Source organism: Pseudomonas sp. NPDC087598 (genome assembly GCF_044743525.1).
In the GTDB taxonomy this organism is placed as follows: domain Bacteria; phylum Pseudomonadota; class Gammaproteobacteria; order Pseudomonadales; family Pseudomonadaceae; genus Aquipseudomonas.
The window spans coordinates 56,672-111,557 of record NZ_JBIUWQ010000008.1 but is presented as its reverse complement, the minus strand read 5'-3'; the positions used below and the strand labels follow the sequence as shown (position 1 = coordinate 111,557).

Here is a 54,886-nt window from a genome sequence, read left to right as displayed (position 1 = left end):
ATCTTAAAAAGCCAAATCAAAAGATCGCAGCCTGCGGCAGCTCCTACGGAAAAGGTCAGAGCAGGCTGATCGGGTAGCTGACGATCAGACGGTTCTCGTCAAACTCGTTGTTGCTGAAATCCCGACGCATGGTCGAGTTGCGCCATCGGACGTTGAGGTCCTTGAGCGCGCCGCTCTGCACGGTGTAGCCCAGCTCCGATTCGCGGCCCCATTCCTTGCCGTCGGTGACGGTGCCGGTGTGCACGTTGTCGCCGCTGATGTAGCGGTTCATCAGGGTCAGGCCGGGGATGCCAAGCGCGACGAAGTTGTAGTCGTGGCGCACCTGCCAGGAGCGTTCCTGCGCATTGTCGTAACTGGAGTTGTAGCTGTCGTTGGCCAGAGTACCGCCGCTGGTGCCGTTGACGCGCATCCAGGCAGTGTCTCCCGTGAGCTTTTGCAGGCCGACGTAAAAGGTGTTGCCGCCGTATCTGGCCGAGAACATGCCGGACCAGGTTTTGTTATCGAGGTCGCCGGCACGGGCGCTGCCGTCGTCCTTGCCGTAGAAGAAACCGAGATTGGCGCCCAGCGTCCAGTCGCCGAGCGGCTGGCTGTGGATCAGATTGACGTACTGCTGGCTGTAGATGTCCTTGAGCTCGGCGTTCCACACACCAATCTGCGTGCGTTTGTCGTTGAACACATATTCACCGCCCTGAAAGTTGAAGCGATCGGAAGTGAAGGCCGCTTTGCCGAACATCGACATGTCGCTCATGCTGCTGTCGTCGCGCGGGCTGTTGGCGCGGAACTGGCCGCCGTAGAGGGTCAGGCCGTCGATTTCCTTTGAGGTGATCTGGCCGCCGCGAAAGGTTTGCGGCAGCGAGCGACCGTCATCCGAACGCAGGATCGGCAGCACCGGCATCCACTCGCCGACCTTCACTTCGGTCTGCGACAGCTTCGCCTTGAAGGCGACGTTGGTACGGCCGAAGTTGTCCGCCGGGCGACCGTCGTGATCCAGCGGCAACAACTGCGAGCCGCCGGTGCCTTTGCCGCCGTCGAGCTTCACCGAATAAAGGCCCAGCACGTCCATGCCGAACCCGACGGTGCCCTGGGTGAAACCGGATTTGGCGTCGAGGATGAAGTTCTGCGTCCATTCTTCAGCCTTGCCCTGGGCCTTGGTCGGGTTGGTGAAGTTACGGTTGATGTAGAAATTGCGCAGGTTGAGGTTGACCTTGGCCCCTTCGACAAAACCGGCTTCTTCAGCGGCGGCGGGCAGGGCGACGCCAGCCAGTGCCAGGGCGATCAGGCCGGGGAATGCGTACGGCGCAGGGGAAATGGTCATGGGCTCGGGTCTCTCTTGTTTTTTTAAGGCAAACGGATGCGCTGCCGCCGATTTCGGGGCGCAGACGGGAAATGTGTTCAGAGGTTAAGCGGCGGAGATCAGCCGGACGGAGCAGGGCGCGGGAGCATGGTATCGAACCTGTTGTTATTGGTTTTGTGGGACGAATGGTGCGGGGCGTGGATGGGTGGATTCAATCGGGGAAAGCGGGTTTCGGGCGATTATCGAACGCAAGATTGGTCCGGGTTTTATGTTGCTGGTGCTGGCTTATTCGCGAGCAGGCTCGCTCCCACAGGGGATCGCAATCCAAATGTGGGAGCGAGCCTGCTCGCGAAAGGGGCAGCCCAGGCAAAGCACCTTTCTGAAGGGCAACAAAAAGCCCGCCAAATGGCGGGCTCCTTGTCTTCACCGGACGATGATCAGAACAGCTTCATCTTCGGTGCTTCTTCTTTCAGCGGTTCGTTCTGCGCGGTTTGCGCATTCCAGCCACCGCCCAGTGCCTTGTACAGGTTGACCGCACTGGTCAGCTGCGCGAGGCGGTCGGTAATCAGCGACTGTTGCGCGCTGAACAACTGACGCTGGGCATCGAGGAAGGTCAGGTTGCTGTCGACGCCGATGCGGTAACGACGTTCGGCCAGGCGGTAGTAATCCTGGTTGGCCTGAACGAAATCACGCTGCGCTTGCAGCTGCTCGGTGTAGGTCTGGCGCGCGGCCAGGCCGTCGGCGACTTCCTGGAAGGCCGTTTGAATGGACTTCTCGTAGTTCGCCACGCCAATGTCCTTCTGGATCTTGGCGGCGTCGAGGCTGGCGCGCAGGCTGCCGGCATTGAAGATCGGCAGGTTGATCTGCGGCTGGAACAGCCACGTCCCCGAACCACCCTTGAACAGACCGGACAGATCCGGGCTCAGGCTGCCCGCGTTGGCGGTCAGGCTGATGCTCGGGAAGAACGCAGCACGGGCCGCGCCGATGTTGGCGTTGGCGGCTTTCAGGTTGTACTCGGCCTGAAGGATGTCCGGACGACGTTGCAGCAGGTCCGAAGGCAGACCGGCCGGGACGTCGCTGAGCAGGTCATCAGCCAGCGGTTTGGCCGCTTGCAGATTGGCCGGGATACCGGTGCCGAGCAGCAGGGTCAGGCTGTTTTCGTCCTGAGCCACCTGGCGGGTGTACTTGGCCAGTTGCGCACGGGCGTTTTCCACCGAGGTACGCGACTGCGCCAGGTCCAGCGCCGAGGCCACACCGACTTCGTTGCTGCGGCTGGTCAGCTTGTAGCTTTCTTCGAAGGCACCGAGGGTGTCCTGGGTCAGCTTGAGCAGTTCCTTGTCCGCCTGCCAGGTCAGGTAGGCGTTGGCGACGCTGGCCACCAGACTGATCTGGGTGCTGCGACGCGCTTCTTCGGTGGCGAAGTATTGTTGCAGCGCTTGTTCGCTCAGGCTGCGAACCCGACCGAACAGGTCGAGTTCGTAGGCGCTGATGCCGACCGTTGCGGAGTAGGAACTGGTGATGCTCGACTCGCCAGTCTGCGATGCACGGGCCGGAACCCGCTGACGGCTGCCGCTGGCATTGGCCGAAACCGCCGGGAACAGGTCGGCACGCTGAATGCGGTATTGAGCCGCGTAAGCGTCGATGTTCAGCGCCGCGACACGCAGGTCGCGGTTGTTTTCCAGCGACACCTGAATCAGCTGTTGCAGTGCCGGGTCATGGAAAAACTGCTTCCAGCCCTGCTCGGCAGCGGCCTGCGCCGGAGCCTGGGCCGGCGAGTACGCCGGGCCCTGCGGGTACTGGCCTGCGACCGGAGCCTCAGGCTGCTGATAATCAGGTATCAGCGAGCAACCGCTCAGCACGAAGGCCGCGACGGCGATGGAGAGTAGCGACTTGCTCATTGGCCAGCCTCTTTAGGAGTTTCTTTGGTGTCATCGGAGTCGGCATTTTTGCGCTGGCCCATGGACGACACAGTGACGAAGAACAGTGGGACCCAGAAAATCGCCAGGATCGTGGCCGTGAGCATACCGCCAATCACGCCGGTACCGATCGCATGTTGACTGCCTGAACCGGCGCCGGTGGATATTGCCAACGGTACAACACCGAGGACGAAGGCCAGCGACGTCATGATGATCGGTCGCAGACGCATGCGGCAGGCTTCGATCGCCGCATCGCGCAGACTGCGCCCTTGCTCATGCAACTCCTTGGCGAACTCGACGATCAGAATGGCGTTTTTAGCTGCCAGACCGATGGTCGTCAACAGGCCCACCTGGAAGTACACGTCATTGGACAGACCGCGCAGGCTGGTCGCCAGCAGCGCACCGATGATCCCCAGCGGCACCACGAGCATGACCGCGATCGGAATCGACCAGCTCTCGTACAACGCCGCCAGACACAGGAACACCATCAGCAGCGACAAGGCGTACAGCGCGGGTGCTTGCGAGCCGGACAGACGTTCCTCGTAGGACAGACCCGTCCAGGAGATACCGACACCGGCCGGCAGTTTCTTGGCTATCGCTTCAACTTCGGCCATGGCATCACCGGTGGAGTAACCCGGTGCCGGAGAACCGAGGATCTCCATCGCTTCTACGCCGTTGTAACGCGCCAGTTTCGGCGAACCGTAGATCCACTCGCCCTTGGCGAACGCGGAGAACGGCACCATGGTCCCGGCACTGTTGCGCACATACCACTTCTTCATGTCTTCCGGGCTCATGCGAGCACCGGCCTGACCTTGTACGTAAACCTTCTTCACACGACCACGGTCGATGAAGTCGTTGACGTAACTACTACCGAAGGAAATCGACAGGGTGCTGTTGATGTCGGAAATGCTCACGCCGAGAGCGCGGGCTTTCGCATCGTCGATTTCCAGGTGGTACTGCGGCTCATCGTTCAAGCCGTTCGGACGCACCTGATACAGCACTTTGCTCTGCGCAGCCAAGCCGAGGAACTGGTTACGCGCTTCCATCAGCTTGTCGTGGCCGATACCGGCACGGTCTTGCAGGAACACGTCGAAACCGGTGGCGTTACCCAACTCCAGTACCGCCGGCGGGGCGAAGGCAAACACCATCGCGTCGCGGAAGCTGAAGAAGTGTTGCTGCGCACGTTGGGCCAGAGCGAACACGCTGTTGCTGGCGTCACGCTCGCCCCACGGCTTGAGCATGATGAACGCCAGACCCGAGCTTTGACCACGACCGGCGAAGTTGAAGCCGTTCACGGTGAACACCGAGGCCACCGCGCCGGACTCTTTCTCCAGCAGGTAGGAACGCATTTCATCGATCACGACTTGCGTACGTTCGGCACTGGAACCGGCAGGCGTTTGTACCTGGGCGAACAGTACGCCCTGGTCTTCTTCCGGCAGGAACGCCGTCGGAATGCGTGTGAACAGCCAGATCATCCCAACCACGATCAGTACGTAGGCCATCAGATACGGGGCTTTGCGCGACAGCATGTTGCCGACGCCACGCTCGTAGCTTTTTACGCCACGGTCGAAGCTGCGGTTGAACCAGCCGAAGAAACCTTTTTTCGGTGTGCCGTGCTCGCCTTTCGGAATCGCCTTGAGCATGGTGGCGCACAGCGCCGGGGTGAAGATCAGCGCAACCAATACCGACAGGGCCATGGCCGAAACGATGGTGATCGAGAACTGCTTGTAGATCACACCGGTGGAACCGCTGAAGAACGCCATCGGCAGCAGTACCGCCGACAGAACCAAGGCGATACCGACCAGTGCGCCCTGGATCTGGCCCATGGACTTCTTGGTCGCTTCCTTCGGTGACAAGCCTTCTTCGCTCATCACCCGCTCGACGTTTTCCACCACGACGATGGCATCGTCCACCAGCAAGCCGATGGCCAGCACCATACCGAACATGGTCAGGGTGTTGATGCTGAAACCGAACGCCGCGAGGATGCCGAATGTACCCAGCAATACCACTGGCACGGTCATCGTGGTGATGACGGTGGCGCGGAAGTTTTGCAGGAACAGGAACATCACCAGGAACACCAGCACGATCGCTTCGACCAGGGTTTCAACCACACCCTTGATCGACTCGGTCACCACTGGCGTGGTGTCGTACGGGAACACCACTTCCATGCCTTGCGGGAAGAACGGCTTGAGCTCGTCAATCGTCTTGCGCAGGGCTTTGGCGGTGTCGAGGGCGTTGGCGCCGTTGGCCAGTTTCACCGCCAGACCGGAGGACGGCTTGCCGTTGAACTGCGCCGAGATGGTCGAGTTCTCGCCACCCAGACCGACATCGGCAACATCACCGACGTGCACTTGTGAACCATCCTGGTTGACCTTCAGCAGAATCGCCTTGAACTGCTCGGCAGTCTGCAGACGGGTCTTGCCGATGATCGTGGCGTTCAGTTGCTGGCCAGGCAGCGCCGGCAAACCACCGAGCTGACCGGACGAGACCTGGACGTTCTGCGCCGAAATCGCGGTGCTGACGTCAGCCGGGGTCAGGTTGTACTTGTTCAGCTTGGCCGGGTCGAGCCAGATACGCATCGCATACTGGGCACCGAAGACCTGGAAGTCACCGACACCGGCGGTCCGCGAGATCGGGTCCTGCATGTTCGACACGATGTAGTTGGACAGGTCGTCCTTGGTCATGCTGCCGTCACGCGATACAACACCGATCACCAAGAGGAAGTTTTTCACTGCCTTGGTCACGCGGATACCTTGTTGCTGCACTTCCTGCGGCAACAGCGGGGTGGCCAGGTTCAGCTTGTTCTGAACCTGTACCTGCGCGGTGTCGGAGTTGGTGCCTTGCTCGAAGGTCGCGGTGATGGTCATGCTGCCGTCGGAGTTACTTTCCGAAGACACATAACGCAAGTTGTCGATACCGTTGAGCTGTTGCTCGATCACCTGAACCACGGTGTCCTGCACGGTTTGCGCCGAAGCGCCCGGGTAGGTCACGGAGATCGCAATGGCCGGTGGCGCAATGCTCGGGTACTGGTTGATCGGCAGTTTCAGAATCGAAAGTGCCCCGACCAGCATGATCACCAGGGCAATTACCCAGGCGAAAATCGGACGGTCGATGAAGAATTTTGACATGAGTTACTCCCCTTTGCCGCCAGCGGCTTTGTCAGCTGCCTGAGCGGGGGCCGGGTTCTTATTCGCAACATTGGTGGCTTCGGTCGGGTTTACCTGAACACCAGGGCGCACGTATTGCAGCCCCTCGGTGATCAGGCGATCGCCGGCTTTCAAGCCATCTTCGATCAGCCACTGGCTGCCGACGGTGCGGCTGGCCTTGAGCTGACGCAGTTCGACCTTGTTGTCGGCGCCGACGACCAGCGCGGTCGGGGTGCCTTTGAGGTCACGGGTCACGCCTTGCTGCGGCGCCAGAATGGCCGCGGCGTTGACGCCGGCCTGCAACTGGGCGCGGACGAACATGCCCGGCAGCAGGGTGTGATCCGGGTTCGGGAACACGGCGCGCAGGGTCACGGAACCGGTAGTCGGGTCGACCGACACTTCGGAGAATTCCAGCTTACCGTCGAGCTTGTACTGGCTGCCGTCTTCCAGGGTCAGCTTGACCGCAGCCGAAGTGTCACCGGCCTTTTGCAGACGACCGCTTTCCAGTTCGCGGCGCAGTTCCAGCAGTTCGACCGAAGACTGCGTCACGTCGACGTAGATCGGGTCCAGTTGCTGGATCGTCGCCATCGCGTCGGTCTGGCCATTGCTGACCAGTGCACCTTCGGTCACCGAAGAACGGCCGATACGGCCGGAGATCGGCGCGTAAACCTTGGTGTAACGCACGTTGATCTGCGCGCTCTGCAACGAGGCTTCCGATTGCAGGCGGTTGGACACGGCGGTGTCGTATTCCTGACGGCTCACGGCCTGCTCGTCGACCAGTTGCTTGTAGCGGTCGGAAATCGACTTGGTCGAACGCAGGTTGGCTTCGGCGCTTTTCAGGGTCGCTTCATAGACCGACGGATCGATCTGATACAGCTGCTGGCCGGCTTTGACATCGCCGCCTTCCTTGAACAGACGCTTGAGAATGATGCCGTTGACCTGCGGTCGAACTTCCGCGATGCGGTACGCACTGGTGCGCCCCGGCAGTTCCGACGTGAGGGTGAAGGCTTGTGGTTGCAGGGTGACGACGCCGACCTGAGGGGGCGGAGCGGCCGGTGCCGCTTCTTCCTTTTTACATCCGCTGAGCAGCGATGCCAGGGCGACGGCAGTGACCAGAGCGGTAACAGCTGGCTTGAATTGCATGAAGATCCTCGGGTCAGGCGCGCAAAAAACGCACAAGAAGTGTGGAAGGGTAAAAAAATGCTGCCGGGTGGATAAGTAGCTTGCTAAGGAATATACTTACGTTCATGGTTGTTTGTAAACACCTTGGCCGCGTACCCACCCTGTTACAAAAGTCGTTGCAAGGTTTGAAATTGTAGGCCGGGGAGCCGATTCGCGAGAGATCGCCCCCTTTTTATTCAGCGGATATTCAGCCATCCCTGAAACATCCTGTTTGAGGTTTTACTGCCATGGTCCGTCGTACCAAAGAGGAAGCTCAAGAAACCCGCAGCCAGATCCTGGAAGCGGCTGAGAAAGCCTTTTATGAAAGGGGTGTCGCTCGTACGACGCTGGCGGACATCGCGACCATGGCCGGTGTCACGCGTGGTGCGATCTATTGGCATTTCAGCAACAAGGCCGATCTGGTCCAGGCCATGCTCGACAGTTTGCATGAGCCGCTGGATGAACTGGCCAAGGCCAGTGAAAGCGAGGACGAACTGGACCCGCTGGGCTGCATGCGCAAATTGCTGATTCATTTGTTTCATCAAGTTGCGCTGGACCCGAAAACCCGGCGTATCAACGAAATTCTGTTTCATAAGTGCGAGTTCACCGATGAAATGTGCGATTTGCGCCAGCAGCGCCGGGCGGCCAGCCTCGATTGCAATCTGCGTATCGGGCTGACCCTGCGTAATGCGGTGAATCGCGGGCAGTTGCCGGAAGATCTCGACACTGCCCGTGCGGCCATCAGCATTCATGCCTATATCGATGGCCTTCTGTATGGATGGCTTCTGGCGCCGGACAGCTTCGAGTTGCATGCCGAGGCTGAGCGCTGGGTCGATACAGGGTTGGATATGCTGCGCCTGAGCCCTAGCCTGCGCAAATGAAACAAAATGCGTAATTGACACAGCTTATGTCAATTGGCCTGCTTTTATATACGTTCGCGGCGGGGGAGTTTATACGTAGCGAGCTACGGATTTTGTAGGGAATTTGTGTCGTCTGTGTGAATGAGTGTGAGCCGATTGCCCTCACCCTAACCCTCTCCCAGAGGGAAAGGGGACTGACCGAGGTGTTCTTTCGAGGTACGCCGACCTGAAATATCCGGTTGAACTCCGAATTTGAAAACTACACAAATCGGCTCCCTCTCCCTCGGGAGAGGGCTGGGCGGGCGGCGTTCCGATGAGGGGCTACATACTAAAGCGCGCAATCACTCTCCAGGCGAACACAAAAGCCCCCGACTCTCACAAGTCGGGGGCTTTTGCGTTTCTGCTGCCTTGTACTGAATAGCGCTTACAGCGTCGGGTAGTCGATGTAGCCGACCGGGCCTTTCGCGTAGAACAACTCTGGACGCGGCTCATTCAACGGCGCATCGGCCTGCAAACGCGCCGGCAGATCCGGGTTGGCAATGAACGGCACGCCGAACGCCACGGCGTCAGCCTTGCCGCTGGCCAGCCATTCATTGGCGCTGTCCTTGGTGAAGCGTTCGTTGGCGATGTACGGGCCGCCGAAAGCTTCTTTCAGTTGTGGACCGAGGCTGTCGGCACCTTCTTTCTCGCGGGAGCAGATGAATGCGATGCCGCGCTTGCCCAGCTCACGCGCCACGTAAGTGAAGGTTTCAGCCAGGTTGTCGTCGCCCATGTCGTGGGAGTCGGCGCGAGGTGCCAAGTGCACACCGACACGGCCGGCGCCCCAGACTTCGATCGCTGCGTCAGTCACTTCCAGCAGCAGACGTGCACGGTTCTCCAGCGAGCCACCGTAGTTGTCGGTGCGCTGGTTGGTGCTGCTTTGCAGGAACTGGTCGAGCAGGTAGCCATTGGCGCCGTGGATCTCCACGCCGTCGAATCCGGCGGCTTTGGCGTTCTCGGCACCGGTGCGGTAGGCGTCTACGATGTCGGCGATTTCAGCGGTTTCCAGGGCGCGCGGGGTCGGGTAGTCGGCCAGCGGGCGAACCAGGCTGACGTGACCTTTCGGTTGAACCGCGCTCGGTGCAACCGGCGCTTCACCGTTGAGGTACGACGAATGGGAAACCCGGCCGACGTGCCACAATTGCAGGAAGATCTTGCCGCCGGCAGCGTGAATGGCTTTGGTCACGTTGGACCAGCCGCGCACTTGATCGTTGGACCAGATGCCCGGGGTGTCCGGGTAGCCGACGCCCATTGGCGTCACCGAAGTCGCTTCGCTGAGGATCAGGCCGGCAGAGGCGCGCTGCACGTAGTATTCGGCCATCAGCGCATTCGGCACGCGGCCTTCGTCGGCGCGGCAGCGGGTCAGCGGGGCCATGATGATGCGGTTGGCCAGCTCGATGTCGCCCAGTTTGATCGGATCGAAAATTGTTGCCATGAAATAGAACCCTCGTAGTGACGTGGTTAATCAGTTGGTCGCGGGGGCCAGCTCGGCGTTGCCGTTCTGACGGAAAGTAATCAGGGTCACCAGCAGGGCCAGCACCGCCAGAGCAGCGGCGGCCAATGGCACGCTGGTCAAGCCGAAGCCGTGAGCGATGACGCTGCCGCCGACCCAGGCGCCGAGCGCGTTGCCGACGTTGAAAGCGCCGATGTTCAGGGTCGACACCAGGTTCGGTGCAGCCTTGCCGAAGGTCACTACGTTGATTTGCAGGGCCGGCACCGCCGCGAACGAGGCGGTGGCCCAGAGGAACAGGGTGATTTCGGTCGGGATCAGCGCGACGCTGGTCCAGCTCAGCACGGTGGACACCACCGCCATCGCCACGAACACGCCGATCAGCGTCGCGCCGAGGCGTTTGTCTGCCAGTTTGCCGCCGATGATGTTGCCGACGGTCAAACCGAGGCCGATCAACAGCAGGGTCCAGGTCACGCCTTTTGGCGAAACACCGGTAACGTCGCCGAGCAGCGGCGCGACATAGGTAAAGAGGGTGAACATCGAGGCAGCGAACAGCGCGGTCATGCTCAGCGACAGCCAGATACCCGCACCTTTGAGGGCGGCGAGTTCGGCGCGCATGTCGAGTTTTTCTTCGTCACGCTTGGCCGGCAGAAAACGGATCAGACCGATCAGTGCGATTACACCGATCACGGTCACTGCCCAGAAGGTCGAACGCCAGCCGGCTTCCTGACCCAGTGCGGTGCCCAACGGCACGCCGAGGACGTTGGCCAGGGTCAGGCCGGTGAACATCAGCGCGACTGCCGAAGCGCGTTTGTTCGGCGCCACCAGACCTGCCGCCACCACCGAACCGATACCAAAGAAGGCACCGTGGCACAGTGCAGTGACGACACGGGCAAACATCAGCACGTTGTAATCACTGGCCAGCGCACAGAGGAGATTGCCGACAATAAAAATGCCCATCAATGCGACGAGTGCAGCCTTGCGCGGCAGTTTGGCGGTGGCCAGTGCCATGAACGGCGCACCGATGGCCACGCCGAGGGCGTAACCGGTCACCAGCCAGCCGGCGCCGGGAATCGACACACCGAGGTCGGCCGCCACATCGGGCAGCAGGCCCATGATGACGAACTCGGTGGTGCCGATGGCGAAGGCGCTCAAGGCGAGGATGAGTAGCGAGAGGGGCATGCGGGTTTCCTTGTCGGCTAACTGACGTTAAGGGTCAGAGCTCTTTACTGAGGGTGCTGAGGAACGCCTGGATCACGTCCTCGTTGCGTTTGAAAAAATGCCATTGACCGGCCTTCTGGCTGCTGATCAGACCGGCGCGTTGCAACGTTGCGAGGTGTGCCGAAACGGTCGACTGCGACAGGCCGCAGCGTTGATCGATCTGCCCGGCGCAAATGCCGTACTCGTGGTTGTGCAACTGTTCCGGGAATTCGCCTTTCGGGTCTTTCAGCCAGTTGAGGATGTCTCGTCGTACTGGGTGCGCCAGGGCTTTTATTATTTCGTCGAGGTCGAGGTTCATGGCAGGGTGCTCATCATGTGTACAACGCTATATCGCGATGTGGCGAACTTTAAATCGTTAGATCGCGATACACCAATATGATTTTGATCTGACGTCAGCATAAATTGGTATATCGCGTTATAACGATACGTGGATGTATGGATAGCGGGTCGCAGTGCTAAGCTGCGCCCATGAACTATCTCGCACATTTGCATCTCGGTGGCCAGCGCCCCGATCAATTACTCGGCAGCCTGTATGGCGATTTCGTCAAAGGGCGGCTGCAAGGGCAGTTTGCCCCGGAGGTTGAAGCGGGCATTCAACTGCATCGACGGATTGACGTGTTCACGGATCGCCATCCGTTGGTGGACATCGCGCTGGGGCGGTTTTCCGATACCCGACGGCGTTATGCCGGGATCGTCCTCGATGTGTTTTTCGACCATTGTCTGGCGCGGGACTGGAAGCAGTACGCCGACCAACCGCTGGAGCAGTTCACGGCGGATGTCTATCGGGTGCTGTCCCGTGAGCGGCAATTGCCCGAGCGTCTGGCGAAGATTGCGCCGCACATGGTCGCCAATGACTGGTTGGGTTCGTACCGGGAGTTTGAAGTGCTGGAGCAGGTGTTGCGCGGCATCTCCCGGCGTTTGACGAAGCCTGAGGAATTGGCGGGGGCGATGCAGGAATTGCGGCGGTTGTATGAACCGCTGAGTGAAGACTTCCGCCTCTTCTACCCACAACTCCAGGACTTCGCCGAAAACTCTGATCCACTGAAGATCTAAATGTGGGAGCGAGCCTGCTCGCGAAGGCGGCGTGTCGTTTAGCATCTATATTGGCTGAGACACCGCTTTCGCGAGCAGGCTCGCTCCCACAGGGAGTGTGTATTTCAAGCAGCGATCAGTTCGCCTGCACGACGCGGTTCGGCCGGTTTCGCCACTTCACCAAACAACGCCTTCTGCACCGCCTGCTGCGCTTCGAACGCCAGCGCCGCACGCTCCCGGCCCTGGCAGGCAATTGGCTTGAGCAGGTGCACTTCGACATCGCCGCAATCGTTGCTGAACAAACGCATCAGGTGCGACAGCAGATCATCGTCACCAATGAACGGCGCCAGCGTATCGATCTCACCGTTGCGCAGATAACGGATCGCCACCGGTTGCAGCATCACCTCGGAATCAATCGCCGCCGACAGCAGGCGACCGTGAAAAGTGCGCAGTGAACGCCCGTCAGTGGTCGTGCCTTCCGGGAACATCAACAGCGAATGATCGGTTTGCAGGTGACGGGTCATCTGCTTGCGGATCAACTGGCTGTCGCCCGAACCGCGACGGATGAACAAGCTGCCAGCCTTCGCCGCCAGCCAACCGGCCACCGGCCAGGTACGCACTTCGGCCTTGGACAGAAACGACAGCGGCGTGAGCATGCCCAGCAGCGGGATATCCGTCCACGACACATGGTTGCTGACCCACAGCATCGGCTGCTTCGGCAGTTCACCATGAACACTCATGCGAAAGGGCAGGGCGTTGCTCAGGCGCGCCATGAAAAACCGCGACCAGCGCTGACGCCGCTCCATCGAGTGCGCCAGGCCAATCCGTTCAAACACACCGAAAACGCTGGCCATACTCAAGCCCAGCGAGACCACCAGCAGCACTCGCGCGATCCGCGCGTACACCCGCAATCGGCTCATCACACGGCCGCCTTGAAGTGCTTGGCGTAGCGCGGGCAGAGTTCGTCGCGCTTGAGCAGGATGAACACGTCTGCGACCTGGAAGTCTTCGTCCCAGCACGGCTCGCCGCAGATCTTCGCGCCCAGACGCATATAGGCCTTGAGCAGCGGTGGCATTTCCGCGATCACGTTGGAGGGGATATCCAGCGTCGGCAGCGGATTTTTTGGTTCGGCGCGCAGGTGTTCGGTGCACAGATAACGTTCGCGCAGACGCTGCATGATCGCGTGAGCCTGAATGCCGCCGTCCTGCATCGGGATGCTCGCGCAACCCATCAGGTAGCTGTAGCCACCCTGATTCAGTACTTCGGCCAACTCGCCCCAAAGCACGGCGATGGTGCCGCCATTACGGTAGGCCGGGTCAACGCAGGTACGGCCGATTTCGAGGATCGGGCCTTGCAGATGAGCGAGGCCGTGCAGGCTGAACTCTTCTTCACTGTAGAACTTACCCAGGCTGCTGGCGGCGGTGTGATCGAGCAAACGGGTGGTCGCCACCAGGCGCCCGGTGTTCAGGTCACGCACGCCGATGTGGCTGCAGTGAACATCATAATCATCCATGTCCAGACCCAGTTCCGCGCCTTTCAGTTTGGCGTTGAACTCGCCACTGAAGACGCTGAAGCGCAAGGCCTGGGCTTGCTGCAAGGCCTCGGCGCCGATCAGGCGTTCGGCTTGCAGGCGGCGTTCATTGCCGGTGTCGCTGATGCGGGCGATCTGAGTCATGTGAATCTCCGTACGGGCCTTTAACCCGTCGTGGGTTGCAGCCGATCGACTTTCTTTATGCAGCCGTGTTGTGCAAAGTCAGGCTATGTAGCCCCGGTGTCATCGCCATGAAAGTTTGGTGATGCTTATATGACAGCCCACAAGGAGCCTCTTATGCCCTGGCCAGATCTGTTGCAAAGCCGTGAACGACTGCCCGCCGTTGCTGACCTTGCCGAAGGTTTTGCGACGTTGTTGCATCAACTGGGCAACGTCACGCCGTTCGAGTTGGCGGTCGCAGGCGGGCGGCGGATGGCGACGCCGGGGCTGGCATTTCTGGTCGGTTATCAAGCGGCATTGCGCATGTTGTGGCCGAGTGCGCCGCTGAGCCTCGGCGCGTTGTGTGCGACCGAACAGCGCAGTCTGCGCCCGGCGGACATGCAGACGCGGCTGACCGATTTGCGTCTGACGGGCCGCAAGGATTTCGTCACCGCCGGTGATGCCGCGGACTGGTTGTTGATCGCTGCGCGCAGTGAGGAGCCCGGCGAGACCCCGCGTCTGAGCCTGGCGGTGGTGTATCCCGGCGAACCCGGCGTGACGGTGGAAAAATTGCCGCCGCTGCCATTGATGCCGGACGTCAGTCACGGTCGCCTGCATCTGGACGGCGCCCTGTGCGAGTTGCTGGCCGGCGACGGTTGGGACGCTTACGTCAAACCGTTTCGCACGCTGGAAGATGTCTATGTGCTGAGTGCGATGACGGCGTGGTTGTACGGCGTCGGGCAGGACAGCGACTGGCCACAGCCGCTGCAATTGCGCTTGCTCGCGCTACTGGCGGGTTGTGCGGAAGCGAGCCGGCAGCCGCCGAACAATCCGGCGGGGCATGTGTTGCTCGGTGGGTTGTTTGCGCAGTTTGAGGCGTTGAAGACTGAAATCGATCAGGCGTTGGCCACCGGTAATCTCGAGTGGGCGGCGATGTGGCAGCGCGATCAGAGCGTGATGCAGTTGGCGGCGGGGGCTCGGGCGAAGCGGTTGGCCAAGGCCTTGGCGGAGGCCTGACAGACCTCATCGCGAGCAGGCTCGCTCCCACAGGGGACCGCGTTTCTTCAATTGAAATGCGGTCAAAATGTGGGAGCGAGCCTGCTCGCGAAGGCGGACTCAACAACACCACACATCTGTCATAAACCCCGACTAGTCTCAGCAGGTTCATTCCCAGAGCCCTCCCCATGTGCAAACGCCTGTCGCTGTTTCTGCTGCTGATCAGCTTCACCGTTCACGCCGAACAATGGCCGGGTGAAGAATGGCCAACCGGCCCGAAGGTCACCGATACAGAGGCACTGGAAAATTACGCCTTCCCACCCCGCGACGACGCCAACCGCCAAGGCATCCGCACCGATGCCCTGCTGATCATCCACGACGGTCAGATTATCTACGAACATTACGCCGGCCCGACCACCGAACAGACTCCGCACCTGACCTGGTCGATCAGCAAAAGCCTGATGGCCAGCGTGCTCGGCGTGGCGTACGGCGAAGGCCTGTTCAAGCTTGAAGACCCCGCCGTGAAATTTTACCCGACCCTGCAACAACACCCGGCGATCAGAATGGCTGACCTGCTGCACTGGGCCTCGGGTATCGACTGGCAGGAAGACTATGAATACGCCCCGCTGAAATCTTCGGTGGTGGCGATGCTGTATACCCGTGGCCACCGCGACATGGCCGCGTTCACCGCCGATCACGACAGTTACGCCGCGCCGGGGCAGGCGTTCCGTTATTCCAGTGGCGACAGCGATCTGCTCGCGGCCGCGTTGAAAACCATCGTCGGCCCGCAGCGTTATCCCGACTATCCGTGGACTGCACTGTTCGAGCCGCTGGGCATTCGCCACGCCGTGTGGGAAACCGATGCCAGCGGCACGTTTGTCGCGTCTTCCTATGCCTATCTCACGGCCCGGGATCTGGCGCGGGTCGGTCTGTTGATGGCCCGTGACGGGCGCTGGCAGGATCGGCAATTGCTGCCCAAGGATTGGCTGGCCTTCAACCTGAAACCTTTCGCCGGTTACAAGGCCCATCAGGACGAAGCGGTCCCCGGCGGCCAGTGGTGGCTCAATCGCCCGGCGGATGGCGCATCTTCACCTTGGCCCGACGCCCCGCCCGATACTTTCGCCGCGCTTGGCCATTGGGGGCAGGCGCTGTATGTGATTCCCAGCGAGAAACTGGTGATCGTGCGCTACGGCGATGATCGCGACGGCAGCTACCGCCACAACGAATTGCTCAAGCGTGTGTTGAAGGCGGTGCAGCCATGAAGCGCTTCTTGCTGGTGTTGCTTGTCATGCTGCTCGGCTGGATCGGGTACGAGCGGGAAAATCTGTGGGCCTTCCCGGACATCATCAGCGCCTACACCGCCAAGGAATATTGTTCGTGCCGGTATGTGATGAACAACGACGCGGAGTATTGCCGTGGCTATGTGAAACAGTGGTTGCCGACCAGCAGCTTCAGCGATGACAGCGCCAGCAAAACCATCACCGTCAGCGGCATGGGCCGCCGCAACAGCGCGCAATGGCTGAACGAACACCAAGGCTGCCGCCTCAATCCCTGACCACACCCACCCCCCTGGAAATAGAGACCCCTGTGGGAGCTGGCTTGCCAGCGATGGCGGAGTGTCAGTTACAAAAGTATCGTCTGTGCCGGCGCAATCGCTGGCAAGCCAGCTCCCACACAGATTTCATCGATAGGGCGTTTTGCGGCGATCAGGTTTGCATAAACGCCACGTCCGGTTAAGGTTCGTGCAGGTTTATCGGCCCCACGAGTGTTCAATGTTCAACCGCTCCCTCTTCAAAACCCTGTCCAGTCTGTTGCTGGCCGCCGCTGCGCTGCCGGCGCAGGCCAACTGGTATCTGGACGGCGAGTCGTCGCGGCTGTCGTTCGTCAGCACGAAAAATGCCCACATTTCCGAAGTGCAGCGCTTTCTGGTGCTGCACGGCAAGGTCGACCCCAGCGGTCGCGCCGAAGTCGAAGTCGAACTGGATTCGATCAACAGCGGCATCCCGCTGCGTGACGAGCGCATGCGCAAGGAGCTGTTCCAGATCGAGCAATTCCCTGAAGCCACCATCACCACGCAAATCGACCTGCGCCCGATCAACGATCTGGCCCCCGGCGCGCAGCTGGAATTGCGCTTGCCGCTGACCGTCAACCTGCACGGCAAGCAACACGAGTATCCGGCCGAGCTGCTGGCGACGCGTCTGGATGACCGACGCTTTCAAGTGGTGACGCTGGAGCCGCTGGTGATCAACGCCGAAGATTTCGACCTCGCCCCGGGGCTGGAAAGCCTGCGCAAACTGGCCGACTTGTCGGCCATCAGTCTGTCGGTGCCGGTGGGTGCGGTGCTGATCTTCACGGCGCGCTGACATGCGCGGCGCGGTGTTTCCGTGGCGTGACGGCAACCGGTTCGAGTTGTTGATCGACGGCCCGCAATTTTTTCCACGCATGCTCGAGCAGATTGCCGCCGCCCGCGAGCAAATCGAACTGGAGCTGTACCTGGTCGAGGCCGGCGCCTGCGCCGAAACCATCGTCCAGGCACTAGTGCTGGCGGCCGAACGCGGCGTGCGCGTGCGCTGCCTGTTTGATGATTACGGCAGCCTGGCGTTTACCCTCACGCTGCGTCGGCGCCTGACCGGCGCCGGGGTCGAACTGCGCTTCTACAATCGCCTGAACTGGCGGCGCTGGGTCGGCAACTTTTATCGCGATCACCGCAAGCTGCTGCTGGTCGATCAGCGTCTGGCGGTGGTCGGCGGCACGGGTGTCACCGACGAGTTCTGGACGCCGGGCGAGGACACCAGCGAGTGGCACGAAGTGATGGTGGAAATCGCTGGCCCGTTGGTACTCGACTGGCAGTTGCTCTTTGATCGCCAATGGATCGCCAACCGCTATCGTCGCGCCTGGCGCCCGGCTGCGCATTTCGGCCTGCCGCGTTTGCCGCGCGTGCCGGACAAGGGCGAAGGCATGGGCCGTGTGGCTTATGCCGATGCGCGCCAGCACCGCGATATTCTGCAATCGCTATTCCGTGCATTGAACAGCGGCCAGCAGCGCATCTGGATGGCCACGCCGTACTTTCTGCCGACCTGGAAAATCCGTCGCTCATTGCGCAAGGCAGCCGCGCGCGGGGTCGATGTGCGCCTGCTGCTGACCGGGCCACGCACCGATCACCCGTCCGTGCGTTACGCCGGCCATCGTTATTACCCGCGCCTGCTCAAGGCGGGCGTGCAGATCTTCGAATACCAGCCGTGCTTTCTGCACCTGAAAATGGTCCTGGTGGACGATTGGGTGAGCATTGGTTCGTGCAACTTCGATCACTGGAATCTGCGCTTCAATCTGGAGGCGAATCTTGAGGCGCTGGACCCGTCTCTGACGGCAGCGGTGCAGGCGAGTTTCGAGAAGGATTTTGGCTTGAGCCAGTTGGTGAGTCTGGAAGAGTGGCAGCGCCGGCCGTTGTGGCGGCGGGTGAAACAGAGGATCTGGGGCTGGGTGGATCGGGTGGTGGTCAATATCCTCGACCGCCGCGGATAAAGACCGATTTTGAATACACCCTGAATCCAATGTGGGAGCGAGCCTGCTCGCGAAGGCGGTGTGTCAGTCAGCAATTGTTTATCTGAATGACCGCTTTCGCGAGCAGGCTCGCTCCCACAGGTGTTTTGCGGTGTGTTCGCAGTTACAGCAACTCGAAGCTCTGCTGCGTCACGTCCTGGGAGTCCAGGCCGATCTGCACGTTGAACTTGCCAGGCTCGGCCGCGTACTTGAGCTGGGCGTTGTAGAACTTCAGGTCATCCTCGGTGATGGTGAAGTGCACGACTTTCTGTTCGCCAGCCTTGAGCATGATTTTCTGGAAATTTTTCAGTTCTTTCACCGGGCGGATCATCGAACCGGTGACGTCCTGAATGTACAGCTGCACCACGGTTTCGCCGTCACGCTTGCCAGTGTTTTTCAGCGTGACGCTGGCGTCGAGCTTGCCGGTGGTGTTCAGCGTGGTCGATGACAGCGCCATGTCGCTCAGGGCGAATTGGGTGTAGCTCAGGCCATAACCGAACGGGAACAGCGGGCCGGTAGTGTCATCGAAATACTGCGAGGTGTAGTTGCCCGGTTTGCCCGGCGTGAACGGCCGGCCAATGCTCAGGTGGTTGTAGTAAGTCGGTATCTGGCCCACGGAACGCGGGAAGGTCACCGGCAGTTTGCCCGACGGGTTGTAGTCGCCGAACAGCACGTCGGCAATGGCGTTGCCGCCCTCGGTGCCGCTGAACCAGGTTTCCAGAATCGCGTCAGCCGACTGGTTCTCTTCGAGAATCGTCAGCGGGCGGCCGTTCATCAGCACCAGCACCAGTGGTTTGCCGGTGGCTTTCAGGGCACGGATCAGCTCGCGCTGGTTTTCCGGGATGTTCAGGTCGGTACGGCTGGAGGATTCGTGGGACATGCCACGGGACTCGCCCACTGCCGCGACGATCACGTCAGCGTCCTTGGCGGCTTTCACCGCTTCGTCGATCAGCACGTTGGCCGGGCGCGGATCATCAACCACTTCCGGCGCATCGAAGTTGAGGAAGTTCAGGTAATCGAGGACTTTCTTGTCGCTGGTGATGTTGGCGCCACGGGCGTAGATCAGGTTCGCCTTGTCGCCGATCACCGAACTCATGCCATCGAACAGGGTGACCGACTGCGCCGGTTTACCCGCTGCGGCCCAACTGCCCATCATGTCGATCGGTGCCTTGGCCAACGGGCCGACCAGCGCGACTTTCGCGTCTTTCTTCAGTGGCAGGGTTTCGTTCTGGTTCTTCAGCAGGACCAGGCTGCGACGCGCCACTTCACGGGCCTCGGCGCGGTGCAGACGGCTCTCGGCGTAAGTGTCGGCCGGATCATCTTCAGCCTTGCCGATGCGCAGGTACGGGTCTTTGAACAGGCCCATGTCGTACTTGGCCGCGAGGACTTCGCGCACAGCGTTGTCGACGTCTTTCTGTTCGATCTCGCCGGATTTGAGCAGCCCCGGCAGCTCTTTGCCGTACAGGGTGTCGTTCATGCTCATGTCGATGCCGGCCTTGATCGCCAGCTTCGCCGCTTCACGACCGTCGCGGGCGACGCCGTGCTTGATCAGCTCGAAGATCGCCCCGTGGTCGCTGACCGCCAGGCCCTTGAAGCCCCAGTCCTTGCGCAACAGGTCGTTCATCAGCCAGGTGTTGGCGGTGGCCGGAATCCCGTTAATGGAGTTCAACGCGACCATCACACCGCCGGCACCCGCATCAATCGCGGCGCGGTACGGTGGCAGGTAATCCTGGTACATCTTCACCGGGCTCATGTCGACGGTGTTGTAGTCGCGTCCGCCCTCGACCGCGCCATACAAGGCGAAGTGTTTGACGCTGGCCATGATGCTGTCGGCGGCGCTCGGGGTCTCGCCCTGATAGGCCTTGACCATGACTTTGGCGATGCGCGAGGTCAGGTAGGTGTCTTCACCGAAACCTTCGGAGCTGCGGCCCCAGCGCGGGTCGCGGGAGATGTCGACCATCGGCGCGAAGGTGATGTCGAGGCTGTCGGCGGCGGCTTCTTTGGCAGCAATGCGCCCGGACTGGCCGATGGCGTCCATGTCCCAGCTTGAAGCCAGGGCCAGTGGAATCGGGAAAATCGTACGGTGACCGTGGATCACGTCGTACGCAAAAAACATCGGAATCTTCAGGCGGCTGCGCATCGCCGCATCCTGCATCGGACGGTTTTCCGGGCGGGTGATCGAGTTGAACGTGCCGCCGATATTGCCGGCGGCGATCTCCTTGCGGATCAGCTCGCGGGGCATTTCCGGGCCGATGCTGATCAGGCGCAACTGGCCGATTTTCTCGTCGAGGGTCATTTGCTTCATCAGGTTGCTGATGAAGGCGTCCTTGTTTTCCAGGGGTACCGGGGTCGTGGCGGCCAATACTTGATGACTGGCCAGGCTGACGAACAGACCCAGCAAACACAGCTTCTTCATGAATATTTTTCTCAAGGGCCCAAGCGGCAAATGCAATGCCGGCCAGCCAAAAGTTAGGGAGCGACTATTGTTGTTCGGGTGCAGGCTCGAAAGAACAGAGCCAAAAACGACAGCCGACACTCGGCAGCGTGAACGCGCAGGGCACTTTTTAGCCCATTGGCCCGTCGCAATCCAGTGGCGCGGCCGATTATGCCCCAAGAGCCGACCGAGAATGTTTCGCGCCCGGTTTTTATAATGAAATGTGCCAAGGAGCATCACTGCGATGAATGTCAGTCCAACCTATCGCTCGCGCTTGCAGGTCGCCACGCTGCTGCTGATGGCCACGCTGCTGACGGCGTGCGGCATCAACAACATCCCGACCCTCGACGAGCAGGCCAAAGCGGCGTGGGGGCAGGTGCAGAACCAGTACCAGCGCCGGGCCGATCTGATCCCCAATCTGGTGGAAACGGTGAAAGGCTACGCCAAACATGAAGAGGAAACCTTGACCGCGGTGATTGAAGCACGGGCCAAGGCGACTTCGATCCAGGTCGATGCCAGCACCCTCGACAATCCGGAAAAACTCAAGCAGTTCCAGCAGGCGCAGGATCAACTGACCGGCGCGCTCAGCCGTCTGATGGTGGTGTCCGAGCGCTACCCGGACCTCAAGGCCAATCAGAACTTCCTCGCGCTGCAATCGCAACTCGAAGGCACGGAAAACCGCATCGCTGTGGCGCGCCGTGATTTCATCCTGGCGGTGCAGAAATACAACACCGAGATTCGCACCTTCCCCGGTCGCCTCTGGCACAGCGTGATGTACAGCGACCTGCCGATCCGTGAAACCTTCGAAGCCACCACGCCCGGTGCAGAAAAGGCCCCGGAAGTGAAATTCTGATACGGGGTTGCCCATGCGTGTATTGAAAATGGGCCTGGTGTTGATGCTGTGGCTGTTCGCCGTCAGCGCCCGGGCCGAGTTGACGTTCCCGGCGCTGAGCGGGCGCGTGGTGGACGAAGCGCAAATGCTCGAGCCATCGGTGCGCGTGCAGTTGAGCCAGCAGTTGCAGGCTCACGAGCAAGCGACCGGCGAGCAGTTGGTGGTGGTCACGCTGCCGGATCTGCAAGGCACGACCATTGAGGATTTCGGCGTTCAACTGGGGCGTCACTGGGGCATTGGCCAGAAGGACAAGAACAACGGCGCATTGCTGATCGTCGCCCGTGACGAGCGCAAACTGCGTATCGAGGTCGGTTACGGTCTTGAGGATCGGCTGACCGATGCGCAGACTTCAGTGATCATCCATCAAGTCATCACGCCCGCCTTCAAGAGCGGCAATTTCAGCAAGGGCATCAGCGATGGCGTCGCGGCGATGCTGGTGGTGCTCGGTGGCAATCCGCTGGATGAACCGTCGACGGTGTACGAATCCAGCGGTGATCCCGAAAGCGATTTCATCTCGCGTCATCCGGCGCTGTTCGTGTTTTTGGTGATGTTGTTCATCCTGACGGTGTTTGTCTGCCAGATGCTCGGTATCCTTCCCGCCGGCCGTGGCGGCTCCGGTGGCGGGGGCGGTTTCGGCGGTGGTGGCGGATTTGGCGGCGGCGGTGGAGGCGGGGGCTTCAGCGGCGGCGGGGGCAGTTTCGGCGGCGGTGGTTCGTCCGGCGGCTGGTGAGCACATAACAATAATGATCAGGCACTTTTCGACATGGCATTACTGACTGAACACGAACAACGCAAAGTTGCCGAGGCCATCGCCCGGGTTGAGCGTGACACCGACGCCGAACTGGTGACGGTGCTCGCGGCGCGTGCTGACGACTACGCGTACATTCCGCTGCTATGGGCCAGTTTGCTGGCGTTGGTGGTGCCGGGCTTCGTGCATTACTTGACCGGGTGGCTGACCTTGCGCAGCTTGCTATTGGTGCAGTGGGGGTTGTTCATTGTGCTGTGCCTGCTGTTTCGTCTGCCGAAAATCACCACGCATCTGGTGCCGCGCCGTGTCCGGCACTGGCGCGCCTCGAACCTGGCGCGGCGACAGTTTCTCGAACAGAACCTGCATCACACGGTGGGCAGCACAGGAATGCTGATTTTTGTCTGCGAGGCGGAAAGGTACGTGGAGATTCTGGTGGACGAGGGCATTTCCAAACGGCTGGACAACAAAAGCTGGGATGCGATTGTTGCGGCGTTTACCGAGCAAGTCAGGCAAGGGCGTACGCTGGAAGGGTTTGTTACTTGCATCGAGGCGTGCGGCGAGTTGCTGAAAGTGCATGTGCCGGTGACGCAGGTGAGGAATGAATTGCCGAATCGGTTGATCGTGCTGGCCTGATCTTCCCAGGCACAGCAGTTCCCTGTGGCGAGGGGATTTATCCCCGTTGGGCTGCGCAGCAGCCCCATGCGGTGTATCAGTGAAACCCAGTATTCAGGTTTAGCGACTGCTGCGCAGCCGAACGGGGATAAATCCCCTCGCCACAGGATTTACGCCGTTCGGCAAATAAGAGCGTGTCCCCAACCCCCATCCCCCCTAAAATACCGGCCATTCCCGATTCGCCCCGCCCGAGGCCGCTTTTCCATGTCCGTCATCGCCCCATCCGCCAAATCGGCGCCCGATTACCACGCCCAGTTCATCGAGTTGCTGCAAACCAGCCTCGAACAGAACGGCTTCATCAAACTGGTGCTGGCCAAGTACGTCGGTGAAGAGGCGGACCTGCAGCGGGTCATCATCAAACCGGTGACGGTCAAGGCGCAGGCGAATCTGTCGTTCGTCTATCGCTACAAGACCCGCGACATCACCAAGAATCTGCCGCTGAGCGAAGGCGTGGCGACGATTGCCGCGCTGCTGCCGGCCTCGTTCAAGAATGCGCACTTGCTGGCGCTGACGGACGAAGCGCAGCTGGAATACAGCAAAAAGGGCAAACCTTCGCTGTTCAAGAGCAAACCTCAGCAATTGCGCGAAGCACCCTCCGCCGAGCACAACCGCGAGAAAAACCGCTTTCTCGAGTTGAGCCGCCCGTTCCTCAAGGATCTGGGCGTGACCAATGCGCAACACGAACTGATCCCGGCCATGTCGCGCAAGTGGAAGCAGATCAACAAGTTCATTGAAGTGTTCAGCCATGCCCTGACCTCGTCACCGCTGGCGCTGGATAAACCGGTGCGGGTGGCGGATTTCGGTTCGGGCAAGGGCTACCTGACGTTCGCGATTCACGATTACCTGCGCAACACCTTGAAGGCCGAGGGCGAAGTCACTGGCGTTGAGCTGCGCGAAGAAATGGTCAACCTGTGCAACGCCGCAGCGGCGAAGCTCGATCATCCGGGCCTGGTGTTCAAGTGCGGCGATGTACGCAGTGTGGCGCCGAGCGAGCTGGACGTAATGATCGCCCTGCATGCCTGCGACATCGCCACTGACTACGCGATCCACACCGGCATCCGTTCGGGCGCGTCGATCATCATGTGCTCGCCGTGCTGCCACAAGCAGATCCGCCTGCAGATCCAGAGCCCGGCGCTGCTCAAGCCGATGCTGCAATATGGGTTGCATCTTGGTCAGCAGGCAGAAATGGTCACCGACAGTTTGCGTGCATTGTTTCTCGAAGCCTGTGGTTACGAGACCAAAGTGTTCGAGTTCATCTCGCTGGAACACACCAACAAGAACAAGATGATCCTCGCGGTGAAACGTGCCGAACCGGTAGACCCGGCTCAGCTGTTGGTGAAGATTGAGGAATTGAAGGCGTTCTACAACATCAGCGAACACTGCCTGGAAACCCTGCTGCGTGCTGACGGCTACCTGGCCTGACTCAGACACTGTGGGAGCGACGGTGCGACGACTCGACCTGCTCGCGAAAGCGGACTGACAGTCAACGATGATTCTGTCTGTTACGGCCCCTTCGCGAGCAGGCTCGCTCCCACATGGGGTTTGATGGTGGTCTTGCGACCGAGCATGACGGTCGCGATCACGCCGCAGGCAAACACCCAGGTGATCGGCTCGACATGTTCGCCGAAGAACAACGCCGAAAAGGCGATGGTGAAGAAGATCTGCAGCAACTGGATCTGACTGACCCGAGCAATGCCACCCATGGCCAGCCCGGCGTACCAGGCGAAGAATCCCAGAAACTGTGAGAACAGCGCCACATAGCCAAACGCCCACCAGGTTTTCGCTGACACCGCCCCTTGATGCTGCAACGCCAGGTAAAAAACCGGGCCGATCAACAGCGGCGTCGACAGTACCAGCGCCCAGCAGATCACCTGCCAGCCGCCCATTTCCTTGGCCAAACGGCCACCTTCGGCGTAGCCCAATCCACCCACGGCAATTGCGCCAAGCATCAGCAAATCCCCGGCCTGAATGCTGCCGGCACCGGTATACAACGCATAACCGAGCACCAACGCGCTGCCCAGTGCGGCGCAGGCCCAAAAGGCTTTTGACGGACGTTCGTGAGACAGCCACGCGGCATACAGCGCCACGCACAGGGGTTGCAAGCCGTTGACCAGCGCTCCGTGGGACGCCGGCAACGTCTGCATGGCCCACGCCGACAATACCGGGAAACCGAGAATCACCCCGGCGATCACCAGGCTCAGGCCTTTGACCTGCTTCCAGGTCGGCCACTTCTCGCGGCGCCACAACAACATCAACGCCGCCGGAATCGCCGCGAACAACGCGCGGCCGAGGCCGTTGAGCAGCGGATGCAGTTCCTGCACCACGATGCGGGTAAAGGGCAGGGTGAGGCTGAAGATCACAACCCCGAGCAGGCCGAGGGCCATGCCGGTGTTTTCGCGCGAGGACATGAGTGGGACCAGAATTGAAGGTGGCAGGGAATGACCTTCATCAAGCCATAAACCGCAGTGTTCGGGCTGTTACAGCTAGGCACAGACTTATCCGTACAGTTGGAGTAATCCCTTGTGGCGAGGGGATTCATCCCCGATCGGCTGCGCAGCAGTCGTAAATCCTGAATGTAGGGTTTCAATGACAGACCGCATGGGGCCGCTTCGCAGCCCAACGGGGATAAATCCCCTCACCACAGAGAGTGTGTAGTAGTCAGTTATTACCTCGCCCTGCGGATAAGGTCTACCTTGAATACTCCCAAGCATTCTCCAGAGGAGTCATCCCCATGGCCGCGAAAAAGATCCTGATGCTGGTCGGCGATTACGTCGAAGATTACGAAGTGATGGTGCCGTTCCAGTCCCTGCAAATGGTCGGGCACACCGTCCACGCGGTATGCCCGGACAAAGCGGCCGGCAAGACCGTGCGCACCGCGATCCATGACTTCGAAGGCGATCAGACCTACAGCGAAAAACCCGGACACCTGTTCGCCCTCAACTTCGATTTCGCCAAAGTCAGCGAGGCCGATTACGACGCTCTGCTGATCCCCGGCGGTCGTGCGCCGGAATACTTGCGCCTCAACGAAAAAGTCCTCGACCTTGTGCGCGCCTTCGACAAGGCTGGCAAACCGATTGCTGCGGTCTGCCACGGTGCGCAATTGCTGGCAGCGGCGGGCGTACTCGAAGGTCGCGAATGCAGCGCCTATCCGGCTTGCGCGCCTGAGGTGCGACTGGCGGGCGGTACGTACATCGACATTCCAGTGACGGATGGCCACGTTCAAGGCAATCTGGCCACAGCCCCGGCATGGCCGGCGCATCCGAACTGGCTGGCCGGTTTCCTTGGCTTGCTCGGCACCCGAATCACCCTGTAAAGAGGAATCGCCGATGTGCGAACTCTACGTCAAGGCTGACCCGATTCTCTACGAGTCACGCTCGCGCTCGCTGCGCATCTGCGGCGTGGTGACGACGTTGCGTCTGGAAAATCAGTTCTGGGACATCCTCAGCGAGATCGCCGAGGTTGACGGCATGACCACCAACCAGTTGATCGCCAAGCTGTATGAAGAGGTGATGGACTATCGCGGGGAAGTGGTGAATTTTGCCTCGTTCCTGCGGGTGAGTTGTACGCGGTATCTGAGTCAGCGGCGGGTAAGTGCGCCGGAGTTATCAGTAGTGCGGGCTGCGGTGAAATAGTCGAGACTGCGTGGCCTCATTCGCGAGCAGGCTCGCTCCCACAGTTGACCGTATTCCACTTGGAGAAATCGGTCGAAAGTGGGAGCGAGCCTGCTCGCGAAAGGGCCGGATCAGGCAACACATATCCTGATCAGAAAAACCGCGTCACACTCACCTTGGCATTGCGCCCCTGGCTATACGCCAGGTCGCCACTCAATTCCGGGCGGTAGCTTTCGTTGAACAGGTTGTCGATGGTCAGGTTGACCTCGGTGCCCTTGAGGTACGGCTGCTGCGGTTTCCAGTTGGCGAACAGGCCCTGCACGTTGTAGCGGTCGTTGGCATATTGGTCGTAGTACACGTCACCCAAGGTGTTCTTGCCTCCGCTGTAGCGATCGCTCGGCAGACGATCGGTCTGGCGCACGAACTCACCTTGCCAGCCCACTTGCGCATCCCAACTCGGAATCTTCACGCCCATGACCGCCACCCACTTGGCCGGCTGAATGTCGCGTGCCCAGACGTCCGGGCCCCATGGATTGGTGTAAGCACCTTCGTGCTTGCCGGTCATCCACGAGTAGGACAGCGAGCCAAACAGGTAGGTCGAGTCGTAGAAACTTTCGACTTCGAAGCCCTTGATGGTCAGGCTGCCGATGTTGCGGTAGTTGCTCATCGGGCCAGAGCCTTTGCAATCCGAGTCGATCGTACCGCCCTTGATCGCCTGATTCTGGCAGCCGACCCCGGTGGCCCTGAAGATCTCGTCGTCGATCTTGTTGCGATACAGCGTGGTGCGAATCTGCACGTTGTCGTTGTCGGTGAACACGTTGGAGAAGTGGCTGATGTTACCGGCGCGCCAGCCCGTGATGCGTTCCGGGTCGAGGTCGACGCTGGTTGCCGTGCGGTTGCCGAGGCCCTGGACTTCGTACTGCTCGTCGATCACCGGAGCGCGCCAGGTTTTGCTGTAGTCGACAAAGAACGCCGTGTCCGGTGTCACCTTCCAGAATGCCGACAAACGCGGCGACCAACCGGTGTAGGTGCGGTCGCTGTAATCGTGGCCGATGGCTGGATTCGGGCTGCTGTAATACGGCGCGTCGTTGGCTTCGCCACGGTTGCGTACGTGGTCGTAACGCACCGACGGCGTCAGGGTGAAATCGCCCAGGGTGATCGCGTCTTGCAGATAAAAACTGTTGGTGTCGACCTTGCCCGTGGGCATGAAATACGGTTGGAAGTGGCCAAAGTTGTACTTCGGCACATCGTAGGCGGCGCCCGGCATCCACATGTCCGTGTCGCGGCTGTGTTTGCGGATTTGCGCGCCAGTGGTCACGGCGTGAGCCAGGGCGCCGGTTTCGAACAGGCTGATGTTGCGCAACTCGACGACGCGATCCTTGTAAGCCGTGTCCATTTTGCGACCGCCCGAGGCCGGCTGGAAAAACGCGCTGGCGTCGCGCTCGTCGGTCTGGTCAGTGTCGGATTGCGAGTAGCTAAACTTCATGTCGATCAAGCGGTTGTCCAGCGGCTGGTATTGATAGAAACCGGACCAGGTGGTGTCGAGGGTTTCGCGGTTGGCCAGAAACCGTTTCAACGCGCCTTCGTAGCCGTATTTCTTGATGTTGAACGCGCTCGGCGGGCTCGGGTAAGAGGCGGAGGAAAAAGGTGTCCAGCGCTGACTTTCCGAGTGCGAGTACGACAGACCGGCGCTGTGCTCGTCGGTCAGGTGCAGATTGACCTTGACCAGTTGACCGTCGACATCCTGGGCGCTGTTGGGCAGGCGCTTGGGGTTGAGCGGATAGTTGTGGCCAGGGTCGGGCAGGTTGTCGGCGAGCTTCATGTCATCGCCATCGCGCTTGGTCAGGTACACCAGCGCGTCGGCACGACCGTCGTCGGTGCGCCCGAACACGGCACCCGTGTAAGTCTGTTGATGGTCGTTGCTGGCGTAGCCATATTTGACCATCGCGCCGGTATCGCGGCCTTCTTGCAGCAAGTCCGGGGCATCTTTGGTTTCCATGTGCACGGTGGCACCGAAGCCGCCGTTGCCGGTGAACAGCGAGTGCGGACCTTTTTCCACCTCGATGCTTTTGATCAGCTCCGGCTCGATAAAAATGGTCCCTTGCTGATAGCGCTCGAAGCCGCTTTTGGTCGCGCCGTCGAGTGTCATCGGTACGTCTTCGGCCTCGCCCAGGCCCCAGACGTTGATCTTCTGGCCGCCGGGTTTCATCGAGCCGCTCATGCTCACGCCGGGCAGTGTCTTCAACAGCTCGGGAATGTTGTTCGGCTGGTGGCGATCAATGTCGGCCTGGGTCAGCGTCGAGCGGCCGACGGTGCTGGAGTCGACTTCGGTGCCGGTGCCGATCACGCTGAGCGCATCGAGTTGAATGCTGTCGCTGCTGCTGGTGACCGACTCCACCGGACGCACCACGTACGTCTGGTTGACCTTGATCAGTCCGAACTGGCTGTTGTCGAGCAATTGGCGGATCGCCGCTTCCGCACTGAATTCGCCGTCGATGGCCGGAGCCTTGAGATTGCGCAATTGCGCCTCGTCGAACAGCAGCTGAATCTTCGCCTGCTGGGCGATCTGGCTCAGCGACGTCGCCATCGATTGCGCCGGCAAATGCAGGCTGATCGATTCGGCGTGGGCTTGCACGCTGAAGGCCAGGCAGGCGGCTAGCAGGGTCGGTCGAAGGCAGGTGAGCGGGTACGGCGAAAACACGCGAAACATGGAATCCCCCAAAGCGGCAAAAGGCCAAAAAGGCCTGCGTCAGCAACGCAGACCGGAGGAAGACGCGGCAGGCAAAAAAAACCTCACATGCGAATGCAAAATATTCTCATATGAGGTGTTGTCAGCGATTTTCGAGACGGATGCGGCCGTCGGCGAGGGCCACGGTTTTCACCGGAATCAGCGCGGGCAGGGCGTTGATCAGTGCGTCCGGATCCTCGACGTCGAGGTTGCCGGAGACTTTGATCTGTCCCAGTTTCGCATTGGCCAGCAGCACCGGTTTGGCGCGATACAGATTCAACTCATCAACCAGACTGGCCAGTTCGCGGTTGCGAAACGACAGATGGCCGGTGCGCCAATCGGCGACCTGGCTGACGGCCAACGTTTGCTGCTGCACGCTGCCGCTTTCCAGATCGACGGCGGCTTGTTGTCGCGCGCCGAGCAGCAGTGACGTACGAGCGTCCGGTGCGAAATCAACCTGGCCGTGGGCGACACTGACCACCAGTTGTTTGTCGGTGCGTCGGACATCAAAACCGGTGCCGACCACCCGCACGGTAGCGTCGCCGGTTTGCACCCACATTGGCCGTTCCTTGTCCGGGGCGACGTCGACATAGAACTGGCCGCGCTGCAAAAAAATCTGCCGTTGATGACTGTCGAAATCGACACGCAGTTGCGTGTTGGCGTTCACCGACAGCGTGCTGCCATCTGGCAATTCGACGGTGCGCGTGCCTTTGGATTGCGCGGCGATCTGCTGCTGGAAAATCTCGTAGGAAGTGCCCAACTGCGTGGCGAGCACGGCGCCGACCAAAGCCGCTGCAATGGCCAGTGCAGGTTGCCAGAGGCGTTTGGGTTTTTGCAGCTTGAGCGGCGTCGGCCGATTCAGTTGCTGCAATTCGCTCAGGTCTGCCCACAGCTCTTCGAATGCCCGATACGCCTTGGCATGTTCCGGCTCGCGCAGCCATTGTTCAAATGCCTGACGGACAGCGCGGCCCTGTTGCTGGCGATTGCGGGTAAACCACGCGGCGGCCTGACCGTCGATGCTGTCGTCCGCAAGGTCGCTGTCGAATTCGTAAGGGCGCTTCATTCTGGCTGCTCCGTGCCGTTGTCCTGGTCCAGGCGTTGCTTGCAATGCATCAGCGCGAAGGCGATGTGTTTCTCCACCATGCTCAGCGAAATCCCCATGCGCTCGGCAATCTGCGCCTGACTCAAGCCTTCAAAGCGGTGCAGCATAAGGGCCTCGCGCCGACGTGGCGAGAGTTCTGCCAATACTTCCTTGAGATGCTCCAGCCGTTGCTGGCGCTGCGCCGCTGCCATCGGATCGTGTTGCTCATCGGTGGCCGGTTCGACATCGCTGTCGTGATTGGGCTGGACGATGTGCCGTACTTTCTGCCGTCGCCAGTGATCACGCAGCAGATTGCGCGCCATCTGGAACAGGAAGGCGCGCGGCTGCTCGACCTTGGCCCGGTCGCGATAGTCGAGCCATTGGGTGAACACGTCCTGGGTCATGTCCGCCGCGTCGCTGGGATTTTCCGTGCGTTTGCGCAGGTAATGCAGGATGTCCCCGTAAAACCGGCGAAATGAATCAGCCGACAGAGGATCGGGCGTGAGGCGGGGCATGGACTTCCTTCTCGACGAAGCGGGGGCGCAGAAAGTCGCGGATGATATCGAGAATTATTGTCATTTGTCATGTTGGCGATTACAGCGCTCATCCAGCGGTGGCCAAACCGTCGAAACCGTCTTTACTTTCGAGGGTTCAATCGACAGGAGCAGCAACATGTCCGGATGGTACGAGTTGAGTAAAAGCAGCAACGGCCAGTTCAGGTTCGTGCTGAAAGCGGCCAATGCCGAAACGATTCTGACCAGCGAGCAGTACACCTCCCGCAAGGGAGCAGAGGACGGCATTGCCTCGGTGCAGGCCAACAGTCCGCTGGATGAACGTTACGAGAGGAAGTCGACGAAGGACGGCCATCCGTACTTCAATCTGAAGGCGGCCAATCACCAGATCATCGGCAGCAGCGAGTCGTATTCCTCGGAGGCTGCTTGCGATAAAGGCATTGCCAGTGTGAAGGCCAACGGCCCGACAAAATCCATCAAGGACAAGACCCTGCCGGTCCTGTAACCAATTTTCAAATCCCTTACAAATCCCCTGTGGGAGCGAGCCTGCTCGCGAAAGCGGTCTATCAATCAACATCCTCATTGACTGGTATGCCGTCTTCGCGAGCAGGCTCGCTCCCACATTGGTTTGCAGTATGCCAGCAGGATCAGCGCAGGGTTTTGAGGATTGCCTGCAACTGACCCCGCCCGGTTTCGCTCAATGGAAACACCGGCAAGCGCGGGTCGCCCACCTCCAGCCCGGTGTCACGCAACCCGGCCTTGATCGTCGCCGGCAAACCACCCTTGAGGATGAAATCCAGCAGCGGCAACTGGCGATAGAACAGTTCGCGCGCCTTGGCCAGATCCCCCGCCAGCGACGCCGCGTACAGATCCAGGTTCAGTTGCGGGATCAGGTTCGGCGCCGCCGTGCACCAGCCTTTTGCCCCGGCGGCGAACGCTTCCAGTGCCAGCGGGTTGCAGCCGTTGTAAAACGGCACCTGACCTTCGCCAAGCAATTGCAGCTTGTGCATGCGCTGGATATCGCCGGTGCTCTCTTTGACCATGGTGACGTTTTCCACCGCGTTGACGATGCGCAGAATTAACTCGACCGACATGTCGGTGCCGCTGGTGGCCGGGTTGTTATAGAGCATGATCGGCACGCCGATGCTGTCGCCGATGGCGCGGTAGTGGGCGAGGATTTCCGCCTCGGTGAGTTTCCAGTAAGACGCCGGCAAAACCATCACCACGTCGGCGCCGTGGGCTTCGGCAAAACGCGCGCGACGCACGGCTTTGGCGGTGGTCAGGTCAGACACGCTGACGATGGTCGGCACGCGTTTGGCCACATGTTTGATGCTGAACTCAGCGACCTGATCCCACTCGGCGTCGCTCAGGTAGGCGCCTTCGCCAGTGCTGCCCAGCGGGGCGATGGCGTGGACGCCGCTGTCGATCAAGCGATCGATCGATTTGCCCAGCGCGGGCAGATCCAGCCCTTCGCCATTGGCGCCGAACGGGGTGATGGTGTAGCCGATGATGCCGTGAATGTTGGACATGGGGATGACTCCGTCAAAAGGGTTTCAGTTCAGGCAATCGGCGTGTTGGCGCAGGTTCTGCCGAGCGTAATAGTTGAAAGCGGCGGCGTGGCGTTTCGGTTTCGACACCCAGTCGTGCGCCTCGCGGCCCAGCGCCGGAATGATCGGCTTGATCGTGCCGGCGGCCATTGCCAGCAGTTGCAGCTTGGCGGCGCGCTCGATCAATTGCGCGATGACACAGGCTTCCTCGATCGTGGTGCCGGTCGACAACTGACCGTGGTGCGACAGCAGGATTGCGCGCTTGTCGCCCAGTGCCCCGGCGATCAACTCGCCTTCCTCGTTGCCCACCGGTACGCCCGGCCAGCCTTCGAGAAATGCGCAGTCGTCGTACAGCGGGCACAGGTCCATGTGCGAAATCTCAAGCGGCACTTCCAGCATCGACAGCGCGGCAATGTGCGTCGGGTGGGTGTGGATGATGCAGTTCACGTCCGGGCGGGCGCGGTACACCCAGCTGTGGAAACGGTTGGCCGGGTTGGCCATGCCGTGACCTTCGAGCACTTCCAGATCCTCGTTGACCAGCAGCAGATTGCTCGCCGTGATTTCATCGAAACCCAGGCCCAGTTGCTGAGTGTAATAGGTGCCCGGTTGTGGGCCACGGGCGGTGATCTGCCCGGCGAGGCCGGAGTCGTGACCGCTTTCGAACAGAATCCGGCAGGTCAGGGCCAGCTTTTGCCGGTCTGTCCACGTATTATCCGCCAGAGATTTTTGCATCTGAGTCAGCGCTTGCTTGACCAGTTGGTCTTTGGGTAGTGCTAATGTCTTGGCCATGTCTGTGTCCTTTGGGTGATTGCAAATGACACTAAAGAGGCTATATGACACAAGGTGTCATTGGCAAGCACAAATCGTCGCTTCCTCAATGGAATAACCGCTGCGCATGTCTATCCGTTTGAAATTGTTGAGAAAAAAACTTGGCGTAACCCTTGAGGCATTGGCCGAAAAATCCGGCATGACCAAGAGTTATCTGTCGAAAGTCGAGCGCGGGCTGAACACCCCGTCGATTGCTGCTGCACTAAAACTGGCGAAAGCGCTGAACGTGAAAGTCGAGGAGTTGTTCTCCGAAGACAACGTCAGCCTCGACAGCTACAGCCTGGTGCGCAGCCACGAGCGTCAGTCACTGGCGGCCAACGATCAGAGCCCGGGTTATGCGGTGCTGGCGCATCAGGTCAGCGAGCGCAACCTGCTGCCGTTCATCATCTATCCACCGGGCGAGTTCACCGACAAGACCTTCAAGGAGCATCTGGGTGAGGAGTTTCTGTTTGTTCACGAAGGGCAGGTGGAGGTGGATTTCATGAACGAGCGAGTGCTGCTGGAACGCGGCGATGCGCTGCACTTCAATGCGCAGAAACCGCATCGGATCAGATCAGTGGGGGAGGTGCAGGCGCAGTTGCTGGTGGTGGTGCATAGTTCCGAAGAGTGAGGCCTCCAAAAGCTTCGCGAGCAGGCTCGCTCCCACAGGTCGAATGCATTCCAAATGTGGGAGCGAGCCTGCTCGCGAAAGCGCCAGTCAGGCCTGCATCAAACCTCGACGGGCACCGACAGCTTCGGATTGCCCAGCGGGTGGCTCTTCGAATCGAAGAACCGCAACTCAACCGCCGTGCCCTCGAACACCTTCGCGTAATGCCGCTTCTGATGCTGAATGAACGCTGCACTGCGCGGATAAATCGAGATCGCCACGGTTTTCGGTTTCGCCAGACGCAAGGCACGAATTATGTGGTTGTCCTGCTCACCCAGCGCATGACCGAAGATGCACAGATTGTCTGCATGCCCCAGTAACTGCTCATAGCAGAATGACAGGTAATCCGAACTGCGGATGGTCTTGAGCTTGTCGGCGCTCGGCCCTTCGGTGACGAACAGCGGCACGTCATCCAGCGTCTTGATCGTGTTGTTGATGGCGAAACTGCCGAGCAGCGTGCCTTCGGTCGAGGTCAGTTTGCGCGCGGTGCCATCCTGATTGCGCACCAGGTGCAGGCCACCGTGCAGGTACAGCAAACGCGATTTGCTCGTGGCCGTTTCGCTCAGGTCGAAGCTGGCATTGGCACCGTTGAACAGGTCGTCGATAGCCTCGCTTTGGTGCTGCAGAGCCCAGTAGTTGAGCAAGTCGTAATTGGTCGTGAACACCGTACGATAGCGCGCCAATTCTTCGTTGAGCGTTGTCAGGGTCGAGGCCTGCACCAGGCGCCACGGAATGTGCACGGCGTGCACGGTGTTGATCAGCGCTTCCTTGATCGCATAGTAGCGATTGCGCGGCGCCGCCGAGCTGACCGCCAGTGCCTTGTTCACCCGGCTGGTGGTTTTCAGTGCGCCGAGGACCTGCTCGAAACTGCGTGTCTGCATCGCATCGAACACGCTCAGTTCCGATGGACTCAGCGGTTTCTCTTCCACCGTGCGGGCGTTTTCGAACAGCGAGTCGTAGCCGAAGTCGTCCCACACCGCGCGGCTGGCGCCGTTGCCTGCCAGCAAGCCCTTGAAGTCGGTCGCGGCGCGCAGGGTGTTCCAGTCTTCGAGGGTGGCGTCGACATCCAGAAAATCGCTCATTGCTTGGCACATCTCAAAACATAGGGGCTGATGGGCGGCGACTTTATCACGAGCGGGCATTGAGCCAGATCAACATCGCCCGTGACTGATCGGTCGATCCTGTAGGTATCCACCGAATCAGACAGTCGACTCGGTCCCAGTCAGGAGACACACGATGAGCAGTACCTTTTTCATTCCGGCGGTCAACATCATGGGCAGCGGATGCCTCGACGAAGCCATGATCGCGATCCGCAACTACGGTTTTCGCAAGGCACTGATCGTCACCGACGCAGGGCTGGCAAAGGCCGGCGTGGCGACCATGGTTGCCGAGAAACTGGCGATGCAGGACATCGATTCGGTGATCTTCGATGGCACCAAACCAAACCCGAGTATTGCCAACGTCGAAGCCGGGTTGGGGCTGCTGAAAGAGCGTCGCTGTGATTTCGTGGTGTCGCTGGGCGGCGGTTCGCCACACGACTGTGCCAAGGGCATTGCCCTCTGCGCGACCAACGGCGGGCAGATCCGTGATTACGAAGGCGTCGATCAATCGAGCAAGCCGCAACTGCCGCTGATCGCCATCAACACCACCGCCGGCACCGCCAGCGAGATGACCCGGTTCTGCATCATCACTGACGAATCGCGCCACGTGAAAATGGCCATCGTCGACCGCAACGTCACGCCGCTGCTGTCGGTCAACGACCCGGCGCTGATGGTCGCCATGCCGAAAAGCCTGACCGCTGCCACCGGCATGGATGCGCTGACCCACGCCATCGAAGCCTACGTCTCGACCGCCGCCAACCCGATCACCGACGCCTGCGCCTTAAAGGCCATGACACTGATCAGCAACAACCTGCGTCTGGCCGTGCGCGACGGCAGTGATCTTGCTGCGCGGGAGAACATGGCCTACGCGCAGTTCCTCGCGGGCATGGCGTTCAACAATGCGTCGCTGGGTTACGTACACGCGATGGCGCACCAGTTGGGCGGTTTCTACGACTTGCCCCACGGCGTGTGCAACGCGGTTCTGCTGCCGCACGTGCAGACCTTCAACGCGCTGGTGTGTGCCGATCGCCTGACCGATGTCGCACACGCCATGGGCGCAGACATTCGTGGCTTCAGCCCAGAGGAAGGTGCCCAGGCGGCGATCACCGCAATCCGCAGCCTGGCCAGTGACGTCGAGATTCCCGGTGGGCTGCGTGATCTCGGCGCCAAATGCACCGACATCCCGATTCTTGCCGCCAATGCCTTGAAAGATGCGTGCGGTTTCACCAATCCGCGTGCGGCGGATCAGCGGCAGATCGAGGAGATTTTCCGCAACGCGTTTTGAGATCGGCTGCATTCTGAAAGAGTTTGGCTGCTACACCGACGCCATCGCGGGCAAGCCCGCTCCCACAGTTTGCGCGGCGATACATAAATCTGTATTCGCCGCAGAACCCTGTGGGAGCGGGCTTGCCCGCGATGACTGACTTCAAGGCAGCGCAAATCCATCTGCTATTCCCATCACCCAGCCATCACCAGATTCCTCTCAAACACCCCACCAAACTGAATCAACACCACCCCCGCGATCAACAACACCGCGCCAGACACCCGCGACAATGTCAGCTGTTTCTCGACCAACCCGAACAGCCCAAAGTGATCCAGTACCATCGAAGCAATCACCTGCCCAGCCAACGCCAACGCCACAAATCCCGAAGCGCCAAGCTTGGGCAAGAGCATCACCGCCAACGCCACAAAGCACACGCCAAATGCACCGCCGGCCCACATCCACAGCGGCGCCTTGCTGATGAAGGCCAGCGACGGTAACGGCAAGCGCAGCGCCACAATCACCGGCAACAGCACCAGCACGCTCACCAGCAACGAGGCCAGCGTCGCCCACAACGGATGGCCCAATCCGCGCGCCAGATTGCTGTTGATCGCGCTCTGGAATGGCACCACCGCCCCGGCAAAAGCGGCCAGCGCCAACAGGCCAGCCCACTGCAACGTACTCATGGTCTTCCTCCAACAGATTTTTCTGGACTCTAGGCTATTCGCCACGCAGATTTAAATTCCGTTTTGTCATCCAGAACATGCATCAAATGAATGATCTGCGCCGTATCGACCTCAATCTGCTGGTTATCCTCGACGCTTTGCTCAGCGAGCAGCATGTCACCCGTGCTGCCGAGCGCCTGCACCTGAGCCAGCCGGCGGTCAGCCATGCGCTGGCAAGGTTGCGTGATTTGCTCGGCGACCCATTGCTGGTGCGCGCCGGTTCCAGTCTAGCGCCGACCGCGCGGGCATTGGAACTGGTCGCGCCGCTGGCCGAAGCGTTGGCCCAGGTGCAATCGTTGCTGGCGCCCAACACCTTCGATCCGGCCAGTGCCCGGCGCACCTTTCGCGTGGCGATGTCCGACTATGGCGCGGCGATCATCCTGCCCTCGCTGATCCGCGCCCTGCGCCGCGAAGCGCCGGGCATTGATTTGCAAATCAGCCATGCCAGCCGCGAAGGCATGCTTGAAGGTGTGCTCAACGGCGATATCGACGTCGCCGCCGGCGTGTTCCCGGAAATGCCCAATGAACTGCGCAGCACGCTGCTGTTTGAAGAACGCTATGTCTGCCTGCTCGACCGCCAGACATTGCCCGCCGATGGCGTTCTGGATCTGCCGACCTACCTGTCGCGCCCGCATGTGCTGTTGGAGATGCGTGGCAGCGGCACGCCGGAAATCGAACGGGCGCTGACCGCTTTGCGCGAACGCCGCCGCGTTGCCATCAGCCTGCCGCACTGGAACGTCGCGCCGCAGTTCATCAGCGGCACGGACCTGATTCTGACGGTGTCATCGCGGGGGCTGCGGGAGATTGATCAGCGAGAATTGATCGTCGTGCCGCCGCCGTTCGAGATACCGCCGTTCACGTTTGTGCTGGCGTGGCACAAGCGCCGGGGTGGGGATCAGGCGTTGAACTGGTTGAATCACAGGATTGAGGAGGGGATAGGACGGTTGGGGAGCGGCGTTTGATCGTCCGCTACCACTTGCCGGGTGGAAGTTGGCGAGTGTGGAAAATGCGTAAAACCTGCAGCCGGCCCTGACGGACCCGATATGGAATCAAATATGGACGATCTGCAAGCGCCCACTCACGAGTTCCGGGCAATCTCCCTTCACGCCCCGAGGCGGGAAACTGTTCGAGGTGGTCGACACTGGCGAAAATGGCCTGAACAAACTCCGAAGCTGCCTTCGGGTTTTCCAGTGCTATGTAGGCGGCTTCATCATCGAGATTCTTTAACGCGGTACGTAGCCACTCAACGCGCATTGGTATTCCACTTGTCAGCGATGGCTCTTACCTCGTCGGACGTCGCGAAATCCCCGGCATCAGCTTCTTTCACAGCCTGCTGAAGCTCTTCAATCTGCCAGGCTTCCCGCGCGAGATATTCGCGTAATGCGTCTACCGCCAGATAAGACTTGCTGCGTCCGGTCGCCTTGGCGAGGTTGGCGAGGGTGTTGGCAATTTCGTCGGGTATACGCAGAGACATGACTGACATGGCGATCTCGGTGTAGTGGTTTGTAATACACGACACTACAACGTCATACGAGAACAAACCAGCTCCGCTTGTCTCTCTGCATGATTCAAAAGTGATGGCCTTGTGGTGTTGAACTGGTTGAATCACAGGATTGAGGAGGGGATAGTGCGCGGCTGAAAAGTTATCAAGGAGCGGGATGTGACAATGAAGTCTGGATTGATCCGGTGTGTGGCGCTGGGTGGGTGGCTGATGGCGGGGCAGGTGTTTGCCGATTGCACGCCGCCAGCCGTTGAGGGAGAGGATATGTCTGCCTGCAAGGATTGGCCGGCCTACCCGGGGCTGACCATCAGCGCCGCTACCCGGTTTCAGCGTGGCACCGTCGAAGCGCTCGCTACCCATGATCTGGACTTGTCGGTGCTGAAGGAGGGTCAACCGAATCCGATTGCCGCTTATCAGCAGCCCGCTGCTTTCGTGATGGACGGTGTCCGTTTGTCCGAACTCAAAATCGACACGGCTCGCTACAAACTCACTCCCGACCTTCGAGCCTTTGGTCTCCGCGCCACCCTCACCAACGGTTCCCGGCTCAATCCCCTTGAAGAACACCAACTCTCGCTTTACGTGCGCGATGGGGAGACCTTGCGTCCTGTCCTGCGACAATTGGTGGTTTATGAGTATGGCGGCGAGTGGGATGACAACTGTGCTGGCGAGCGTTTTGAGATTTCAAGAACCGTTGATATCGCTAAAACGAGCTCCCACGGTTATGCAGACTTGATTGTCAAAACCCAGGAAACAGGCACGACAAACGTGGTTGAAGGCGACACCTGTGAAGATAAAATCAGCGTATCCAAACCGGTTTTGACAACGCTGCGCTACGACGGAAAAACTTACGTCCTGCCACCCGGTTTCAAAGGCCTCTGACTGACCTGTTCAAACACGACTTTTATCAAGGAAGAACAATGCTCACCCCAACCAGACTCCTTATCGCTCTCGGTATTCTGGCCATCACCGCCCAAGCCCAGGCCGCTTGCACCACCAAGGCTTATGACGGCCAATCGATGTCTCGTTGCGTCGTCTGGCCGGCTTTCCCGAATCAGGCGATCTCGGTCAAATCCACGTACCTTGCCGACTCCGGCGGCGATGATGCCGGGGTGCTCGATCTGGATCTGGCGATCGTCAACGCCAGCGACGCAAAACCCATCGCCATCTACCGTAAACCTGGTGCGTACAACTCCGACGCCATTCGCTTTGACGATCTGCGCGTCGACACCGGCCGCTACCGGCTGGCGCCGGATGTCCGGGCGTTTGGCCTGCGTTCAAAGTTCGAGCACAGTTCCAGCGCCATTCCCTACGAGAAAACCGATCTGGCGCTGTATGTCCGCGAAGGCAATGAGCTGCGCCCGGTGCTGGAAGGCCTGGTGGTCTACAAGAACCACGGTGAGTTCATGAGCGGTTGCGCGGGCTACATGAAGAAAACCCGCAGAACGCTCGAAATCGGCTCCACAAGTCATCACGGTCTCGCCGATCTGATCATCACCACCAGCGGCAGCAAGATGAAAAACACTCAGTCGGGCAGCGAGTGCGTTTCGAAAACCACCGACCTGAAGAAAACCCAGATCACCCTGACTTACGACGGCCAGCAATACGTCGTCCCTGAAGACCTCAGAGGTTACTGATCCGATGCTCACCGGCCTCAATCACCTGACGCTTGCCGTCACTGATCTGAATCGCAGCCTGGCGTTCTATCGCGACGTGCTGCAGTTGCGCGTCGAAGCGACGTGGGATGCCGGTGCCTATCTGTCGCTGCCAGGGCTGTGGCTGTGTCTGTCGCTTGATCCAAAACGAGATGCCCAAGCGTCCGCCGATTACACCCATTACGCCTTCAGCCTTGGCGCTTCGGACTTTCCGCTGTTCGTCGAGCAGCTAAAAGCGGCAAACGTGCAGGAATGGCGGGATAACCGCAGCGAAGGTGCGTCGTTCTACTTTCTTGATCCCGATGGCCACAAGCTCGAAGCCCACGTCGGTGGATTGGCTTCGCGGCTGGCCGCATGTCGACTGAAACCGTACGCCGGCATGCGTTTTTACGACGAGCCGTGATCTGACACATTTCGCTGATATAGACTGGCGACCACGTGTTCTGGCGCTTGCAGGTATCCCATGACTCCATCGTTGCTATTGGCCGTGCTGGCCTCGGGTTTCATTTACGGCATCACGCCGGGGCCGGGTGTGCTGGCGGTATTCGGTATCGGCGCGGCTCATGGGCGGCGAGCGGGGGCAGGGTTTCTCTGTGGGCACCTGCTCGGCGACGTCGTCTGGTGCAGCACCGCGTTGATCGCAATTGTCGGCGCCCGGGAAATCGGCAGCACTGCATTTGATGTGCTCGGCGTACTCAGCGGTTTGTATCTGTTCTGGCTGGGCTGGCGTGCGGTGCGTGCGCAACGACGCAGCGATGACCAGCCGCAAGGCGCGGCGCGCAATCCGTTCTGGCACGGCATCCTGTTCGGCCTGACCAATCCCAAGGCCTATCCGGTGGCGGTGGCGACGTTCACTGCGTTGCTGTCGAGCCGCGCCGAATTGCTCAACTGGTCGATGTTGCCGACGCTGATCGCCCTGAGTTTCTTCGGTGGTTTGCTGGCTTACGCTATCCTCATTGGCGTTGTCGGCGCGCAGCGGGTGCGCACGATCTATCAGCGTCACGAACTGCTCATTACCCGTTTATGTGGCGTGATGTTCATCGGTTTCGCCGTCAATGCGCTGGTGCATGCGCTGCCAGGGCTGATGCCGAACAAGGCTTGATTTTGCGTGCAGGGATGCGGGATCAAACGGTCAGGGATGGTTGATCAGTGCTGCATTGCCCGGACACTTGTGCTGAACCATGGAAAGCCGTAATTCCGCGCCGTTGGCGAGTTTCATCGACCTGTTGCTGGACGCCGTTTGTGCGGTGGACAAGCAGGGTCGCTTCGTTTTTGTCAGCGCCGCCTGCGAGCGCGTTTTCGGCTACACGCCTGACGAGTTGATCGGTCGGCAGATGATCGAACTGGTGCACCCGGCGGATCGCCAGCGCACCCTCGCTGCCGCCAGCGAGATCATGGGTGGCGAACCCAAATTCAATTTCGAAAACCGCTACGTGCGCAAGGACGGCAGCGTCGCCCACATCCTCTGGTCGGCGCGCTGGTCGGAAGTGGATCAGCTGCGTATCGCCGTGGCCCGCGACATCACCGAACGCAAACAGGCCGAATCGCGGCAAGCGGCGCTGTATGCGATTTCCGAGGCGGCGCATGCGGCAGAGGATTTGCTGGCGTTGTTCAAACGCATCCACCTGATCATCGGCGAGTGGCTGCCGGCAATGAACTTCTCGGTGGCGCTCTACGACGAGCACTGCGCACAGCTGAACTTCCCTTATCACGTTGACGATCACGAATTGCAGCCGGAAAAACCCGGGACGATCACCGGGCGCCTGTGTGCACAAGTGATCCGTAGTGGTCAGCCGATTCTTCTGACGCCGGACAGTGCCGATTCCCCTGCGGATTTTGCTGCATTGGTGGCCGAACAGAATTCACCGTGCTGGCTCGGCGTGCCGCTGAACTCGAAAAACGGCACCATCGGCGCATTGATCGTAAAGAGTCTGCCCGGCGGTGAGCGCTACACCGAGCAGGACAAGGAACTGCTGCAATACGTCTGCGCCCAGGTCGCCACCGCTATCGAGCGTCAGCAATTACATGCGCGCCTGCGGCGCATGGCGCAATACGATCAACTGACTCAATTGCCCAATCGTGAGTTGCTCCGTGATCGCCTGAAAGCTGCCATGGCCAGCGCCCGCGAACAATCCGGGCACATGGCGCTGTTGTATGTCGATCTGGATCGCTTCAAACAGGTCAACGACACTTTTGGGCATGCAGTAGGCGACATGCTTCTGCAAACTGTGGCCAATCGCCTCAAGGGCTGCGTGCGCGAGACCGATACGGTCGCGCGGATCGGCGGTGATGAATTCGTCGTGTTGTTGCACAGCGTGCAGGCGGCGGAGGACGCGGACGGCGTGGCGCAAAAGATCCGCCAAGTGCTGGTGCAGCCGATGCGCCTGGATGGCCACAACCTGAAGATCGAGCCGAGTATCGGTGTCGCCCGCTATCCAGAGCATGGTTGCGAGGAGCATCAACTGTTTCGCCATGCCGATCAGGCGATGTATGCCGCCAAGCGCCAGAACCATCACGCGCTCAATAGCTGATTTCGGGTCCGCCGTTCGTCGCGACAAAGGCAACTTTTCTAAACCTTTGCCCGCCAGGAAATTCTCAATCTAGGCGGGCACCTGCTCGCTACGATCAATACCAAGAGGTAGAGAATCATGCCTAATTCAAGAAACTCGAACTCGGGAAACTTCGCCAACGATCGAACGAAGGCCTCTGAAGCCGGTCGCAAAGGTGGGAAAACCACCACAACGACGGTCGATAAAGAGCCTGCGAAAACAGATATGGGCCGCAAGCCCGCTCAGAAATCGAAGTAGTCGGTGAAGGTTGTTTTGATTGAGAGGCGGGGGCGCAAGCTCCCGCTTGAATTTTGAGAGAAGGAGGGCGCGACCATGAGCCGGATGGCCACCCAAGTACGTCGTTTGAGTTTTGCCACTGTTCTGGGATTGTTCGCCAGCAGCGCTTTTGCCCAGTCGCCAGCCGAATTCATCAACGATGCATCAGCCAAAGGCATGGCTGACATCGAAGCCAGTCGTCTAGCGCATCAGAAGACCGAATCCAAAGAGGTCAAGGATTACACCATCGTTGTCATCAACGACCGCACCACGGCCAATCAGCACTTGGCGAAAATCGCCAAAAAGCTCGATTTACCCGTCGCACCGCGTGAAGAAATGGCCGATAAAGCCAAGGAGATGATCCCTGAAGTGAAAGACGGCGCAACCTTCGACCAGGCCTACGCCGCCAGTCAGGTGAAAGCCACCGAAGAAGCCATTCAACAGATCCAGCAAGAAGCGCAGACCACCGATGTCCCGGAGATCAAGGCTTTCGCTGATGAGACGTTGCCCAAACTGCAAAACCATCTGCAAATGGCCCGAGCGCTGCAAGCCAGCCGCTAATCTAAGCCTTACAAAAAAACTGTGGCGAGGGAGCTTGCTCCCGCTGGGGCGCGAAGCGGCCCCGTTCTTTTAAAGAAACGGGTCTGCTACGCAGCCCAGCGGGAGCAAGCTCCCTCGCCACAAATGCTTGTCAGCATTCATTCAGATCCTGCTTCGGTTTGCTCTTCTCCCCCAGCCCCTCAAGATTGAAAACCTCCCCTTCGCCCAGCGCACGGTAATGCTTGCGCAATGCTTCCAGTTGCTTCAAATCCAGCGCCTCCAGCCCCAGCATCGCGTTCTGCGCCTCTTTGGTCACGAGCAACAACTCATCAATCTTCAAGTGCAGGATGTCGGTGTCACGGTTCTGCGTGTTCTGGATCAGAAAAACCATCAGGAACGTGATGATCGTCGTTGAGGTATTGATGATCAGTTGCCAGGTGTCGTTGTAATGAAAAAACGGCCCGGTCAATCCCCAGACACCGATCAGTACCAGCGCCCCCATGAAAGTCTTGGGGCTACCGGCCCACAGGGCGAGCTTCTGGGAAATCTTCGCGAATTTCATGGCCGAGGTCCTTATTGGGGGAGTGCTTGAAATTCAGACACTGACGGCATCAGGAAAATTCTACCGGCGACTTGTTCCTTTCCGATAATCCAAAGAGCACATCGGGAGGACTGAGCAATTCAGGTACTCAGCTTTCATTGTTCTGGTTTGTGGCTAGTATCAAGTGGCGATCAAATTGCCATTAGCTCATTACACGGATAGAAAACTCATGGAATTTTTCGAAAAGTTAGCCAGCCTAGCCGCCAAAGTCCGGTTGCAGAGCGCCGCAATCCAGACGGAAGAAGCAACGAAAAATGCATTCGTCATGCCATTCATTAGCACTGTGCTGGGATATGACGTCTTCGATCCGACCGAAGTGACGCCTGAGTTTGTCTGTGATGTAGGTACAAAAAAGGGAGAAAAAATCGACTATGCCATCATGAAAGATGGTGAAGTGCAGATTCTGATTGAGTGCAAAAAGGTTGGTGAGCCGCTACATATCAATCACGCCTCGCAACTATTTCGTTACTTTCACGTTACCAGCACACGTATCTCCATCCTTACCAACGGACAGGTTTACAAGTTTTTTACAGACCTGGATGCGCCTAACAAAATGGACGAAAAACCTTTTCTGGAACTGGACCTCCTGGATATTGATGAATACTCGGTTCCCGAGTTAGTGAAGCTGACGAAGTCGGCTTTCGATGTTGATTCGATCATCAATGCTGCTGGCGAACTGAAGTACGTCAGTCAAATCAAGAAGGTGATTGCGGCACAGGTCAACAAGCCGGACGATGATTTCGTCAAGGTATTCGCCTCACGTGTGTACGACGGAGTCATCACACAAAAGGTGCGCGAGCAGTTTCATGAATTAACGAAAAAAGCCGTGGTGCAGTTTTTAAATGATCAGATAAACGATCGCCTTAAATCTGCAATGAGCGGAGCCATTCATCCCTCCTTGGCATCTCAACCCTCAGCTCCTGTTGGGACTGATCCAATAGACCCTCGTGACGAGTCAGACGAAAAGGTATTAACAACCCTTGAAGAGTTGGAGGGGTATCACATCGTTCGTGCGCTTGTTAGGTCAGTGGTCGATGCCAAGCGAATTGTTCAGCGTGATACGCAAAGCTATTTCGGCATCCTGTTGGACGACAACAATCGCAAACCGATCTGTAGGTTGCATTTCAATCGCTCCCAGAAATACATCGGTATCTTCGATGAGGAAAAAAACGAAACACGTCATCCGATCAACACAGTGGATGACATTTATGAATACTCGGATCAGTTAAAAAAGACGGTTGGATATTACGACTAAAAAAACCGGCCTTATTGGCCGGTTTTTTTGTATCTGCTTAATCTACGAAATCGATTCCAACCGCCCAAGCGAAATACCCCCCTGTCTCACATTGCTGATTGACCAGCATGAAGTTCAGCACGCACTCGGCTGTGCCGGACGTCTTTGTGGTGCACGCCCAGTAGTGATCGTCGGCCTTGTGGCTGCCGGGGGTGGTCGGGTGGCTTGGGTCCGGGGCGGGGACGGTGACGCCAGGGTGAACCTCAAGCAGTGGATCCGTCAGTACGCCACTGTTACCGACGGTCATGCCGTAGATCACTACGCTGTGTTCAGCGATCAGGCTGATGCTCCTGCCACGAAAATGAAGGTCGCGGCCAATTTCGATAGGCAATGTTATTTTGCTGTCACTTGTAACATTTTTATTTGAGTTGTTACCTGTGATGAAAAAGACCAGGCCATCAGTGATGCGCGTCGGATTGGCGGCATCTTGGCTCGGGTCGGGATTGTGTGCGAGTACGGATTCAGCATCGAAGATCAGCAACACGTTGTGCGCGTTGTTGAAGGCGGTAGAGGGTGACGGGATCGGTTCGGAAGTCATCATGGATTCCTTTCATGATGTTGGCGCCAGACGGCAGCCGCTTCGGTCGAGGCAAGACATCCTGTTCCGGCCGGGGCGGCATCGGATCGAGTGGATCCCTCGTTGCCAAGGGATCCTGCGCATCGTCAGTTGTGGATGGAAATAAACGGATCCCACGAGCAGCAGCCGATGATCTGGCAGTCGCGGTTAACGATCAGGAAATGGAAGTGATAAGTCACGCGACCGCAATCAAGGGTCTCGGAGGACCAATAGTGGTTATCGACTTTCTGGCAGCTTGGCACTGATGGATTGCTGGTGTTTGGCACTGCGACGCAAGCTGTAGCTTTGCGCGGTGTAGGTGTCGAGATCAGCTCGGCACCGGCGTTGCCGATGAATTTGTAAAAAATTACCGCCTGCTCGAAGCTCTGCGACAGGCTGGTTTCACGCCAGCGGATCAAGTCGCCGACCTGCGCCTTGATGTCCAGTTCGCCCCCGGCCTGGCCACTGACGACGTTGTCCTGGTTGGTGACCATGTACACATGATGCCAGTCGATCAGCGTTGGGTTCTTCGGGTCCTTGCTGATGTTTGGATACTTTTTCAGAATGGTTTCAGTGTCGATGGAAACCAGAATATCCGTCACTCGAGACATGGTAACGCTCCTTTTTTCATAGTGAACGTCGGACTGCAGCGCAGGCACGACGACGCTTGCTTGCCGTATGGCGTTTGCGAGCACACTACTGGGGAACCCACCAGTCATGAGAGATGAGCAGGCCGTGCTCCTTGCACGAAATCCTATGGGTCGGGTTCCTTCCGACTGCCGCACCTTGACTATAGGCAGGATTTTTATGCTGTCAAAATCGCTTTTGACTGGCTCGACGAACGGTGACCGCTGCGTCGAGTTAGACGACTTGGCAATAAGGTATTGAGCTGAAATGCTTTGCAACGAGTCACTCTGGAACTGCTCGCGTCGCTGCCTGTATCGTGACGAACCGTTGGAATGCCCCCGACAGGAGAACGCAATGAGTTGGTCAGCCAAGCAATACGTCGCTTTTGAAGATGAACGCACCCGCCCGGCCCGCGATCTGCTGGCGGCGATTCCCACGGTGCAGGGGCGAACGGTGGTCGATATCGGATGCGGTCCCGGCAACTCGACGGAGTTGCTGGTGCAGCGGTTTCCCACAGCAAAGGTCAGCGGACTGGACAGCTCGCCCGACATGATCGACGCCGCACGCAAGCGCTTGCCGCAGTTGCAGTTCGATGTGGCCGAGATTGATCGGTGGGACGATGCCGGCCCTTACGATGTGATCTTTGCCAATGCGGTGTTGCAGTGGGTGCCGGACCACGCGACGCTGTTGCCGAAGCTGGCGGGAAAACTGGCGTCGGGCGGGAGTCTGGCGATCCAGATGCCGGACAACCTTAACGAACCCTCTCACCGGCTGATGCGCGAAGTCGCCGCAAACGGCCCATGGGCCAGCAAGCTTACCGGTGCAGCAGGGCAGCGCACTGACATGGCGAGTGCCAGCCAATACTTCTCGATGTTGCGTCCGCACTGCGCGCGAGTCGATGTGTGGCGCACCACCTATCACCATCAGTTGGCGGGCGGTGCCGCGGGCGTCGTTGAGTGGTTCAAGGGCAGCGGGTTGATTCCGTTTCTGAGCCCTTTGACTGAAAGCGAACGGGCGCAGTATCTGCAGCAATATCTCGCCGAAGTCGAAAAGGCTTATCCGGCAATGGCCGATGGTTCGGTGCTGTTGCCGTTCCCGCGCCTGTTTATTGTGGCGACCCGACAATAAAACCGGGAAGCGCTCATGGCGTTCCGAAAGTGCCAGTTCTATTGCTGAATGTTCCCCTTGAGTTTGCAGCGGAAGACGGTACTGTCCGCACCCATTGGCGGATGTGAGACGGACGCTCTCAGAAAATGTTTCGGCATTCGGCGTAACTACAAGGAAGGGTAAGCATAGTGATCTGGTTTCTCGAAGGGCAGTCCAGTCAACGCGACATCATTCTCGGCGCGCGCGAGGCGCTGCCGACCGACGTGAAGATTTATGCGTCGCATCGAGGGGATCGTCCGGAAATTACCTCGCTCGCCGACATCAGCTTCGTGGAGCCTGCGGACAATCAGGCGCGCATTGATTGGGTCATTGCGACTGCGCAGGCTCACAACATCAAAGTTGTCCTGGCGGGCCGCGTTGGCAGCGTTTTCGAACAGGCTCGACAGCGTTTCGAGATAGCAGGCCTGGTACTGGTTACCGGTGCGCTTTCTTTGGATACGTTTGATCTGGTCGATAACAAAAGCCGGTTCACGGCAGAAGCGGAACGAGCGGGGCTGGCCTGTGTGCCGGCGATCACCGCCGCCAATGCCGAGGAAATGATCGCGGCTTATCAGACGCTGGGTGTATCGGGCGAAGTCTGTGTCAAACCGGCCGTGGGCATTTACGGCCAGGGTTTCTGGCGTTTCAAGGCAAATGCCGACCCTTTCCGTTGTTTTGCCAACCCCGATGAGCGCGAGGTCAATTTCGACCTTTATATGCATGCCTATCGTTCGGCCGACAAGCCGCCGCCACCGATGCTGGTAATGCCGTATATGGCGGGAAATGAGTGTTCGGTGGATATCGTCTGTGAAGCCGGTCGCCCGATTGCGTTCGTTGGCCGTCGCAAGACAGGTCTGTATCAGCTATTCGAGCGTGAAGGTGCCGCCGTGGAGCTCGCTCTGAAGGCTGCGGAACACTTTCAGTGCGATGGCATCGTCAACGTCCAGACCCGTGACGATGCAGACGGTAAACCGCATCTGCTGGAGATTAACGCACGTTACTCGGGAGGTATCGGTTACACCCGGGAGGCCGGTTTGAACCTGCCCGGTATCTTTGCCACTCGTCGGCTGGGTTTGCCTGAGCCACCGGGCGCTTGGCGGCCAAACGTGCGCATAAAAGACATTACTGTCGCGGCACTAGCATCATCCTGATATTAAATCGACATATGAAGTCTGTTACCATTTACGCGTTTTGGTCGTTCGATACGGCCCTATGCAGGAAGCAATACAAGGAATTTTCAAGGAATGATGGTGCTCGCGCCTGGCGCAAACACCGCAGTATCAAGCGCCCGGAGTGAATGGACTCTGGAATGTGGAAACTCCTCGGCTTTCGGGGAATACGCCGCCGTTGCCATATTGCCGGTTGATGAAAAACGCCGCCCGAAAGGTGATGCTGCCCTTTTTCAGACGCCACGTGCGTGGATGGAATGGGTAGGCGATCAGCAAAAAGTCGGCTGCAAGCTGAACCTGGACGAAATCCCGGCCGGCAGCGACCGCGTGCTTCTGGTGGTCTACACGTTTTCCGCCGTCGGGCCGGTCAGTGAGCTGAAGAACCTGCGTCTGCAGGTGGATGGCCAGATCGAGCACTCCCTGGATCTGCGCGAAAACGGCGAGTCCGCCATCATCATCGGCGAGTTTTACAACCGCAATCAGCAGTGGAAATTTCGCGCACTGGCCGAAGGCTCTGCCTACGGGCTGGCGGCACTTGGCCGTCGCATCGGCCTCGAAGTCGACGAAACCCACCCCAATGGACGAGCGAACGCACCGGGTTCCGGCAGAGCCGCAGACAGCGCCACCGGTACCGCTTTCGCTGTTTCCCCTACCCACGTCATGACCTGTGCCCACGTCATTGAAGGCATGCGCGAGATTCACATCGCCTCGTTTGACGGCCGCTATCGTGTCGATCCCGTGGTGGTCGATCGACGCAACGATATTGCCCTTTTGCGAGTGATCGACTCCCCTCCATTGAAACCGGTGACCTTCAAGTCCGGGTTTGGCTGTGTTCTTGGTGAAGACATTGTCGCGTTGGGCTTTCCGCTGGCCGGTTTCGCCGGTGGCGGTGTCCACGTCACTCAAGGTGGTGTGTCGGCACTGTTCGGTCTGCGCAACGATGCCAGTCTGTTGCAGTTCACCGCGCCCATTCAGCCAGGCTCAAGCGGCAGCCCGCTGTTCGATTTTTCCGGTGCCGTGATTGGCCTCGTGACCTCTTCGGTACCCGACGCACAAAACATGAACTTCGCAGTGAAAGCCTCGCTGCTGGTTTCGTTCCTCGATGCTTGCCGGGTCGATGGAAAAATTAATGCGGCTGACAAGACGTTCACGGCGGCGCAACTGGCGCGCGAAGCGCAAGCATCGATGTGGCGGGTGGAAGCCACAAACCTCTGATTCACTTTTTGAATTGAAACCCACGGAAGAGGCGCTGGATCTTTGATCCCGCGCCAAGTCAGGAATTTGTTAATGGAATCTGGTACAGCAACGAAAGCGCTGAGCGCACAACTGATGCGTGGGCGTCTGGACGTCAACGTTGATGATGCTGTCATTGCCCCCGAATCACTGTTTGGCTTTGCCGAACGCCGTAATCCGAAGCGGGCATTCCTGTTCGTGTCGAAAGTGCTCGGACGACATATTCCGGTCCGGCCATCGGTGATGGCCGCCAGTTTTGAAAGCCTGGCCGTCGAAATTCCGGCGGATCTGCCAGGCCCTGTGCTGGTTATCGGCATGGCCGAAACCGCTGTCGGCCTCGGTGCTGGCGTCCACCGTGCGTACAGCGCCACTCGCCCCGACACGGTGTACATGGTCAGCACCCGGCATCCCACCGGGACCGAGTTGTTTGCCCGTTTCGAAGAAGAACACAGCCACGCCAGTGCGCACCTGATTCACCTCCCGGTCGATCCGCAAGTGCGTGAGCAGATGCTCAACGCCCGTTCATTGGTGCTGGTCGATGACGAGGCCTCGACGGGCAAGACATTCATCAACTTGCATCGGGCGCTGGTCGATGCCGGTCTGGATAAAGTCGAACAGGTTGTGACCTGTGTGCTCACGGACTGGTCCGGCGGCGCGGTGCGTGAAGCACTGGGTGATTGCGCGCATCAGGTCTCCCTGTTGCAGGGCTCGTATCAATTCCATGAAGACGCGGACGCGCCTTTGCCCGACATGCCGGCCGTGGGCACTATCGCGGCCGGTGACTGGCCGGTGAGTGCGGAAAATGACTGGGGACGCCTCGGTGTACGGGCTGTCGCCGACACCCTGGCGCCTGGCCTTCAGGTACAACCGGGGGAGCGCATTCTGGTAGTGGGCACCAGCGAGTTTGTCTGGCGTCCGTTCCTGCTCGCCGAACGTCTGGAGCGCGCTGGTGCTGATGTCCACTTCAGTTCGACCAGTCGCTCGCCGATTGCGCTGGGACATGCGATCGAGCATGCCTTGTCGTTCGCCGACAACTACGGCCTGGGCATTCCAAACTTCCTCTACAACGTGCGTCCGGGTCAGTTCGACCGGGTGCTGATCTGTTCGGAAACTCCGCAGCAGGCAGTCTCTGCCGAACTGCTGAAGACCTTGAATGCACAGGTGATCGTCGATGCAAAGTAACCGTCCCCTAGCACTGGTTGACCTCGACGACACGTTGTTTCAAACCGCACGCAAAATGAAAGAAGGCACACCTCGCCACACCGCGACCCTTGATATCGACGGTCAGCCCAACGGCTACATGAGCCCGGTGCAGAAGTCGATGGTCGAGTGGCTGCTGGCGACGACCGATGTCGTCCCGGTCACGGCGCGCAGCGTGGAAGCGTTCAGTCGGGTCCGGTTACCTTTTCAGCACGGCGCCATTTGCTCCCATGGCGGGGTGATCCTCGGCGCGGACGGCACGCTCGATCAGGCCTGGCAGGCGCGCATGGAAGATCTCCTCGCCAACTATCAGCGCCGTCTGCCGGAGTTGAGTGAAGCGACGCTGGCGATTGGCAAGCAGCTGGGTATTTCCCTGCGCGGTTGGGTGGTCGAAGAGCAGGGCTTGCGTCACTACGTGGTCACCAAGCACAACGAGAGCAATGACGACGTTCTCGATGCGGTGCTGGCCGAAGTTCGAGCGCAGGGCTTGCTGGATGGCCTGCACATTCATGGCAACAGCAACAACCTGGCATTCCTGCCGCAGGGCCTGTCCAAGCAGGCGGCGGTTCAGGAATGGTTGCGCCGCGATCGCGAGATCAATGGTGAGCGCCCTGTGCTGGGCTTCGGCGACAGCATCACCGACCTGGCGTTCATGGAGGAGTGTCACCTGTGGGCGACTCCGACGCGCAGCCAGTTGGCCAAGCGGGCAGGGGCTTCGATTCATGAGTGATGCGATCTCCAGCCTGGTGACGGTGGGCAGTGCGAGCTATGCGCCGGATGACGTGCATTTCCTGCTGCAAGCCGTGCAGATGGACGTGACGGATGTCGAGGAAAAAGAGCGTCTGATTCAAACGAAGCAGAAGCACTATTCCGAAATGATCAGTCTGGAAAGTGCCCCTAGCGATGTGCACAAGGCCCTGTACGAACGGGTGCTGGCGCAGAACGGCGCGCGCATGGCAGCGGATGTCCAAGCCCTGGCACTGGGCTTGAACGAAGCCTGTACCGGCGCTTCGATTGTGCTGGTGTCGTTCGTGCGCGCAGGCCTGCCGCTGGGTGTGCTGTTGCGTCGCGCGCTCATCGAGATGGGCCGTGAAGCCTTCCATTACGGCATCAGCATTGTCCGTGATCGTGGCATCGACACGGTTGCTCTGGAAGCAATCGTCCAGACCCACGGGGCCGAGAACATCGTCTTCGTCGATGGCTGGACCGGCAAGGGCGCGATCAGCGGCGAAATTCAACGCAGCCTTGGCGCCGACGCACGTTTCCCGAAATCTCCCCGACTGGTGGTGCTGGCTGACCCCTGTGGTCGCGCCTGGATGGCCGCTTCGTCGGAAGACTGGGTCATCCCGTCGGGGATTCTCGGTGCCACCGTTTCCGGTCTGGTGTCGCGTTCGATCTGGCCTGAAAACGGCGGGCTGCATGGCTGCGTGGTCTATGACCACTTGCGCGAGCACGATGTGACACAGGCGTTCATCGAGCAGATCGAAACCCACCGTAAAGCGTTGGGCGTCGTGCCGAAAACCCTGCCATGGACTGACGAGCAGCGTCTCGAACTCCAGGGGGCGGCCACCCACGTCGTTGAAGCGCTGGCGGCACGTTTTGAGGTGAGCAATCTCAACCGGGTCAAGCCAGGCATCGCCGAGGCGACCCGTGCGGTGTTACGCCGTGTCCCGCACCATGTGTTGATCCGCGACCGCAGCGACAGTGACGTGCAATTGCTGATGCACCTGACAGAAGCCGCCGGCGTGCCGGTCGAAGAAGTCGGCGCGCAGTTGGGGCCTTATCGGGCGGTGACGATCATTCGGAGTCTGGGCTGATGAAAAAACTTTCTCCTTATGCCCTCGGGGCCACGCTCTACATGCCCGCGACCCGCGCCGACCTGTTGGACGTGGTGTTCCGCACCAAGTTGCCGGAGCTGCGTTCGCTGGTGGTGTGCCTGGAAGACGCAGTCGCGGACATTGATATCGAGACGGCGCTGACCAACCTGCATGGCTTGCTGAGCGTTATCGATCAACGCGGCGGTCGGCCTGAGGGTGGTCCTCTGTTGTTCGTGCGTCCGCGTGATTCGCAGATGGCCGCCGTTCTCAACGACTGGCCGTTGATGGCGCATGTCGATGGCTTTGTCATCCCGAAACTGACCCTGGCCAATCTGCGCGCCTGGGAGCAGGCCGTGACCAATCCGGCGCTGTTCCTGATGCCGACGCTGGAAACCACGGACGTCTTCAACCCCGGCGCGATGGTCGAACTGGGGCAGGCGCTCAAGGCCAGCCTCGACCAACGAATCATCGCTTTGCGCATCGGTGGCAACGACTTGATGGGCAGCCTCGGCCTGCGCCGCAATCCGACCACCACGCTTTACAGCACGCCGATGGGCTACGTGATTCCGATGCTGGCGGGGGTGATGGGCTCGCTGGGTTTCGCCTTGACCGCGCCGGTGTTCGAACAACTGGCGTCGCCGCAGTTGCTCAAGGAAGAACTGGAGTTCGATATCGCCCATGGCCTGGTCGGCAAGACTGCCATTCACCCCAGCCAGATCGAAATCATCCAGGACACGTTGCGCGTCAGCCTGGAAGACTTCAACAGCGCCAAGCTGATCGTCAGCGATGTGGCTCCGGCGGTATTCCGCCACAACGACGCGATGTGCGAGCCCGCCACCCATTACAAGTGGGCGACGAACATCCTTGAACGCGCTCGCTGGCACGGTATCCGCCATGCGGAAACCGGCGTCGGCGAAGTTTCGATTCGCCTGGCAGAGGCCGCAGGATGATAGAGCAGATCGACAACCCCGCCGCACCGCAGCGGCCAGTCCTCGCCGTGTTCGATTTCGACGGCACGTTGACCCGGCACGACAGTTTCGTGCCGTTTCTGAAGTTTGCGTTCGGCGCGCGCGAGTTCAATCGACGCCTGCTTCGACTGGCGCTGCCCAGCCTGCGATTCGTTACCCGGCGGATGAGCCGTGACGAACTCAAGGCGCAGTTGATCCGCACGTTTCTGACTGGTGTGAAGCTTGAGTGGCTGCAACAGCAAGCCGCGAGTTATTGCACGCGGGTCTGGCCGCGATTGATGCGCCCGAGCGGGCTGCTGGCGATCGAAGCCGAGATCAGTTCCGGTGCCGTGGTGACGTTGTGTTCCGCCTCACCTGCGCTGGTTCTGCAGCCTTTCGCTGATCGTCTGGGCATCAAATTGATCGGCACAGAACTGGAGGTGGTGGACGGCGTATTGACCGGCCACATCACCGGCGACAACTGCCGCTGCGCGAACAAAGTCCTCAGGCTGGAAGCGGTTTACGGCAGTTTGCTGCAATACCGAATCCGGGCCTGGGGCGATACCCGCGGCGATCACGAGTTGCTCGCGGCTGCTGAAGATGCGCACTGGCGGCACTTTCACCCGTCATGGCGGCGGGGACGCCTGC

General features: G+C 59.6%; 56 protein-coding genes (1 of these 56 only partly in view). 33 read left to right on the top strand and 23 right to left on the bottom strand.

Annotated elements, in window-relative coordinates; genetic code table 11:
- Positions 1-55: 55 nt before the first annotated feature.
- The 4 genes from ACIOWE_RS07115 to emhA form a co-directional block, all read right to left on the bottom strand.
- Complete coding sequence (locus ACIOWE_RS07115; protein ID WP_401389108.1) at positions 56-1,315, bottom strand: OprD family porin; 1,260 nt, start codon at positions 1,313-1,315, stop codon at positions 56-58.
- A 416-nt stretch (positions 1,316-1,731) separates the two neighbouring features.
- Positions 1,732-3,192: an efflux RND transporter outer membrane subunit EmhC gene (emhC, locus tag ACIOWE_RS07110; RefSeq protein WP_401389105.1), complete on the bottom strand. Its 1,461-nt coding sequence runs from the start codon at positions 3,190-3,192 to the stop codon at positions 1,732-1,734.
- The gene (gene emhB, locus ACIOWE_RS07105) at positions 3,189-6,338 is read right to left on the bottom strand and encodes an efflux RND transporter permease subunit EmhB (RefSeq protein ID WP_401389102.1); all 3,150 of its coding nucleotides are present in this window, start codon (positions 6,336-6,338) and stop codon (positions 3,189-3,191) included. The genes emhC and emhB overlap by 4 nt, the downstream gene beginning before the upstream one ends.
- Positions 6,339-6,341: 3 nt before the next feature.
- The gene (gene emhA, locus ACIOWE_RS07100) at positions 6,342-7,499 is read right to left on the bottom strand and encodes an efflux RND transporter periplasmic adaptor subunit EmhA (RefSeq protein WP_401389099.1); all 1,158 of its coding nucleotides are present in this window, start codon (positions 7,497-7,499) and stop codon (positions 6,342-6,344) included.
- 266 nt (positions 7,500-7,765) lie between these two features.
- Here emhA and emhR point away from each other — a divergent pair, with 266 nt between their 5' ends.
- On the top strand, positions 7,766-8,398 hold the full coding sequence (gene emhR / locus ACIOWE_RS07095; protein WP_103307022.1) for an efflux system transcriptional repressor EmhR: 633 nt from the start codon (positions 7,766-7,768) through the stop codon (positions 8,396-8,398).
- Positions 8,399-8,801: 403 nt separating this feature from the next.
- Here the strand turns inward: emhR and ACIOWE_RS07090 are convergent, their stop codons facing one another.
- From ACIOWE_RS07090 to ACIOWE_RS07080, 3 genes are read right to left on the bottom strand one after another with little or no spacing between them, the layout of a single operon-like run.
- Complete coding sequence (locus tag ACIOWE_RS07090) at positions 8,802-9,851, bottom strand: alkene reductase (RefSeq protein ID WP_401389096.1); 1,050 nt, start codon at positions 9,849-9,851, stop codon at positions 8,802-8,804.
- A 30-nt stretch (positions 9,852-9,881) separates the two neighbouring features.
- Positions 9,882-11,048: an MFS transporter gene (locus ACIOWE_RS07085; protein WP_103307019.1), complete on the bottom strand. Its 1,167-nt coding sequence runs from the start codon at positions 11,046-11,048 to the stop codon at positions 9,882-9,884.
- A 34-nt stretch (positions 11,049-11,082) separates the two neighbouring features.
- Positions 11,083-11,385 (bottom strand): helix-turn-helix transcriptional regulator, encoded by a 303-nt coding sequence (locus ACIOWE_RS07080; protein WP_016771327.1) that lies wholly within the window; start codon positions 11,383-11,385, stop codon positions 11,083-11,085.
- A 170-nt stretch (positions 11,386-11,555) separates the two neighbouring features.
- Here ACIOWE_RS07080 and ACIOWE_RS07075 point away from each other — a divergent pair, with 170 nt between their 5' ends.
- Positions 11,556-12,140, top strand: coding sequence for an ACP phosphodiesterase (locus ACIOWE_RS07075; RefSeq protein WP_401389093.1), 585 nt, complete (start codon positions 11,556-11,558; stop codon positions 12,138-12,140).
- A 104-nt stretch (positions 12,141-12,244) separates the two neighbouring features.
- On the opposite strand, the gene ACIOWE_RS07070 is transcribed toward ACIOWE_RS07075, so the two are convergent.
- Positions 12,245-13,039, bottom strand: a complete 795-nt coding sequence (locus ACIOWE_RS07070; protein WP_401389090.1) for a lysophospholipid acyltransferase family protein — start codon at positions 13,037-13,039, stop codon at positions 12,245-12,247.
- Positions 13,039-13,794, bottom strand: a complete 756-nt coding sequence (gene olsB / locus ACIOWE_RS07065; RefSeq protein WP_103307013.1) for an L-ornithine N(alpha)-acyltransferase — start codon at positions 13,792-13,794, stop codon at positions 13,039-13,041. The genes ACIOWE_RS07070 and olsB overlap by 1 nt, the downstream gene beginning before the upstream one ends.
- Before the next feature lie 153 nt (positions 13,795-13,947).
- Here olsB and ACIOWE_RS07060 point away from each other — a divergent pair, with 153 nt between their 5' ends.
- From ACIOWE_RS07060 to ACIOWE_RS07040, 5 genes are all read left to right on the top strand, one after another.
- Positions 13,948-14,826, top strand: a complete 879-nt coding sequence (locus ACIOWE_RS07060; protein ID WP_401389087.1) for an acyl-CoA dehydrogenase — start codon at positions 13,948-13,950, stop codon at positions 14,824-14,826.
- Between the two features lie 167 nt (positions 14,827-14,993).
- Positions 14,994-16,067 carry a serine hydrolase domain-containing protein gene (locus tag ACIOWE_RS07055; RefSeq protein WP_401389084.1) on the top strand — a complete coding sequence of 358 codons (1,074 nt, stop codon included), beginning with the start codon at positions 14,994-14,996 and terminating at the stop codon, positions 16,065-16,067.
- Positions 16,064-16,360, top strand: a complete 297-nt coding sequence (locus tag ACIOWE_RS07050; RefSeq protein ID WP_401389081.1) for an amidase — start codon at positions 16,064-16,066, stop codon at positions 16,358-16,360. The genes ACIOWE_RS07055 and ACIOWE_RS07050 overlap by 4 nt, the downstream gene beginning before the upstream one ends.
- A gap of 217 nt (positions 16,361-16,577) precedes the next feature.
- Entirely contained in the window at positions 16,578-17,168 is a 591-nt protein-coding gene (locus ACIOWE_RS07045) for a YceI family protein (protein WP_401389078.1), read from the top strand.
- A 1-nt stretch (position 17,169) separates the two neighbouring features.
- Entirely contained in the window at positions 17,170-18,327 is a 1,158-nt protein-coding gene (locus ACIOWE_RS07040) for a phosphatidylserine/phosphatidylglycerophosphate/cardiolipin synthase family protein (RefSeq protein ID WP_401389075.1), read from the top strand.
- A 142-nt stretch (positions 18,328-18,469) separates the two neighbouring features.
- Here ACIOWE_RS07040 and bglX read toward each other — a convergent pair whose 3' ends face one another.
- Positions 18,470-20,761, bottom strand: a complete 2,292-nt coding sequence (bglX, locus tag ACIOWE_RS07035) for a beta-glucosidase BglX (RefSeq protein WP_401389072.1) — start codon at positions 20,759-20,761, stop codon at positions 18,470-18,472.
- Positions 20,762-21,023: 262 nt separating this feature from the next.
- Here bglX and ACIOWE_RS07030 point away from each other — a divergent pair, with 262 nt between their 5' ends.
- The 4 genes from ACIOWE_RS07030 to ACIOWE_RS07015 all read left to right on the top strand — a co-directional run bounded on the left by ACIOWE_RS07030 (position 21,024) and on the right by ACIOWE_RS07015 (position 24,513).
- Positions 21,024-21,632, top strand: a complete 609-nt coding sequence (locus ACIOWE_RS07030; protein WP_201238760.1) for a LemA family protein — start codon at positions 21,024-21,026, stop codon at positions 21,630-21,632.
- 13 nt (positions 21,633-21,645) lie between these two features.
- Entirely contained in the window at positions 21,646-22,401 is a 756-nt protein-coding gene (locus ACIOWE_RS07025) for a TPM domain-containing protein (RefSeq protein WP_401389069.1), read from the top strand.
- Between the two features lie 33 nt (positions 22,402-22,434).
- A complete protein-coding gene (locus ACIOWE_RS07020) occupies positions 22,435-23,052 on the top strand; it encodes a TPM domain-containing protein (RefSeq protein ID WP_401389067.1) in 618 nt (205 codons plus the stop codon).
- Between the two features lie 243 nt (positions 23,053-23,295).
- Entirely contained in the window at positions 23,296-24,513 is a 1,218-nt protein-coding gene (locus ACIOWE_RS07015) for a class I SAM-dependent methyltransferase (RefSeq protein WP_401389064.1), read from the top strand.
- Between the two features lie 80 nt (positions 24,514-24,593).
- Here ACIOWE_RS07015 and ACIOWE_RS07010 read toward each other — a convergent pair whose 3' ends face one another.
- Positions 24,594-25,499 carry a DMT family transporter gene (locus ACIOWE_RS07010; RefSeq protein WP_401389061.1) on the bottom strand — a complete coding sequence of 302 codons (906 nt, stop codon included), beginning with the start codon at positions 25,497-25,499 and terminating at the stop codon, positions 24,594-24,596.
- Between the two features lie 323 nt (positions 25,500-25,822).
- Here ACIOWE_RS07010 and ACIOWE_RS07005 point away from each other — a divergent pair, with 323 nt between their 5' ends.
- Together ACIOWE_RS07005 and ACIOWE_RS07000 are read left to right on the top strand one after the other, a co-directional pair.
- Positions 25,823-26,404 carry a DJ-1/PfpI family protein gene (locus ACIOWE_RS07005; protein WP_401389058.1) on the top strand — a complete coding sequence of 194 codons (582 nt, stop codon included), beginning with the start codon at positions 25,823-25,825 and terminating at the stop codon, positions 26,402-26,404.
- Between the two features lie 13 nt (positions 26,405-26,417).
- Positions 26,418-26,723, top strand: coding sequence for a ribbon-helix-helix domain-containing protein (locus ACIOWE_RS07000; protein ID WP_103305539.1), 306 nt, complete (start codon positions 26,418-26,420; stop codon positions 26,721-26,723).
- A 130-nt stretch (positions 26,724-26,853) separates the two neighbouring features.
- On the opposite strand, the gene ACIOWE_RS06995 is transcribed toward ACIOWE_RS07000, so the two are convergent.
- The 3 genes from ACIOWE_RS06995 to ACIOWE_RS06985 all read right to left on the bottom strand — a co-directional run bounded on the left by ACIOWE_RS06995 (position 26,854) and on the right by ACIOWE_RS06985 (position 31,026).
- A complete protein-coding gene (locus ACIOWE_RS06995) occupies positions 26,854-29,412 on the bottom strand; it encodes a TonB-dependent hemoglobin/transferrin/lactoferrin family receptor (RefSeq protein WP_401389055.1) in 2,559 nt (852 codons plus the stop codon).
- Positions 29,413-29,533: 121 nt separating this feature from the next.
- Positions 29,534-30,493, bottom strand: coding sequence for a FecR family protein (locus ACIOWE_RS06990; RefSeq protein ID WP_401389052.1), 960 nt, complete (start codon positions 30,491-30,493; stop codon positions 29,534-29,536).
- Entirely contained in the window at positions 30,490-31,026 is a 537-nt protein-coding gene (locus ACIOWE_RS06985) for an RNA polymerase sigma factor (protein ID WP_401389049.1), read from the bottom strand. Before ACIOWE_RS06985 ends, ACIOWE_RS06990 begins: the two co-directional genes overlap by 4 nt.
- Positions 31,027-31,183: 157 nt before the next feature.
- On the opposite strand from ACIOWE_RS06985, the gene ACIOWE_RS06980 reads away from it, so the two are divergent.
- Positions 31,184-31,528: a YegP family protein gene (locus tag ACIOWE_RS06980; protein ID WP_401389046.1), complete on the top strand. Its 345-nt coding sequence runs from the start codon at positions 31,184-31,186 to the stop codon at positions 31,526-31,528.
- 142 nt (positions 31,529-31,670) lie between these two features.
- On the opposite strand, the gene ACIOWE_RS06975 is transcribed toward ACIOWE_RS06980, so the two are convergent.
- Positions 31,671-32,552 (bottom strand): dihydrodipicolinate synthase family protein, encoded by an 882-nt coding sequence (locus ACIOWE_RS06975; RefSeq protein ID WP_401389043.1) that lies wholly within the window; start codon positions 32,550-32,552, stop codon positions 31,671-31,673.
- A 24-nt stretch (positions 32,553-32,576) separates the two neighbouring features.
- Entirely contained in the window at positions 32,577-33,359 is a 783-nt protein-coding gene (locus tag ACIOWE_RS06970; RefSeq protein WP_401389040.1) for an aldolase, read from the bottom strand.
- A 106-nt stretch (positions 33,360-33,465) separates the two neighbouring features.
- On the opposite strand from ACIOWE_RS06970, the gene ACIOWE_RS06965 reads away from it, so the two are divergent.
- The gene (locus ACIOWE_RS06965) at positions 33,466-34,008 is read left to right on the top strand and encodes a helix-turn-helix domain-containing protein (protein ID WP_400759428.1); all 543 of its coding nucleotides are present in this window, start codon (positions 33,466-33,468) and stop codon (positions 34,006-34,008) included.
- Positions 34,009-34,106: 98 nt separating this feature from the next.
- On the opposite strand, the gene ACIOWE_RS06960 is transcribed toward ACIOWE_RS06965, so the two are convergent.
- Positions 34,107-35,126: a DUF4917 family protein gene (locus ACIOWE_RS06960; RefSeq protein WP_401389037.1), complete on the bottom strand. Its 1,020-nt coding sequence runs from the start codon at positions 35,124-35,126 to the stop codon at positions 34,107-34,109.
- A gap of 154 nt (positions 35,127-35,280) precedes the next feature.
- Here ACIOWE_RS06960 and yiaY point away from each other — a divergent pair, with 154 nt between their 5' ends.
- On the top strand, positions 35,281-36,429 hold the full coding sequence (gene yiaY / locus ACIOWE_RS06955; RefSeq protein WP_401389034.1) for an L-threonine dehydrogenase: 1,149 nt from the start codon (positions 35,281-35,283) through the stop codon (positions 36,427-36,429).
- 173 nt (positions 36,430-36,602) lie between these two features.
- On the opposite strand, the gene ACIOWE_RS06950 is transcribed toward yiaY, so the two are convergent.
- On the bottom strand, positions 36,603-37,091 hold the full coding sequence (locus tag ACIOWE_RS06950; protein ID WP_401389031.1) for a DMT family transporter: 489 nt from the start codon (positions 37,089-37,091) through the stop codon (positions 36,603-36,605).
- A 77-nt stretch (positions 37,092-37,168) separates the two neighbouring features.
- Between ACIOWE_RS06950 and ACIOWE_RS06945 the strand changes: the two genes are divergently transcribed.
- Positions 37,169-38,092 carry a LysR substrate-binding domain-containing protein gene (locus tag ACIOWE_RS06945; RefSeq protein ID WP_401389029.1) on the top strand — a complete coding sequence of 308 codons (924 nt, stop codon included), beginning with the start codon at positions 37,169-37,171 and terminating at the stop codon, positions 38,090-38,092.
- Between the two features lie 7 nt (positions 38,093-38,099).
- On the opposite strand, the gene ACIOWE_RS06940 is transcribed toward ACIOWE_RS06945, so the two are convergent.
- Together ACIOWE_RS06940 and ACIOWE_RS06935 are read right to left on the bottom strand one after the other, a co-directional pair.
- Entirely contained in the window at positions 38,100-38,384 is a 285-nt protein-coding gene (locus tag ACIOWE_RS06940; RefSeq protein WP_401389026.1) for a type II toxin-antitoxin system RelE/ParE family toxin, read from the bottom strand.
- Positions 38,374-38,613, bottom strand: a complete 240-nt coding sequence (locus ACIOWE_RS06935; RefSeq protein ID WP_401389023.1) for a CopG family ribbon-helix-helix protein — start codon at positions 38,611-38,613, stop codon at positions 38,374-38,376. Before ACIOWE_RS06935 ends, ACIOWE_RS06940 begins: the two co-directional genes overlap by 11 nt.
- A gap of 183 nt (positions 38,614-38,796) precedes the next feature.
- Between ACIOWE_RS06935 and ACIOWE_RS06930 the strand changes: the two genes are divergently transcribed.
- The 7 genes from ACIOWE_RS06930 to ACIOWE_RS06900 all read left to right on the top strand — a co-directional run bounded on the left by ACIOWE_RS06930 (position 38,797) and on the right by ACIOWE_RS06900 (position 43,669).
- A complete protein-coding gene (locus ACIOWE_RS06930; RefSeq protein WP_401389020.1) occupies positions 38,797-39,510 on the top strand; it encodes a hypothetical protein in 714 nt (237 codons plus the stop codon).
- Positions 39,511-39,548: 38 nt separating this feature from the next.
- Positions 39,549-40,265: a hypothetical protein gene (locus ACIOWE_RS06925; protein ID WP_401389017.1), complete on the top strand. Its 717-nt coding sequence runs from the start codon at positions 39,549-39,551 to the stop codon at positions 40,263-40,265.
- Between the two features lie 4 nt (positions 40,266-40,269).
- Entirely contained in the window at positions 40,270-40,686 is a 417-nt protein-coding gene (gene fos / locus ACIOWE_RS06920; protein ID WP_401389014.1) for a fosfomycin resistance glutathione transferase, read from the top strand.
- A gap of 60 nt (positions 40,687-40,746) precedes the next feature.
- Positions 40,747-41,385 carry a LysE family translocator gene (locus ACIOWE_RS06915; RefSeq protein ID WP_401389012.1) on the top strand — a complete coding sequence of 213 codons (639 nt, stop codon included), beginning with the start codon at positions 40,747-40,749 and terminating at the stop codon, positions 41,383-41,385.
- A 79-nt stretch (positions 41,386-41,464) separates the two neighbouring features.
- Positions 41,465-42,814 carry a diguanylate cyclase domain-containing protein gene (locus tag ACIOWE_RS06910; RefSeq protein WP_401389009.1) on the top strand — a complete coding sequence of 450 codons (1,350 nt, stop codon included), beginning with the start codon at positions 41,465-41,467 and terminating at the stop codon, positions 42,812-42,814.
- A 117-nt stretch (positions 42,815-42,931) separates the two neighbouring features.
- Complete coding sequence (locus ACIOWE_RS06905) at positions 42,932-43,090, top strand: KGG domain-containing protein (RefSeq protein ID WP_081500477.1); 159 nt, start codon at positions 42,932-42,934, stop codon at positions 43,088-43,090.
- Positions 43,091-43,165: 75 nt separating this feature from the next.
- Positions 43,166-43,669: a DUF4142 domain-containing protein gene (locus ACIOWE_RS06900; RefSeq protein ID WP_401389006.1), complete on the top strand. Its 504-nt coding sequence runs from the start codon at positions 43,166-43,168 to the stop codon at positions 43,667-43,669.
- A 130-nt stretch (positions 43,670-43,799) separates the two neighbouring features.
- On the opposite strand, the gene ACIOWE_RS06895 is transcribed toward ACIOWE_RS06900, so the two are convergent.
- A complete protein-coding gene (locus tag ACIOWE_RS06895) occupies positions 43,800-44,210 on the bottom strand; it encodes a low affinity iron permease family protein (RefSeq protein ID WP_401389003.1) in 411 nt (136 codons plus the stop codon).
- Positions 44,211-44,418: 208 nt separating this feature from the next.
- On the opposite strand from ACIOWE_RS06895, the gene ACIOWE_RS06890 reads away from it, so the two are divergent.
- Positions 44,419-45,504: a type I restriction endonuclease gene (locus ACIOWE_RS06890; RefSeq protein WP_401389000.1), complete on the top strand. Its 1,086-nt coding sequence runs from the start codon at positions 44,419-44,421 to the stop codon at positions 45,502-45,504.
- A gap of 37 nt (positions 45,505-45,541) precedes the next feature.
- On the opposite strand, the gene ACIOWE_RS06885 is transcribed toward ACIOWE_RS06890, so the two are convergent.
- Positions 45,542-46,081 carry an AidA/PixA family protein gene (locus ACIOWE_RS06885; protein ID WP_401388997.1) on the bottom strand — a complete coding sequence of 180 codons (540 nt, stop codon included), beginning with the start codon at positions 46,079-46,081 and terminating at the stop codon, positions 45,542-45,544.
- Between the two features lie 125 nt (positions 46,082-46,206).
- Complete coding sequence (locus ACIOWE_RS06880; protein WP_401388995.1) at positions 46,207-46,710, bottom strand: inclusion body family protein; 504 nt, start codon at positions 46,708-46,710, stop codon at positions 46,207-46,209.
- Positions 46,711-47,080: 370 nt separating this feature from the next.
- Between ACIOWE_RS06880 and tam the strand changes: the two genes are divergently transcribed.
- From tam to ACIOWE_RS06840, 8 genes are all read left to right on the top strand, one after another.
- Entirely contained in the window at positions 47,081-47,854 is a 774-nt protein-coding gene (tam, locus tag ACIOWE_RS06875) for a trans-aconitate 2-methyltransferase (protein WP_401388992.1), read from the top strand.
- Positions 47,855-48,021: 167 nt separating this feature from the next.
- A complete protein-coding gene (locus tag ACIOWE_RS06870; RefSeq protein ID WP_401388989.1) occupies positions 48,022-49,023 on the top strand; it encodes an ATP-grasp domain-containing protein in 1,002 nt (333 codons plus the stop codon).
- Between the two features lie 93 nt (positions 49,024-49,116).
- Complete coding sequence (locus ACIOWE_RS06865) at positions 49,117-50,256, top strand: trypsin-like peptidase domain-containing protein (RefSeq protein WP_401388986.1); 1,140 nt, start codon at positions 49,117-49,119, stop codon at positions 50,254-50,256.
- A 72-nt stretch (positions 50,257-50,328) separates the two neighbouring features.
- Complete coding sequence (locus tag ACIOWE_RS06860) at positions 50,329-51,456, top strand: phosphoribosyltransferase domain-containing protein (RefSeq protein ID WP_401388983.1); 1,128 nt, start codon at positions 50,329-50,331, stop codon at positions 51,454-51,456.
- Positions 51,446-52,204, top strand: coding sequence for a trehalose phosphatase (locus ACIOWE_RS06855; RefSeq protein ID WP_401388981.1), 759 nt, complete (start codon positions 51,446-51,448; stop codon positions 52,202-52,204). Before ACIOWE_RS06860 ends, ACIOWE_RS06855 begins: the two co-directional genes overlap by 11 nt.
- Positions 52,197-53,291 carry a cysteine protease StiP family protein gene (locus ACIOWE_RS06850; protein ID WP_401388978.1) on the top strand — a complete coding sequence of 365 codons (1,095 nt, stop codon included), beginning with the start codon at positions 52,197-52,199 and terminating at the stop codon, positions 53,289-53,291. Before ACIOWE_RS06855 ends, ACIOWE_RS06850 begins: the two co-directional genes overlap by 8 nt.
- Positions 53,291-54,241 (top strand): HpcH/HpaI aldolase/citrate lyase family protein, encoded by a 951-nt coding sequence (locus tag ACIOWE_RS06845; protein ID WP_401388975.1) that lies wholly within the window; start codon positions 53,291-53,293, stop codon positions 54,239-54,241. The genes ACIOWE_RS06850 and ACIOWE_RS06845 overlap by 1 nt, the downstream gene beginning before the upstream one ends.
- Positions 54,238-54,886, top strand: the 5' portion of a protein-coding gene (locus ACIOWE_RS06840; RefSeq protein ID WP_401388972.1) for an HAD family hydrolase. 107 nt of this gene lie beyond the right edge of the window; 649 of the gene's 756 nt are visible here — the first part of the coding sequence; its start codon is at positions 54,238-54,240; its stop codon lies off the right edge, out of view. The genes ACIOWE_RS06845 and ACIOWE_RS06840 overlap by 4 nt, the downstream gene beginning before the upstream one ends.

Excerpts from the sequence above, each read along its gene's own strand:
- ACIOWE_RS07005 (WP_401389058.1), top strand. The coding sequence starts at position 25,823 with ATGGCCGCGAAAAAGATCCTGATGCTGGTCGGCGATTACGTCGAAGAT.
- ACIOWE_RS06925 (WP_401389017.1), top strand. The coding sequence starts at position 39,549 with ATGCTCACCCCAACCAGACTCCTTATCGCTCTCGGTATTCTGGCCATC.
- ACIOWE_RS07055 (WP_401389084.1), top strand. The coding sequence starts at position 14,994 with ATGTGCAAACGCCTGTCGCTGTTTCTGCTGCTGATCAGCTTCACCGTT.
- ACIOWE_RS06985 (WP_401389049.1), bottom strand. The coding sequence starts at position 31,026 with ATGCCCCGCCTCACGCCCGATCCTCTGTCGGCTGATTCATTTCGCCGG.
- ACIOWE_RS07060 (WP_401389087.1), top strand. The coding sequence starts at position 13,948 with ATGCCCTGGCCAGATCTGTTGCAAAGCCGTGAACGACTGCCCGCCGTT.
- emhA (WP_401389099.1), bottom strand. The coding sequence starts at position 7,499 with ATGCAATTCAAGCCAGCTGTTACCGCTCTGGTCACTGCCGTCGCCCTG.
- ACIOWE_RS07045 (WP_401389078.1), top strand. The coding sequence starts at position 16,578 with ATGTTCAACCGCTCCCTCTTCAAAACCCTGTCCAGTCTGTTGCTGGCC.
- ACIOWE_RS07070 (WP_401389090.1), bottom strand. The coding sequence starts at position 13,039 with ATGAGCCGATTGCGGGTGTACGCGCGGATCGCGCGAGTGCTGCTGGTG.
- ACIOWE_RS06880 (WP_401388995.1), bottom strand. The coding sequence starts at position 46,710 with ATGTCTCGAGTGACGGATATTCTGGTTTCCATCGACACTGAAACCATT.
- ACIOWE_RS06980 (WP_401389046.1), top strand. The coding sequence starts at position 31,184 with ATGTCCGGATGGTACGAGTTGAGTAAAAGCAGCAACGGCCAGTTCAGG.
- ACIOWE_RS06940 (WP_401389026.1), bottom strand. The coding sequence starts at position 38,384 with ATGCGCGTTGAGTGGCTACGTACCGCGTTAAAGAATCTCGATGATGAA.
- ACIOWE_RS06930 (WP_401389020.1), top strand. The coding sequence starts at position 38,797 with ATGAAGTCTGGATTGATCCGGTGTGTGGCGCTGGGTGGGTGGCTGATG.
- emhB (WP_401389102.1), bottom strand. The coding sequence starts at position 6,338 with ATGTCAAAATTCTTCATCGACCGTCCGATTTTCGCCTGGGTAATTGCC.
- ACIOWE_RS06915 (WP_401389012.1), top strand. The coding sequence starts at position 40,747 with ATGACTCCATCGTTGCTATTGGCCGTGCTGGCCTCGGGTTTCATTTAC.
- ACIOWE_RS07080 (WP_016771327.1), bottom strand. The coding sequence starts at position 11,385 with ATGAACCTCGACCTCGACGAAATAATAAAAGCCCTGGCGCACCCAGTA.
- ACIOWE_RS06895 (WP_401389003.1), bottom strand. The coding sequence starts at position 44,210 with ATGAAATTCGCGAAGATTTCCCAGAAGCTCGCCCTGTGGGCCGGTAGC.
- ACIOWE_RS07040 (WP_401389075.1), top strand. The coding sequence starts at position 17,170 with ATGCGCGGCGCGGTGTTTCCGTGGCGTGACGGCAACCGGTTCGAGTTG.
- ACIOWE_RS06845 (WP_401388975.1), top strand. The coding sequence starts at position 53,291 with ATGAAAAAACTTTCTCCTTATGCCCTCGGGGCCACGCTCTACATGCCC.
- ACIOWE_RS06935 (WP_401389023.1), bottom strand. The coding sequence starts at position 38,613 with ATGTCAGTCATGTCTCTGCGTATACCCGACGAAATTGCCAACACCCTC.
- emhC (WP_401389105.1), bottom strand. The coding sequence starts at position 3,192 with ATGAGCAAGTCGCTACTCTCCATCGCCGTCGCGGCCTTCGTGCTGAGC.
- ACIOWE_RS06855 (WP_401388981.1), top strand. The coding sequence starts at position 51,446 with ATGCAAAGTAACCGTCCCCTAGCACTGGTTGACCTCGACGACACGTTG.
- ACIOWE_RS06950 (WP_401389031.1), bottom strand. The coding sequence starts at position 37,091 with ATGAGTACGTTGCAGTGGGCTGGCCTGTTGGCGCTGGCCGCTTTTGCC.
- emhR (WP_103307022.1), top strand. The coding sequence starts at position 7,766 with ATGGTCCGTCGTACCAAAGAGGAAGCTCAAGAAACCCGCAGCCAGATC.
- ACIOWE_RS07000 (WP_103305539.1), top strand. The coding sequence starts at position 26,418 with ATGTGCGAACTCTACGTCAAGGCTGACCCGATTCTCTACGAGTCACGC.
- ACIOWE_RS06965 (WP_400759428.1), top strand. The coding sequence starts at position 33,466 with ATGTCTATCCGTTTGAAATTGTTGAGAAAAAAACTTGGCGTAACCCTT.
- ACIOWE_RS06860 (WP_401388983.1), top strand. The coding sequence starts at position 50,329 with ATGGAATCTGGTACAGCAACGAAAGCGCTGAGCGCACAACTGATGCGT.
- ACIOWE_RS07115 (WP_401389108.1), bottom strand. The coding sequence starts at position 1,315 with ATGACCATTTCCCCTGCGCCGTACGCATTCCCCGGCCTGATCGCCCTG.
- ACIOWE_RS06975 (WP_401389043.1), bottom strand. The coding sequence starts at position 32,552 with ATGTCCAACATTCACGGCATCATCGGCTACACCATCACCCCGTTCGGC.
- ACIOWE_RS06970 (WP_401389040.1), bottom strand. The coding sequence starts at position 33,359 with ATGGCCAAGACATTAGCACTACCCAAAGACCAACTGGTCAAGCAAGCG.
- ACIOWE_RS07050 (WP_401389081.1), top strand. The coding sequence starts at position 16,064 with ATGAAGCGCTTCTTGCTGGTGTTGCTTGTCATGCTGCTCGGCTGGATC.
- ACIOWE_RS07075 (WP_401389093.1), top strand. The coding sequence starts at position 11,556 with ATGAACTATCTCGCACATTTGCATCTCGGTGGCCAGCGCCCCGATCAA.
- ACIOWE_RS07090 (WP_401389096.1), bottom strand. The coding sequence starts at position 9,851 with ATGGCAACAATTTTCGATCCGATCAAACTGGGCGACATCGAGCTGGCC.
- ACIOWE_RS06960 (WP_401389037.1), bottom strand. The coding sequence starts at position 35,126 with ATGAGCGATTTTCTGGATGTCGACGCCACCCTCGAAGACTGGAACACC.
- ACIOWE_RS07015 (WP_401389064.1), top strand. The coding sequence starts at position 23,296 with ATGTCCGTCATCGCCCCATCCGCCAAATCGGCGCCCGATTACCACGCC.
- ACIOWE_RS06900 (WP_401389006.1), top strand. The coding sequence starts at position 43,166 with ATGAGCCGGATGGCCACCCAAGTACGTCGTTTGAGTTTTGCCACTGTT.
- ACIOWE_RS06910 (WP_401389009.1), top strand. The coding sequence starts at position 41,465 with ATGGAAAGCCGTAATTCCGCGCCGTTGGCGAGTTTCATCGACCTGTTG.
- ACIOWE_RS06995 (WP_401389055.1), bottom strand. The coding sequence starts at position 29,412 with ATGTTTCGCGTGTTTTCGCCGTACCCGCTCACCTGCCTTCGACCGACC.
- yiaY (WP_401389034.1), top strand. The coding sequence starts at position 35,281 with ATGAGCAGTACCTTTTTCATTCCGGCGGTCAACATCATGGGCAGCGGA.
- fos (WP_401389014.1), top strand. The coding sequence starts at position 40,270 with ATGCTCACCGGCCTCAATCACCTGACGCTTGCCGTCACTGATCTGAAT.
- bglX (WP_401389072.1), bottom strand. The coding sequence starts at position 20,761 with ATGAAGAAGCTGTGTTTGCTGGGTCTGTTCGTCAGCCTGGCCAGTCAT.
- ACIOWE_RS07020 (WP_401389067.1), top strand. The coding sequence starts at position 22,435 with ATGGCATTACTGACTGAACACGAACAACGCAAAGTTGCCGAGGCCATC.
- ACIOWE_RS06850 (WP_401388978.1), top strand. The coding sequence starts at position 52,197 with ATGAGTGATGCGATCTCCAGCCTGGTGACGGTGGGCAGTGCGAGCTAT.
- ACIOWE_RS06905 (WP_081500477.1), top strand. The coding sequence starts at position 42,932 with ATGCCTAATTCAAGAAACTCGAACTCGGGAAACTTCGCCAACGATCGA.
- ACIOWE_RS07010 (WP_401389061.1), bottom strand. The coding sequence starts at position 25,499 with ATGTCCTCGCGCGAAAACACCGGCATGGCCCTCGGCCTGCTCGGGGTT.
- olsB (WP_103307013.1), bottom strand. The coding sequence starts at position 13,794 with ATGACTCAGATCGCCCGCATCAGCGACACCGGCAATGAACGCCGCCTG.
- ACIOWE_RS06865 (WP_401388986.1), top strand. The coding sequence starts at position 49,117 with ATGATGGTGCTCGCGCCTGGCGCAAACACCGCAGTATCAAGCGCCCGG.
- ACIOWE_RS07030 (WP_201238760.1), top strand. The coding sequence starts at position 21,024 with ATGAATGTCAGTCCAACCTATCGCTCGCGCTTGCAGGTCGCCACGCTG.
- tam (WP_401388992.1), top strand. The coding sequence starts at position 47,081 with ATGAGTTGGTCAGCCAAGCAATACGTCGCTTTTGAAGATGAACGCACC.
- ACIOWE_RS06890 (WP_401389000.1), top strand. The coding sequence starts at position 44,419 with ATGGAATTTTTCGAAAAGTTAGCCAGCCTAGCCGCCAAAGTCCGGTTG.
- ACIOWE_RS06945 (WP_401389029.1), top strand. The coding sequence starts at position 37,169 with ATGCATCAAATGAATGATCTGCGCCGTATCGACCTCAATCTGCTGGTT.
- ACIOWE_RS06885 (WP_401388997.1), bottom strand. The coding sequence starts at position 46,081 with ATGACTTCCGAACCGATCCCGTCACCCTCTACCGCCTTCAACAACGCG.
- ACIOWE_RS06990 (WP_401389052.1), bottom strand. The coding sequence starts at position 30,493 with ATGAAGCGCCCTTACGAATTCGACAGCGACCTTGCGGACGACAGCATC.
- ACIOWE_RS07025 (WP_401389069.1), top strand. The coding sequence starts at position 21,646 with ATGCGTGTATTGAAAATGGGCCTGGTGTTGATGCTGTGGCTGTTCGCC.
- ACIOWE_RS07085 (WP_103307019.1), bottom strand. The coding sequence starts at position 11,048 with ATGCCCCTCTCGCTACTCATCCTCGCCTTGAGCGCCTTCGCCATCGGC.